Raw genomic sequence first — 56493 nt, 5'->3', positions numbered from 1 at the left:
CATAGGCCTGCGGCTCTGCGGCGGTCACATAGACCGGGTTGCTCATCGCCGGCGCGGCGGAGTTCGGCGCGGCCGTGCCGGCATCGGCGGTTTCAGTCTTCTGCGCAGCAGCGTCGGCCTGTTCAACCGTCTGCGCCGCCTGTGGCTGCGGCGTCTGGCCCGCAGCCGCCTCTGCGCCCGCTTTGGCCGGGACGGGGAAGCCGGCATCCGATTTGGCGCCTCCCTGGGGGGCCTGCGCCCCCGGCTTAACCGCTGGCACATGAGCGACCTGCTCAGGAAGGCTTGCGTCGCCCTTGGCGGTCATCGTCATTTGTGAAGTCGTCATCTGCGACGATGAATCAGTGGTGACCTGTTGGCTGCCGGAGGCCGTGTCCGGTGCCGAGGCATTGTAGCCGGGCATGCCGACGGACAGGGATGGGTCGCCGGCCGAGGTGCAGGACGCTAGGAGCACGGAGAAAAGCGCGGCCGCAATGGCGCGGCTTTCTCCCTTCGCGAGGCGCGATCCTGCTGATTTCAAAACCAAATTCCCCCTCGATGTCCGGTCGGTACTTCATTGGCGGCACCGAAACGTCTCGCCGCAATAAATCCTTGTCCCCGAACGGAAACGAGACCTGTGTCAAATCCGCAAGCCCCAGAGTAATTCGACGGCTAGAGAAGAATCGGGAATGCTTAAGGGTTGACGACACCATTTCGCCCTCTTTTACCGGCGCGTCAACTCACCACACATTACAGAAGGTTACACACGCACCTTGACATAGGTGCCTGGCGCATCGCCCAGGGTTTTCATGTGCTTGCCGGGTTTGCGGGCCTGCACGCGGGTGTCGTCCTTGGCCTCGATCCAGCGTTGCCAGTGCGACCACCAGGAGCCGGGATGGTTGGTGGCCTTGGCGAGCCACTCGTTGAAGTCGCCGGTTGGCTTGCCGCCGGTCCAGAAGTGATATTTCTGCGCAGCCGGCGGATTGACGACGCCGGCGATGTGGCCGGAGCCGGCCAGGACGTAGTCGACCTCGCCGCCGAAATATTTCGAACCGAGAAACACCGAAAGCGCCGGCGCGATATGGTCTTCCTTGGAGGCGAGGTTGTAGACCGGGATGGTGACATCCTTCAGCGAGACGACGCGGCCCGCCAGTTCCATCTCGCCTTGCGAAAGTCTGTTCTCGAGATAGCAATTGCGCAGGTAGAAGGAGTGGTTGGCTGCGGCCATGCGGGTCGAATCGGCGTTCCAGTAGAGCAGGTCGAAGGGCAGGGGATCCTTGCCGCGCATGTAGTTGTTGACGACATAGGGCCAGATCAGGTCGCCCGAGCGCAGCATGTTGAAGGCGGTCGCCATCTTGGTGCCGTCGAGATAGCCTTTCTCGTTCATCGCCTTTTCGACGGCCGCGACCTGCTCCTCGTCGACGAACACTTTCAGGTCGCCGGCATGGGTGAAATCGACCTGCGTGGTGAAGAAAGTGGCCGATTTGATGCGGTGGTCGCCTTCCTGCGCCAAAAGCGCCAGGGCGGCCGCCAGAAGCGTGCCGCCGACGCAATAGCCGACGGCGTTGACGTCCTGTTCGCCGGTGGCCTTTTCGATCGTGTCCAGGCCGTATTGCAGGCCCTCTCTGATATAGGCCTCCCAGCTCTTGGTGCCGTGCCGCTCGTCCGGGTTGATCCAGGAGATGACGAAGACGGTGTGGCCCTGCTCGACGGCCCAGCGGATGAAGGATTTTTGCGGGTTGAGATCGAGAATGTAGAATTTGTTGATCCATGGCGGGCAGATCAGCAGCGGCCGCTTGAGCACGGTCTCGGTCGCCGGGTCATATTGCAGGATCTCGGCGACGTCGCTGCGGCCCACCACCTTGCCGGGTGTCGTGGCCAGGTTCTTGCCGATCTCGAAGGACGAATAGTCGGCCTGCCTCAGTTTCAGGTCGCCCTTGCCGGCGGCGATGTCCTCGGCCAGCATCTTCATGCCGCGCACCAGGTTTTCGCCATTCGAAGCGATGGTCTCGCGAAACAGTTCCGGGTTGGTCAGGATGAAATTCGACGGCGAAATGGCGTTGGACACCTGCTTGACGTAAAAACCGGCCTTGTGGCGGGTGTGCTCGTCCAGGCCGTCGGCGTGCTCGACCAGCTCGTTCGCCCAGCGTGAGGTGACGAGATAGGCCTGCTTGAGGAAATCGAAGAAAGCGTTGCGGCCCCATTCCGGGTCCTGGAAACGCTTGTCGCCGGGCTCGGGCTTGAACGCGCCTTCGGCGTCTTCGCCGCCGTCGCTGAGGCGCTGGATGGAGTTGGCCCAGACGGTCATGTAGCCGGAAAACAGCCGCGTTTGCGCCTCCAGCGCGCGCTGCGGATCGGAAAGCCAGTATTCGCTGAGCTTGGAGAAGGTTTTCACCATATCGACGACCGGCTCGGCGACATGATCGCGCACCTCGCCTTTCTCGCGCGGCTCGGCCCATGCGGAAGCCGCCTTGCCGGCCTGCTCGATCATGCGGGCCATGTTCAAGGCGAAGCGCTCCGGATCCTTGACCAGATATTGCTCGACGGTCGAAGGCCGGTCATCTTCCGCTTTGCCCGAATCGCGTGTTTTGGACATGGTTCGCGGGGTTCCTCCCGAAGCGTTTTCTTGACATAGTATCATGGCACATCCAACAGGGTCCAACGCGCTCTATCTTGGCTGCCCGGGAAACAATATGACGACTGATACTGGCAAAACTGTTTTTTCTGGCACTGGTCGTTTTTGCCGCACAGGCGCGGCGGTCGTCTTTTTGGCGATCGCCGGCTGTTCGAGCACCAACGTCGAGGGCGCCACGCCTGTCGCGGCTACCGACGGGCCGAAGAACACCGGCACCTATCCGAACCTGAATATCCCGCCGCAGGCGGCGGCGGAGCAATTCACCGAGGCGGAAAAGAACGCCAAGCTCGCCCAGTTGAAGGCGGAGGCACAGGCGCAGGGCTCAAAGGGCGGCGCGGTCAAGGTCGCGAACCCGGCGGCGCTGAACACATTGGCGAAGCTGCACGGCGCCGATGCGCTGAAGCAGATCGAAGCCAAATGCGATCCCGCCCTCGACCCTACCTGCAAATAGGATTATATCGCGCGACCGACAACCACCTTTGCCAAAACCACTTTGACCGTCTGGAATTGAACCCACCACTGGAAACGACATGGAAGAATTTCACAAGGTCCGCCGGCTTCCGCCCTACGTCTTCGAGCAGGTCAACCGGCTGAAGGCCAGTGCCCGATCGCGCGGCGCCGACATCATCGACCTTGGCATGGGCAATCCGGACCTGCCGACGCCCAAGGCCATCGTCGACAAATTGTGCGAGGTCGTGCGCGACCCGCGCACGCACCGCTATTCATCGTCGCGCGGCATTCCGGGCCTGCGCCGCGCCCAGGCCAATTACTATGCCCGCCGTTTCGGCGTGAAACTCGACCCGGACACGCAAGTGGTGGCGACGCTGGGCTCGAAGGAGGGCTTCGCCAATATGGCGCAGGCGATCACCGCGCCCGGCGACGTGATCCTGTGCCCAAATCCGACCTATCCGATCCACGCTTTCGGCTTCATCATGTCTGGCGGCGTCATCCGCTCGTTGCAGGTGGAACCGGACGACGGCTTCATTCCGGCGCTGGAGCGCGGCATCCGCCATTCGATCCCGAAGCCGCTGGCGTTGATCCTCAATTATCCGTCGAACCCGACGGCGCAGGTCGCCTCGCTCGATTTCTACAAGGAGGTGGTGGCCTTCGCCAAGAAGAACGACATCATCATCCTGTCTGACCTTGCCTATTCGGAAATCTATTTCGACGGCAATCCGCCGCCCTCGGTGCTGCAGGTGCCGGGCGCGATCGACGTGGCGGTCGAGTTCACCTCGATGTCGAAGACCTTTTCGATGCCCGGCTGGCGCATGGGTTTTGCCGTCGGCAACGAGCGGCTGATCTCGGCGCTGACGCGGGTGAAATCCTATCTCGACTACGGCGCCTTCACGCCGATCCAGGTGGCTGCCGCGCACGCGCTCAACGGCGACGGCGCCGATATCGCGGAAGTGCGCGACATCTACCACAAGCGCCGCGACGTCATGGTCGACGCCTTCAGCCGCGCCGGCTGGGTCGTCCCGGCGCCGGCGGCGTCGATGTTCGCCTGGGCGCCGATCCCGGAGCCGTTCAAGCATCTCGGCTCGCTCGAATTCTCCAAGCTTCTGATCGAGCACGCCGACGTGGCGGTGGCGCCGGGCGTCGGCTTCGGCGAGCATGGCGACGATCATGTGCGCATCGCGCTGGTCGAGAACGAGCACCGGATCCGGCAGGCGGCGCGCAACATCAAGCGCTTCCTGGCGTCCAGCGCCAAACAGCCCAACAATGTGGTGCCGCTCGCCGCGCATCGTTGAGTTGCCACAGATCACATCGACCAAATTCTTGAGGGGCGTCGCCGGACATGGCTGAAGCGTTGCGTGTTGGAATCGCCGGTCTCGGCACTGTCGGCGCTTCGGTGGCGCGCGTGCTGCGCGACAAGGCGGCGGAACTGACTCGGCAATGCGGCCGCGAGGTCGTCGTGTCGGCCGTTTCGGCCCGCGATCCCAAACGCGACCGCGGCGTCGATCTCGGCGCGGCCAAGTGGTTCGACGATCCGGTAGCCATGGCGCAGACCGCCGAGATCGATGTCTTCGTCGAACTGATCGGCGGCGACGAAGGGCCGTCGCATTCATCGGTGAAAGCGGCGCTTGAAGCCGGCCGCCACGTCGTCACCGCCAACAAGGCGCTGCTCGCCAAGCATGGCGTGGCGCTGGCCGAGACCGCCGAGAAGAAGGGTGTTCTGCTCAATTACGAGGCGGCGGTGGCGGGCGGCATTCCGGTCATCAAGACGATGCGCGAGGCGATGGCCGGCAATTCGGTGACCCGCGTCTTCGGCATTCTCAACGGCACCTGCAACTATATCCTGACCCGCATGGAAGCCGAGGGCCTGTCGTTCGACGACTGCCTGAAAGATGCGCAGCGGCTGGGCTATGCCGAGGCCGACCCGACCTTCGACATCGAGGGCCACGATACCGCGCACAAGCTGTCGATCCTGACCAGCCTTGCCTTCGGCACGAGGATTGCCGCCAACGACATCTACATGGAAGGCATTTCCAACATCAGCCAGGCCGACATCCGCGCGGCCGGCGATCTCGGCTACCGGATAAAGCTGCTCGGCGTCGCCCAGCGCACGGAAAGCGGTATCGAACAGCGCGTGCACCCGACCATGGTGCCGACGGCCTCGGTCATCGCGCAGGTGCACGGCGTCACCAATGCGGTGGCCATCGAAACCGATATCCTTGGCGAGCTTTTGCTCTCCGGTCCGGGTGCCGGCGGCAACGCCACTGCATCGGCGGTGGTCGGCGACATTGCCGACATCGCCAAGAGCCGGCCCGGCTTCCAGCACGGTCCGGTGTTCGGCCTGCCGACGAAGGAATTGCGGCCGTACAAGAAGGCGCAGATGCGCAGCCATGCGGGCGGCTATTTCATCCGGCTGACCGTGCATGACCGCATCGGGGTCTTTGCCGCCATCGCCAAGCGCATGGCCGACAACGAGATTTCGCTGGAATCGATCGTGCAGCACGCCGCCGGGCCGGATACCGCCTTGCAGAAGACAGTGATTCTCGTCACCCACGAGACGACGGAAGCGGCGGTCCGCAAGGCCGTCGACGGCATCACCAGGGACGATCATCTGACCGACAAGCCGCAGGTCATCCGCATCGAGCGGGCGGAATAGGCATATCGCTTTTCTCCTTCAATCGATTGATATCGTTGTGTTTTCAAAAAAGACCCGCAGAGGTCTTGCTGTTGTCATGGAGCTTTGACACAACCGGCGCGCCTCTGGCGGGAGGCAATGTGCCAACGAGGATTGTCCACCGATGAACGTTGCCCAGAACATCGTCGCCGGCCTTGACCGGATACTCACAATGGAACTGGTGCGTGTCACCGAACGCGCCGCCGTTGCGGCAGCCAGATTGCGCGGACGCGGCGACGAAAAGGCCGCCGACCAGGTCGCGGTCGACGCGATGCGCGAAGAGCTCAACCGCCTCGCCATCAACGGCACGGTGGTGATCGGCGAAGGCGAGCGCGACGAGGCGCCGATGCTCTATATCGGCGAAGAGGTCGGCTCCGGCAAAGGCCCGGCGGTCGATATTGCGCTCGATCCGCTCGAAGGCACGACGATCTGCGCCAAGAACCTGCCCAATGCACTGGCGGTCATCGCCATTGCGGAAAAGGGCAGCCTTCTGTTCGCGCCCGACGTCTACATGGACAAGATCGCCATTGGCCCGGGTTATGCGGACGGCGTCATCGACATCGATGCCGCGCCGGCCGAAAACATCGCCAGCCTGGCCAGGGCCAAGGGCGTGGCGGTGTCGGAGATCACCGCCTGCATCCTCGACCGGCCGCGCCATGGCGCGCTGATCGAGGCGGTGCGCGCCACGGGCGCTGCGATCCGGCTGATCGGCGATGGTGACGTCGCCGGCGTCATCCATACCACCGATCCGGACGAAACCGGCATCGACATCTATCTCGGCACCGGCGGCGCGCCGGAGGGTGTGCTGGCGGCGGCAGCGTTGCGTTGCACCGGCGGCCAGGTGCAGGGAAGGCTGATCCTCGACACGCCGCAAAAGCTGGCGCGCGCGGCGAAGATGGGCATCCTCGATCCGAAGCGGGTCTACCGCGCGCAAGACATGGCGCGCGGCGACGTGCTGTTCGCGGCAACCGGCGTGACCGACGGCAACATGCTGGCCGGCGTCAAGTTCGGCCGCAATTTTATCACCACGCATACGATCGTGCTGCGCTCGTCGTCGCGCACCGTGCGCGAGATCAGGGCCAGGCACCAGGATCTGGAAAAGTTTTGATTCCCGACTCGGCTGGCCGTCGCATATTGTGAGAAATGACAATCCGCAGACGGCGCGTCGCATGACGGGCGAAAACCGTATCTTCCTCGATGTCAGGCAGTCGGCATCAGGTGTTTCCTGGGAGCACCGGTTGACCGAGCGGCAGGACATGACTGCGCTTGCCATAGCGCAAGGCTATGGCGTGCCGGACATCGTTGCGCGCGTGCTTGCCGGGCGCGGCGTGACCGCCGAGCAGACCGAGCGGTTCCTGGATCCGACCATCCGCGATCTTTTGCCGGACCCGGCGTCGCTGACCGACATGGACAAGGCCGCCGCCCGCATCGCCGGGGCAGTCGTTGCCAGGGAAAAGGTGGCGATCTTCGGCGACTACGATGTCGACGGCGCCGCCTCGTCGGCGCTGCTCAAGCGGTTCCTCACGCATTTCTCGGTGCCTGCGGAGATCTACATACCGGACCGTATCTTCGAAGGGTACGGCCCCAATCCGGAAGCGATGCGCGAACTCGTCTCGCGCGGCGCGACGCTGATCGTCACCGTCGATTGCGGTACCAACAGCGCCGTATCCATCGACGCGGCGAACGCTGCCGGCGCCGATGTCGTGGTGCTCGACCACCACCAACTCGGCGGTCCGTTGCCGGCAGCGGTTGCGGTCGTCAATCCCAATCGCGAGGACGACCTTTCGGGGCAGGGCCATCTTTGTGCCGCCGGCGTCGTCTTCCTGGCGCTGGTGCAGACGGCGAGGATCCTGCGCGGCCGGTTGCCCGATGCCGCACCGCCGGACCTGCTCGGCTTGCTCGACCTCGTTGCGCTGGCCACCGTTTGCGACGTGCTGCCGCTGACCGGCGTCAACCGCGCCTTCGTGGTCAAGGGACTGCAGATCGCACGCCAGCAGAGGAACGAAGGATTGGCGGCGTTGGCGCGGGTCTCGCGCATCGGCGAGCCGGTTAGCACCTTTCATCTGGCCTATCTGATCGGCCCGCGCATCAACGCCGGTGGGCGCATCGGCGACGCAGCACTCGGCAGCCGCCTGCTCGCCACCGACGATCCCGTCGAGGCCCGCACCATCGCCGAGACGCTGGACCGGCTCAATCAGGAGCGGCAGCAGATGGAACTGGAAATGCTGGCCGCGGCCCGCGTCGAGGCCGATGCCGAGCTTGCCGGCGGCAATGGCCCGGCCATCGTCGTCACCGCCAGCTCCAACTGGCATCCGGGCATCGTCGGCCTGCTGGCCTCGCGGCTCAAGGACCATGCGCGCCGGCCGGCTTTCGCCATCGCCTTCAACGCCAATGGTGTCGGCACCGGGTCCGGCCGTTCGGTGTCGGGCTTCGATCTTGGCCGGCTGGTGCGCGAGGCGGCCATTGCCGGGCTGATCGTCAAGGGCGGCGGCCATGGCATGGCGGCCGGCATCACGGTGGAGCGGGCGAAACTTGGCGCGCTCAGGGCCTTCTTCGAGGAACGAGCGGCGGCCGAGGTGTTCCGGCTGCAAGGCGAGGAAAGCCTGGCGATCGACGGCGCGCTGGCCGCCGAAGGCGCGACGCTTGGCCTGCTCGATGCACTGGAGAAAGCCGGCCCGTTCGGCGCCGGGCATGTCGCACCGGTCTTCGCGCTGCCGCGCCATCGCCTTGCCGATGCGAGGCCGGTCGGCACCAATCACATCCGCGCCGAGTTGCAGTCGGAGAGCGGTGGACGCATCCAGGCGATCGCGTTTCGCGCCGTCGATACGGCGCTCGGCGAATTCCTGTTCAAGAACAGGGGCAAGCCGGTGCATGTCGCCGGTTCGCTGTCGGGCAATCACTGGAACGGCAACCGCACGGTGCAGTTCCGCATCGTCGATGCCGCGCGCGCCTGAGGATAGCTTCCGTTTTCTGCGCGGACCTTCAGTTCGGGTCGCGCTTCAGGCGAGAACCGCCTGCAGGCGGGCCAACTCGTCGATCTGCGCCATCGTCACCAGATAGCCGATGCGGATCGCCTCGTCGGCGCGATGGAATTCGGTCAGGCCGATATGGCTGAGTTTTGGCTGCAGCGACATATCAGGCGGGTCGCCGGCAAGACGCGCCCGCGAAATGCGATCCTGGATGATGTTGAAGGCTTCGACCATAACTCCGGTGATGCCGAGCCGTGTCTGGTACTGGTGCCCTGTGTCGATCAGGCCGGGCCTTGGCGCGTCCTTCTCGACGACCAGTTCGCCGGCGCTGTGCTTGATGACGGCGGCGCGGCCGAACAGATCGTAGTGAAGGTTCACCGCGACCACGAGCGGCTGCTCGTAGGCGCGGCAGACCGAGACCGGGACCGGATTGACCAGCGCACCGTCGACCAGCACGCGACCGTTGCAACTGACCGGTTCGAATACGCCGGGCAGGGCGTAGGAGGCGCGCATGGCGGTGATCAGCGAGCCGCCCGACAGCCAGATTTCATGGCCGGTGCGGATCTCCGTGGTGACGCAGACGAAAGGTTTTGGCAGATCCTCGAAACGGATGCCGGCCATGTGCTCGCGCAGCCGTGCATCGAGCTTCATGCCGCCGAACAGTCCGCTGCCGCGCAGGTTGAGATCGAGAAGACCAAAAATGCGCCGCTTGGTCAGGCTTCTGGCGAATTCTTCCAGCTCATCCAGCTTGCCGGCAAGATAGCAGCCGCCGACCAGCGCGCCGATCGAGGTGCCGGCGATCATCGACACTTCGATGCCGGCTTCGTCGAGCGCGCGCAGCACGCCGATATGGGCCCAGCCACGCGCGCAGCCGCCGCCCAGCGCCAGCGAAATGCCTGTTTTCCTGGCGGGGCTCTTTTCGGATGCACCGGCGGACGATGACAGGCCATTCGCCTCCCGAACGTCTGGTCTGTTATGCAATGACGCCCATTCGAGCATCACAATCTCCCTTGTCCCGCGGCTAAATTATCGGCAGGCCGTATCGAAATCATGAATATACGTGATTGCAGTTCGGCGAATGGTTCAAATAGATGGTTCATGAGGCTTTCGATACGTTTCTTGCGTATCGAACAGCGGCTTGCTGCCATCGTTGGCAAGCGTCCCCTTGCCGTCGATCAGTCCCACCGTCCGATAAAAGCAGGAACGCCGGCCGGTGTGGCAGGTTGCGTCATGGCCCATCACTTTGACGCGCAACCATATTGCGTCCTGGTCACAATCCGTGAGCATCTCGACGATTTTCTGGACATTCCCGGACGTTTCGCCCTTCTTCCACAGAGCGCTGCGCGAGCGCGACCAGTAGTGGGCAATGCCGGTTTCCAGCGTCAGCGCCAGCGCCTCGGCGTTCATATGCGCGACCATCAGCAGCATGCCGTCTTCGGCATCGGTGACGACGACGGTGACCAGGCCGCCGGCATCGAAGCGCGGCGAAAAGACCGTGCTTTCTTCCAGTGCTTTCTTGTCTGATGGAGCTTTCGGAAATTCCACTGCCGACATCGCCGGTCCTTGTTCAGAGCCTCGCCGAGCACGATCGGATCGGAACGGGCGAGGCTCTGTCTTGTTGTTTGGCCATGATCTGATCCGAGAACCGGTTCTCATTTCTCGCGACCATGGCTGGCGGCCGGCGAGGCTCGTTCAGCCCCTGCCGCCGCGCACCATGGTGACGAAACGGACCTGTTCCTCGGGCGTGTCCTTGAAGACGCCGGTGAAGGTCGAGGTCAGCGTCGTGGAGCCTTCCTTGCGGATGCCGCGCATGGCCATGCACATATGCTCGGCTTCGAGCATGACGGCGACGCCGCGCGGATTGAGCACATCCTGGATGACGCCGGCGATCTGTGCGGTCATCGCTTCCTGGGTCTGCAGGCGCTGGGCAAAGATATCGACGACGCGGGCGATCTTGGACAGGCCGACGACCTTGCCGTCCGGCAGATAGCCGACATGCGCCTTGCCGATGATCGGCACCATGTGGTGCTCGCAATGCGAATGGAACGTTATATCCTTGACGAGAACAAGATCGTCATAGCCGGCGACCTCCTCGAAGGTGCGGCCGAGTTCTTCGGCCGGGCATTTGTCGTAACCGCCGAACATTTCGCGATAGGCCTTCACCACACGCTTTGGCGTATCGACCAGGCCCTCCCGGTCCGGATTGTCGCCGGTCCAGCGCAACAGCGTGCGAACCGCGGCCTCGGCTTCGGCTTCGGTCGGCCGATCGGTGACCAGCTTTTCCATATAGGCGGAAGGGGGCATGAATTTCTTGATGACGGCATCCATAAAGGCGTCTCCCGTAGTTCCCCTCTCAGGAGGAACGAGTTGAACGGACCACGACCTTTCGGGTGTTAGAAACGTGCCCTGTTTCCAGCCCGTAAGCGGCGTGAAGTGAATTGAGCAGGGACGCGGTCGTTGGTCGCCTTGTCCATACCCGAGTACCAGCATTATATATGATCGTTGCGAGCGAAAGGAAGGCCGTCTGCGGCAATCGCTGTTCGCTCCGCGGCGACGGATTGGAAAAATATGATCGACGACGTCTACAATGCGAAAATTCTGGGATTTGCCGGGAATATCGCGCGGATCGGCCGGCTCGACCATCCCGATGCAACCGCGCGTGCGCATTCCAAGCTGTGCGGCTCGACGGTGACCGTCGATCTGAAGATGGATGACGGCATCGTCACCGATTTCGCCCATGACGTCAAAGCCTGCGCGCTTGGCCAGGCGTCGTCCTCGATCATGGCGCAGCATGTCGTCGGCGCCAGCGCGGATGAATTGCGCAGCCTTCGCGAGACGATGCTGAAGATGCTGAAGGAAAACGGCGCGCCGCCGCAAGGCCGCTTCGCCGACCTCAGATATCTCGAGCCGGTGCGCGACTACAAGGCGCGCCATGCCTCGACCATGCTGACCTTCGATGCGGTGGTCGACGCGATCGGCCAGATCGAGAAGAAGCGCGCCGAACAAGCGGCGTAGCCGTCAAATGGCCACGGATCACACCCATCAGAGGCCGCGATACACACGCAACTGGCCAGGTCCCTGGCGCAAGACGCCCGGCCGAATTTTGGGCACCTCGCTCGTGCGTTTTTATCAGCTGACGCTGTCCGGCTTTGTCGGCAATTCCTGCCGGCATTTGCCGACCTGCTCCGAATACGCGCACGAAGCGATTGCCCGCCATGGGCTATGGGCCGGCGGCTGGCTGGGTTTTTTCCGCGTGCTGCGCTGCGGGCCGGGCGGAACGCATGGCATCGACCGGGTGCCGGAGGTGCTGGCCGAGCGCTATGTCTGGTTCACACCCTGGCGGTACTGGCGGATCGGGAAAAAGCGCAGTGATCCGGAAACTGATGCCGGTGGGGCGTAAGCTCTGCAACCAGAGCAGGATCTTTACGATTTGCTAGGGTTAACCGCACGTTGCGCATTTAAGACAAAATCGAGACAAGACGCCTCGCTAAGCCGCTCCTGATAGCCATCAGGAGAGATTGCCAATGCGCCAGATAGACCGCCGTCCATTCGTTTTCGCCTTGGTTATCTACCTTCTGGCCTGGCTTTTTGGTTTTCCGATCCGCGCACAATCGGCGCCGCTGGGGGAGGTCGAATGCACGCTGATCCTGGATGCTGCAAGCGGTGAAACGCTGTATCGGGACGGGGTCTGCGACCAGCGCTTCAGTCCCGCCTCGACTTTCAAGGTCCCCTTGGCCCTGATCGGCTATGACGCGGGAATCCTGAGCGACGAGCACACGCCGGCCTGGGGCTACAAGCCCGAGTTCAAGGCGGTCGAGCGGGACCAGAAAACCGTCGACCCGACGATCTGGGAAAAGGACTCGGTGCTGTGGTTTTCGCAGGAAATCACCCGCCGGCTCGGCAGCGAGCGGTTTGCCGGCTACGTCTCGAAATTCGACTACGGCAACACCGATGTTGCCGGCACTCCCGGCAGGAATGATGGCCTCACCCGGTCCTGGGTGAATTCTTCCCTTGAGATATCGCCGGTCGAACAGGTGAATTTCATGCGCCGGCTGGTTGCCGGCGAACTGCCGGTTTCGGACAAGGCCCACGCGATGACCAGGGCGATCTTGCCGACCTTCCGGTCAGGTGGCTGGACGGTCCAGGGCAAGACCGGGACCACCAGGCTTGGCGAAAGCGCCGAGAAGCGCTCGCTCGGCTGGTTTGTCGGCTGGGCGAACAAGGATGCGCGCAGCATCGTCTTTGCCCGCCTGGTAATCGATACGAAACGTTCCGATACGCCGAAGGGGCCTCAGGCGCGGATGATGTTCCTGAAAGAGCTGCCGAATCTCGTCGACAGGAGCAAGTGATTGGCCATTCGCCTTTACGGCACGAAAATCTGCCCATAAAAGACTGCCGCCGGACGCATCCGGCTTTTTACTTTATGCATGTCGTCGGCCAAAAACCGCTGCACACTTTTGGGCGACATGCATTTCACCACCCGCGCTCGTTTGCGGGACTGGATAGGAGAATTTTATGCTGAATTCCGTTTCCCTGACATTTCCCGATGGCTCCGTCCGCGACTACGAGGCGGCGATGACCGGCGCTGGCCTGGCGGAATCGATCTCGAAGTCGCTGGCCAGGAAGGCGGTCGCCTACTCGATCGATGGCGTGGTGCGCGATCTTTCCGACCCGCTCGGCAAGTCCGGCAAGGTCGAGATCATCACCCGCGAAGACCCGCGCGCGCTGGAGCTCATCCGTCATGACGCAGCGCACGTGCTGGCCGAAGCCGTGCAGGAATTGTGGCCGGGTACGCAGGTGACCATCGGCCCGGTGATCGACAACGGCTTCTACTATGATTTTGCCCGCAACGAGCCGTTCACGCCCGACGATTTCCCGGTGATCGAGAAGAAGATGCGCGAGATCATCGCGCGCAACAAGCCGTTCACCAAAGAGGTGTGGTCGCGTGAGAAGGCGAAAAAGATCTTTGCCGACAAGGGCGAGCGCTACAAGCTGGAACTGATCGACGCCATTCCCGAAGATCAGGACCTCAAGATCTATGCGCAAGGCGATTGGTTCGACCTCTGCCGCGGCCCGCATATGGTCTCGACCGGACAGATCGGCAGCGCCTTCAAGCTGATGAAGGTGGCCGGCGCCTATTGGCGCGGCGATTCGAACAACCCGATGCTGACCCGCATCTATGGCACGGCCTGGGCCGATCAGGCGCAGCTCGATGCCTATCAGACCATGCTGGAGGAAGCCGAAAAGCGCGACCACAGGAAGCTCGGCCGCGAGATGGACCTGTTCCATTTCCAGGAGGAGGGGCCGGGCGTCGTCTTTTGGCATGCCAAGGGCTGGAGGCTGTTCCAGAACCTGGTCAACTACATGCGCCGCCGCCTCGACGAGCAGGGTTATCAGGAAGTCAACGCGCCGCAAGTGCTCGACAAGAGCCTGTGGGAGACGTCAGGTCACTGGGGCTGGTACCGGGACAATATGTTCAAGGTGACGGTTGCCGGCGACGACACCGACGACGATCGGATGTTTGCACTGAAGCCGATGAACTGCCCCGGCCACGTCCAGATCTTCAAGCACGGCCTGAAGTCCTACCGCGATCTGCCGGTAAAACTTGCGGAATTCGGCAATGTGCATCGCTATGAGCCGTCCGGCGCGCTGCATGGGCTGATGCGCGTGCGCGGCTTTACCCAGGACGATGCCCACATCTTCTGCACCGAGGAACAGCTCGCCGACGAATGCATCAAGATCAACGACCTGATCCTGTCGACCTATGCCGATTTCGGCTTCGACGAAATCACTGTCAAGCTGGCGACCCGCCCCGAAAAACGGGTCGGCACCGACGCGATGTGGGATCATGCCGAGGGCGTGCTGCAGGACGTGCTCGACAAGATCGCAGCGCGGTCGGGCAACCGGATCAAGACCGGCGTCAATCCGGGCGAGGGCACGTTCTACGGGCCAAAATTCGAATATGTGCTGAAGGACGCCATCGGCCGCGATTGGCAATGTGGGACCACGCAGGTCGATTTCAACCTGCCGGAACGGTTCGGCGCCTTCTACATCGGCTCGGATTCTGAAAAAAAGCAGCCGGTGATGGTGCATCGCGCCATCTGCGGCTCGATGGAGCGCTTCCTCGGCATCCTGATCGAGAACTATTCCGGCCATTTCCCGCTGTGGTTCGCGCCGCTGCAAGTGGTGGTGGCAACGATCACCTCCGATGCCGACGATTACGCGCAAAAGGTCGTCGCGCAACTGAAGGCGGCCGGACTGTTGGCGGAAGCCGATCTTCGCAACGAGAAAATCAACTACAAGGTCCGCGAGCACAGCCTGGCCAAGGTTCCGGTGATCCTCGTCTGCGGCAAGCGCGAGGCGGAGGAAGAGACGGTCAACATCCGCCGGCTCGGCTCGCGCGACCAGGAGTCGCTCGGCCTTGGCCAAGCGGTGGCGATGCTTGCCGAAGAAGCGGTGACGCCCGACCGCAGGCGCAAACGAGTGGCCTGAGTTCAGCCGGATTGTCGATGAAATGGCGGTGGAGCGATCCACCGCCATTCACATGCACGCCACTCACATGCCCGCCATTTCACACGCTTGTCACGCCGGTCTTGTAACGAGCCTCATGCTCAAGCTGAAGATGCGCGAAAGACCGTTTCCCGAGCTTTCCTATGCCAGCCCGCATCAGCCGGCATTGACGCGCTGGTTCATCCACTCCATCGAAGGCCTGTCCGGCCGCGATCGCTTCGCGGCGCTCTATGACTTTTGGCGCCGTCATGTGGTGCCGAGCGGCGAGCGCGTGTTCAGCCGCACGCTGGAGCTGATCGATGTCAGGGTGCGGACCACCGGCCAATGGCCGCCGGAAAAATTGCCCGACACGCCGCTGGTGATCGTCGCCAACCACCCGTTCGGCATCGGCGACGGCATTGCGGTGCTGTCGCTGGCCGAGCAGCTTCAGCCCCCGTTCCGTGTCATGATCCACAAGGATCTGCTCAAGATCCGGGAGATGGAGCCCTATTCGCTGCCGATCGACTTTTCCGAGACCAAGGACGCGCTCCGGAACAACATGGCGGTGCGCCATGAGGCGGTGCGGCTGCTGAAAGACGGCGTAATCATCGTCGTCTTCCCCGCGGGCGGCGTCGCCACCGCGCCGAAAGGTTTTGGCCGGGCGCGCGACCTGCCGTGGAAGATGTTTCCGGCGCGTCTCGTTAGGGATGCCAAGGCGTCGGTTGTCCCAATGCACTTTTCCGGCCAGAACGGGCGGCTGTTCCACCTGGTCAGCGGACCAATGAACCTGGCCGAGCGTGACGGGCGCGTCGCGAAGTTCGTCGGCAGGGCTTCGCTGACGCTGCGTACTTCGCTGCTCATCCACGAATTCGGTCGGCTGTCCGGCAAATCGATCGACGTGCACGTAGGCGACGTGCTGGGATGGGACGAACTGGAGCAGGTGCGCGACCGCAAGGCTTTGCTCGAGCGGCTTTACCGGGCTGTTTTCGATCTGGCTCCGGCGGAACCGCGCGGCCGCGGCCAGTTTCTGCCGCAACGCATGCGTAACGCGGCTTGATCGGCAATCATACGCTGCTGGACCGGTTCCCGAACAGGGTTCGGACGTCTAGTCCGCGCCTTCCTGAGGATCGATCGCCGAGGCCTCCGTGGCCAAAACCTGGATTTCCTGGTTCTGCCCGGCCACGACCGTAAAATCTTTCTGGTAGATGCGGTCGCGGTTCTTGGCGATGATTGTGTAGTCGCCCTCGGCAAGCACCATCGAAGCAAAGGCGCCGACGGTTTCCTGGATGGGATCGCCGGATTCGTTGAGCAACGACCAGGAGGTGTCGGCGATCGCCTCTCCGCCCGCCTCGCGCACCAGCTTCATGGTCATCTCCGCCGCACGATGCTCGACGGCTGCTTCGGTCAGCTTGCCGGCCTCGACGCGGATGTCTGAGCGGATGACCGCATTCACCGAGCCATAAGTCGAGACGACGTGATAGACGCCCGCGTTCAGCCGCACGACGCTGTTCGGCTCGACGTCGGGTATGATCAGGGCGCGATCGTGATTGGCCTCGGCCTGGCCTTCATAGATCGAAAAGCGCAATTTCTTCGGCGGTATGCGCACCCCGCCTGACAGGACGGCGTCGAGCTTGAGTCCGCCGGCATCGAGCACGAGGCTTTCGCGCTTGGCGTCCTTGCCGACGGTGATGCGCTTGGTGGCTCCGGCCCGGCCGTAAGAGGCGTGGACCAGATAGCTGCCGGGCTCGAGCTGGAACACCGCGCTGCCGCCATGGGCGGAAGCGACCATCGGCAGCTTGCCGTCGCCGGTGGCGTCAGGCTTGAAGACGCGCCAGACGATGCCGCGTGTGATGTCGGCGCCCTTGTCGGTCAATTGCGCCGACAGCGTGATCGCCCCGCTGCTCGCCGCTGCCAGCGGTGCATCGCTTTTCGGAGGCGCATAGTTCGACATTCCGGGAAGTTTCAGATCACCGAGGCCGTCCGCATCCTGCGCGACGGCAAGCGAAACCGGCACCATCAACAGTGCGGCAGCGAGCCAGATCGGGAAAAGTCGCGATGTCCCCTCAAACATGGCTTGCCTTGAAGCCCAAGGCGGTGGCAATTTCAAGGCTTAAGAGTCCGATCAGATCCTGCTAGAGGGCTCTTTGTGCGGCGCGCCGCGCCAAGCCCGAGCCGCCCGATGCCCCGATGGTGCGCTTCAGCTCAAATTCCAAGGAGACTTGCGCCCATGGCGTCGCCGATCATCGATTTTCTGCTGACCCGAAATTCCGCGCCGATCCCGGAGTTGAAGGAACCGGCGCCCTGCGACGCTGACATCGCGACGATGATTGCCGCCGCCTCGCGGGTGCCGGACCACGGCCGGCTCGAGCCGTGGCGCTTCATCCTCTACCGGGGCGAGGCGCGCGTCGAGATCGGCAAGAAGCTGGCGGCCCTTGCCGCACAGCGCGAAGGGCCGCTGCCGGAAGGCCGCCATAACCAGGAACTGGCGCGCTTTTCGCGCGCGCCTTTGGTGATCGGCGTGGTGTCGAGCCCGAAGGAAAACCCAAAAATCCCGCAATGGGAGATGTTCCTGTCCGGCGGCATGGCGGCGATGAACCTGATGCTATCAGCCAATGCGCTGGGCTATGGCACCAACATGATCAGCAACTGGTATTCCGACGTGCCGGAGGGCAGGGCGATCCTGGGGCTGGCGCCGCATGAGCGGGTGGTCGGCTTCATCCATATCGGCTCCTATCAGGGGCCGGCGCCCGAGCGGCCGCGGCCGGATCCGGCAAAGCTCTATGGCGATTATGCAGGGCCATGGGTGGGCTGAATGTTCTACGAGCCGTCTAAAGGCCACGGGCTGCCGCATGACCCGTCCAAGGCGATCGTGGCGCCACGGCCGATCGGCTGGATCTCGACGGTGAACAAGGCCGGCGAGGTCAACCTCGCCCCCTATTCATTCTTCAATGCGTTTTCGACGCGGCCCTTCATCGTCTGGTTTTCATCCGAAGGCGAGAAGGACAGCGCCACATTCGCCGAAGAAACGGGCGAGTTCGTCGCCAATCTCGTCAGCCGCGATCTCGCTGAAAAAATGGTCCGCACCGCGGTCGATGCGCCGCGCGGCGTCACCGAATTCGACTATGCCGATCTCGCCATGGCGCCGTCGCGGCTGGTTGCGCCACCCCGCGTGGCGGCGGCGCCCGCGGCGCTTGAATGCCGGGTGACGGAGATCATGCGTCCAAAGGCGCTGGACGGGACACCGACCGGCGCCATCGTCGTTGCCGGCGAAGTCGTCGGTGTGCATATCGACGATGCCTTCCTGAAAGACGGCATATTCGATATCGTCAGGGCGGGCAATGTCGGCCGTCTCGGCTATATGGATTATGCCAGCGTCAGCGAGATCTTCTCGCTGCGCCGGCCTCATTGGGGAAAAGACTAGGCTGGGAAAATATTAGGCCGAAATCCCTGCCGCCCTGGCGCGTGCCAGAAGCCGCTCTGCCAGCTTGAGATGCGGCCGGTCGTACATCTTGCCGCCGATGCCGACGACGCCGGGATTTCCAGCCGCCTCGAATGCCTGGACGATCGCTAGGGAGTGTTTCACCGCCTCGGTCGACGGCGTGAAGGCGGCGTTGATGACAGGCACCTGCGCCGGATGGATCGCCATCTTGCCGGTGAAGCCGTCGCGCTCGGCCTCGGCGCATTCCGCCGCGAAGCCGGTCATGTCGCGAAAATCTGGGAAAACCGTGTCGATCGCCGCGACTTCCGCGTCACCGGCGGCGAGGATGGTCATGGTGCGGGCGAAGCGGAACACATCGGTGTAGCGGCCATTCTCGTCGCGGGCCGTGCGCGCACCGATTGCTGCCGAGAGATCTTCCGCACCCCAGGTCACGCCGACAAGTCGCGCACTTGCGTTGGCGTAGGTCGCAGCCGCCAGCACGCCGGCAGCTGTTTCGGTGATGATCGGCAGGATTTTTATCGCACCGTCCGGTAGCCCGCTTTCGGCCTCGTGCACCCTGAGCTTGGCCGAGAGCTGCTGGACATCCTGTCCGCTGTTCGACTTCGGCAGCATGATGCCGTCGGGTTTCACTGGCACGAGTGCCGCCAGATCCTCGTCGGTCAGGTCGGTCGAGAGATCGTTGATGCGGACATAGATCGCGGATCTGGTCTGATGCCTGTGTCCGGTGATGAAGCGTGCGGCGATATCGCGGGCCAAGGTTTTGTTTTGTGGCGCGACCGAATCCTCGAGATCGACGATGACCACGTCGGCGTCGGCGCCAATCGCCTTTTCCAGCTTCTTTTCCGAATCGCCGGGAACGAACAGCAGCGAGCGCATCGGTCAGGCCGCCTTCTTCATCATCATCGCCTGCCTCGTGCATTTGGCGACGAGCACGTCGTCCTGGTTGTAGGCGCGGTGCTCGAATTCGACGATGCCGCGGTCCGGCTTCGACCTGGAGTCGCGCACCGACACCACCGTCGTCTCGACGCGGATGGTGTCGCCGTGGAAGACCGGATGCGGAAACACCGTCTCCTTCATGCCGAGATTGGCGACGGTGGTGCCGACGGTGATGTCGTTCACCGAAATACCGATCATCAGGCCCAGCGTGAACAGCGAATTGACCAGCGGCTTGCCCCATTCGCTCTTGGCGGCGAAGTCGAAATCGATGTGCAGCGGCTGCGGGTTCAGCGTCATTACCGAAAACAGCATGTTGTCGCTTTCAGTGACGGTTTTCCGCAGCGTGTGCCGGAAGACATGGCCGACGACGAACTCTTCCAGATAAAGCCCGGTCATGGTCGATCTCCTCCGCTGCCGCATCGCCCCGAAAATCGGAATCGAGTTTTGGAAAGCACGATGCGAAGATTCAAAGTGTTAGCGTACTTTCCGAAACCGCGCACGTCGCCAGGCGCTGCATACCGCGCTGGCAAGCAAAGTTAACAAACAGGGGGCCAGTTAACAAAGATGGGCCAGTTAACAAACATGGTGAACCGTTCGTAAACCATTTCTACCTAGGGTCTTCACTGGGCGGGAACGGACTCGGGCTAGGGGCATAGCGGACGGCATGGTTGTTTCGCATTTCCTGAAATGGATTCATACGGCAAGGGTCTCTGAGCGCGCCGCGGCAGCAAGCGCATTGGCTCGCGCCTACATCAATGCCGAGCTGCCTTTCGAGGATCGCTGCGCGGCGGAGGCGGCGCTGACGCTGCTGCTCGACGATGCCTCGTCGAAAGTGCGGCTGGCGATGGCAGAGGCGCTGTCGATGAGCCATCACGCGCCGCTGCAGATCATCAGCGCGCTGGCGTCCGATCAGCCGGAAGTCGCCAGCCTGGTGCTGGCACGTTCGCCGCTGCTTACCGATGCCGATCTGATCGACCGGGTTGCCGGCGGCCAGAAGGCGATCCAGAAACTGATCGCCGATCGTCCGCGCGTCTCCATGGCGGTCGCCGCCGCGATCGCCGAAATCGGCGAGCCGGAAGCCTGCGCCACGCTTCTCGCCAACAGCGGCGCCGACATCGCTTCGCTCAGCTTCCGCCGTATCGCCGAACGCCATGGCCATCTGCCTTCGCTGCGCGAAGCGCTGATATCGGATGCGCGTCTGCCCGCTGACTGCCGGCATATGCTGCTGATAAAACTTGGTGAAACGCTAAAAGGTTCGCCGCTGGTGCTGGCGCTGATGGGCCGTGCCAGAACCGAGCGCGTCATGCGCGACGCCTGCGTCAAGGCGTCGATGACGCTGATCGAAGGCACCCACCAGGAAGAACATGCGGCACTCATCGAGCATCTGCGCCTGCGCGGCGACCTGACCGCAAGCTTCATCATTCGCACCATTGCGCACGGCAAGGTCGATTTCTTCGGCTCGGCGCTGGTCGCGCTCAGCCAGCAATCCGAACAACGGGTGAGGGCGCTGCTGGCCGGCGGGCACGACGTGGCGCTGCAGGCGCTGCTCCGCAGCGCCGGCCTGGCCGCGGCCACGCACGCCATCATCCTGCGCGCGCTGAAGATCTGGCGCGAGGTCGCCAATGGCAAGCGCCTCGCCGGCGTCCAGGAAGTCAGCTGGCTGATGCTGAAGGAATTGGGCGGGCAGTCCGCCGAAGGCGATCTCGCCGGATTGGTCAAATCGATCCACCTCGATGCGCTGCGCGAAAACGCGCGCGGTCACGCGCTGGCGATCGCGGCGGCTTAGGCCTTATCCTTCACGAAGAACTCCGGGAACTCCGCATTCGACGCGAGCGGGTTAGCTCAGATGTCCAGCACTTCCGTCTCGGCGAATTCCGCGCGTTCCTGGATGAAGCGGAAGCGGGCTTCCGGCTTGGTGCCCATCAGCGCGTCGACCGCATCCTTGGTCGCCGCCTCGGCATCGATCACGTCGACCCTGAGCAGCGTGCGCTTTCTCGGGTCCATGGTGGTTTCCTTGAGCTGGGCGGCCATCATTTCGCCCAACCCCTTGAAGCGGCCGATTTCGACCTTGCCGCGCCCGGTGAACTCGGTGCGCAGCAGTTCGTCCTTGTGCGCATCGTCGCGGGCATAGGCGACCTTGCCGCCTTGGCGGATCGAGTAGAGCGGCGGCACCGCCAGGTAGAGATGGCCGTCGCGGACCAGGCTCGGCATCTCCTGATAGAAGAAGGTGATCAGCAGCGAAGCGATGTGGGCGCCGTCGACGTCGGCGTCGGTCATGATGATGACCCGGTCGTAGCGCAGATCCTGATCGCGGTATTTTGACCGCGTGCCACAGCCAAGCGCCTGGATCAGGTCGGAAATCTGCTGGTTGCCAGCCAGCTTGTCGTTGCCGGCGCTGGCGACGTTGAGAATCTTGCCGCGCAGCGGCAGCACTGCCTGGCTGGCGCGGTCGCGCGCCTGTTTCGCCGAGCCGCCGGCCGAATCGCCCTCGACGATGAAGAGCTCGGCGCCGGCCGCGGCATTCTGCGTGCAGTCGGCGAGCTTGCCGGGCAGGCGCAGCTTGCGCACCGCGCTCTTGCGCGAGACTTCCTTCTCCTGGCGGCGGCGCACCCGCTCGTCAGCACGCGCGATCACCCATTCGAGCAGCTTCGAAGCTTCCTGCGGGTTGTCGGCCAGCCAGTGGTCGAAGGGGTCGCGGATCGCGGCCTCGACGATCCTGATCGCCTCGATCGTCGCCAGCCGGTCCTTGGTCTGGCCGACGAATTCCGGCTCGCGGATGAACACCGACAGCATGCCCGCCGCCGAGATCATGACGTCTTCCGAGGTGACGATCGAAGCGCGCTTGTTGCCGACCAGCTCGGCATAGGCGCGCAGGCCGCGCGTCAAGACGTTGCGGAAGCCGGCCTCGTGGGTGCCGCCTTCGCCGGTCGGAATGGTGTTGCAGTAGGAATTGAGGAACCCGTCGCCGCCGAACCAGGTCACCGCCCATTCGAGCGAGCCGTGGCCGCCTTGCCTGTCGCTTTTGCCGGCAAAGATTTCGCGGGTGACCTGGAATTCGTCGCCGAGCGAGGCTTTCAGATAATCCTTGAGGCCACCGGGAAAATGGAACTCGGCCTTGGCCGGCGTCGTGTCCTTCTCCTTGATCAGCGAGGGGTCGCAGGTCCAGCGGATCTCGACGCCACCGAACAGATAGGCTTTCGAGCGCGTCATCCGGTAGAGCCGCGCCGGCTCGAACGCCGCACCCTTGCCGAAGATCTGCTCGTCGGGATGGAAGCGTATCCTGGTGCCGCGGCGGTTATGCACCTCGCCGAGCTGCTCCAGACCGGTCACCGGAACGCCGCGCGAAAAGCGCTGGCGATAGAGCTGGCGGCCGCGCGCGACCTCGACCTCGAGATGGTCCGACAGCGCGTTGACGACGGAGACGCCGACGCCGTGCAGGCCGCCCGAGGTTTCGTAGACCTTGCTGTCGAACTTGCCGCCCGAATGCAGCGTCGTCATGATGACTTCGAGCGCCGGCTTCTTGAATTTCGGATGCGGATCGACCGGAATGCCGCGGCCATTGTCGGTCACCGCCAGATATCCGTCGGCCGAAAGCTCGACATCGATGAAAGTCGCGTGGCCGGCGACCGCCTCGTCCATCGAATTGTCGATGACCTCGGCGAACAGATGGTGCATCGCCTTGTCGTCCGTGCCGCCGATATACATGCCGGGCCGCCGCCGCACCGGCTCCAGCCCTTCCAGAACCTCGATGTCGGCGGCACTGTAGCTCTCGCTGCCGTCGCGGGATGCCGGGCGCTTCGCCGCCTGCACCAGCGGGTCGGCCGGGCGCGCGGTGGCGCGAACCGGTTGCGGCTGCTTGTCCAAATTGCCGAAAAGATCGTTGCTGTCGTTCATGCTGGTCCTGGATTGCGATGCTGCGAATCACCACCCGATACTGCCACGCTTTTTGCGGGCAGGCGACGGAGGTTCCCGTTACGTTCGAGGATAGAGCCTCTTACTGCAAAACCATTCGACAACCAAGCGGCGGAAATGGGCCGAGGGCATCGACGCTTTGTAAACCTTGTCCGGAGGTTACGCCGGAAGGTTGGCCGAAAAAGGGTATTCGCGGATTGCTGCTGACCTAGAATGCGGCAGAACCCGAGAAGAGGCTGTCGCTTACGCATGTTGGATTACAGTTCGCTCCTGCTGCGGCAGCGCTGTCGGGCACGTGCCTCAGCATCACCCTGTTTGCGATCTGGTGCACCGCGCCACAGGCACGCTTTGTGCTGACGGTGGCGTGCGGCATTCTCGTGCTCGTCGCACATGTGGTCTTGTTCTGGCACTATGCCAAGCATCCCAGCCCCTGGCTTTGCCAGATTGTACTTGCGCTTCTCAGCCTGGGCCTTCTGACCCTCTGCCTGTCGGCCATGCAGTATCTCGGCGTCCATGACTACAGGCGCGCCATCTTGCCGACCCTGGCTGCGATGGCGGTTTGCGCAGGCGCGACGTCGCTGGGCTTTGACGGCGTCGGCTTCATCGTCACCTACGCGACGGTAACGGCGCTGCTCTCGCTTATCGGGGTGATGTTCTGGATCAAAGGTGGTCATGATCGCCGGATATTGCTGGTCGTTTCGCTCCTGAGCGGCGTCTGTGCGCTGTCCTTCGGACTTTGCGGCGCGGTCCTGCTGGTCAAGGGCCAATGGGTGCTCGGCGTTGCGCCCGACAACTGGGCCGAACGGTTGAATTCCGCCGTGGCGGTCGCCTGCATGACGGGGCTCGGCGCATTGACGCTCTCCCTGCACCATTTGCAGGCGCAGATCGAACTGAAGGCCGAGACCATGACCGACCCATTGACCGGGCTGATGAACCGGCGGGCGTTGACGGCATTCTACGGCGAGCGGATTTTCGGCCCGTTCATGTCCGTCGCCATGTTCGACCTCGACCATTTCAAGAAGACGAACGATGTATTCGGTCATCCGGTTGGCGATCAGGTTCTGCGCCGCTTCGCCGCTGTCGTCAGAAAATACTCCAGGACCGGCGTCGACGCCTTCCGGCTGGGCGGCGAGGAATTCGTCCTCGTCATGTCGCGGATGACTGAAGAGAAGGCTTACGACATTGCGAGCAAGATCAGCGTCGCCTTCGGCACGGAAGTCGTCGCCACCCAGCTTGGTCCGTTGCGCAGCACAGTCAGTGGCGGCATCGGCTTTGGCGGGACGGATGGCACCAGTCTCGACAATGTGCTGGCCGAAGCCGACGCCGCACTCTATGCGGCAAAGCGCGCCGGGCGAAATCGCGTCGTCGCCCAGAACAAGGCGAGCAAGGCCGACGCGCCGGCCTTGCGTTCTGCCTGATTGAGGCTTCTATCTTCTTGTTAGACCATGATCTTGTCCGAAAACCGGATTCCACTTTTCGGGATCATGGTCTACTCCGCCGCCCCCAGATATTCCGACAGCGGCGGGCAGGAGCAGACGAGGTTGCGGTCGCCGGCGACATTGTCGATGCGCGACACCGGCGGCCAGTATTTGGCTGACGTGTCGGCATCGCCGGCGGGGTAGGCCGCCTCCAGGCGCGAATAGGGATGGGTCCACTGGCCGGCCAGCGCCTCGGCGGCGGTATGCGGCGCATTGACCAGCGGATTGTCGGCTAGGGGCCATTCGCCTTTCGCCACCTTGGCTGCCTCGCCTGATATCGCGATCATCGCCTCGCAGAAGCGATCGAGCTCGCGCTTGGGCTCGGACTCGGTCGGCTCGACCATCAGCGTGCCGGCGACCGGAAACGACATGGTCGGCGCATGGAAACCATAGTCGATCAGCCGCTTGGCGACGTCGTCGACGCTGATGCCGGCACTGTCCTTGAGCACGCGGGTATCGAGGATGCATTCATGCGCGACGCGCTCGTGCCTGCCCTTGTAGAGCACCGGGAAATGCGCTCCGAGCCGCGTCGCCACATAATTGGCGGAAATGATCGCCGTCTCGGTCGCCTGCTTCAGGCCCGAAGCGCCCATCATCCGGATATACATCCAGGTGATCGGCAGGATCGAAGCGCTGCCGAACGGTGCAGCCGACACGGCATGGCCCGAGCCTTCGACGACGTGGCCGGGCAGATAGGGTTGCAAATGCGCCTTGACGCCGATCGGGCCGACGCCGGGACCGCCGCCGCCATGCGGGATGCAGAACGTCTTGTGCAGGTTCATGTGGCAGACGTCGGCGCCGATGTCGCCGGGGCGGGCGAGACCGACCAGCGCGTTGAGGTTGGCGCCGTCGAAATAGACCTGGCCGCCATGCTCATGGACAAGGGCGCAGAGGTCGCGCGCGCCTTCCTCGAAAACGCCGTGCGTCGAGGGATAGGTGAACATCAGCGCCGCAAGGTCTTGCGCATGCTCGTCCGCCTTGGCTTTCAGGTCGTCGACGTCGATGTTGCCGTCTTCGGTGCAGCGCACGACGACGACGTTCATGCCGGCCATCGCCGCACTCGCCGGATTGGTGCCATGCGCCGATGACGGGATCAGGCAGACCGTGCGGTGAGCTTCGCCGCGTGAGCGGTGATAGCCGCGAATGGCGAGCAGCCCGGCATACTCGCCCTGGCTGCCGGCGTTGGGCTGCAGGGTCACCGCGTCGAAGCCGGTGATCTCCGCCAGCCAGGCTTCCAGTTCGTCGATCATGGCGCGGTAACCGGCCGAATGGCTTGCCGGGGCGAAGGGATGCAAATTGGCGATATCAGGCCAGCTTACCGGCATCATCTCGGCGGCGGCATTGAGTTTCATCGTGCAGGAGCCGAGCGGGATCATGGCGCGGTCGAGCGCCAGGTCCTTGTCGGCCAGCCGGCGCAGGAAGCGCATCATGTCGGTTTCCGAGTGGTTTTCGCGGAAGACAGGCTGCGTGAGAAACGCCTTGCCGCGCGGTTTTCCGGGCATGGTGCTGCCGACGGCTGCGCCCGGCTTGGCGCCGAACAGCGCCGCGATCGCCTCCAGATCGGCATCGGTCGAGGTCTCGTCGAAGCTGATGCCGATGCGGTCGGCGTCGATGACGCGCAGCAATCGGCCGGTCTTTTCGGCTGCGGCGCCAATCGCCCCGGCTCTGCCTTTCACTTCCACCGTCACCGTGTCGAATCGGCTTGCGCCAAGCACCGAGATTCCTGCTGCCTTGAGACCGTCAGCCAGCCGGTTGGCCAATGCATGGATTCGGCCGGCAATCGCCTGCAGCCCGGCAGGGCCGTGCCAGATCGCATAGGCGGTCGCCATGTTGGCGAGCAGCGCCTGCGCGGTGCAGATGTTGGAGGTCGCCTTGTCGCGGCGGATATGCTGTTCACGCGTCTGCAAGGCGAGGCGATAGCCGGGCCGGCCCTTGCTGTCGGTGGACTGGCCGACCAGGCGGCCGGGCATCAGCCGCGTCAGCCTGTCGGAAACGGCGCAATAAGCGGCATGCGGCCCGCCAAAGCCCATCGGCACGCCGAAGCGCTGCATCGGGCCGACGGCGATGTCGGCGCCAAGCGCAGCCGGCGCGTCGGTCAGCGTCAGGGCGAGCGGATCGGCAATGAAGACGACCAGCGCGCCGGTGGCGCGAGCTTTCTCAATTGCCGCCCTGTGGTCGCCATAGACGCCAAACGTATCGGGCCAGGAGACCAGCAGAGCGGCTGTGTTGTCGTCGATCGTGTCACCGTCGACCTCGATGCCGAGCGGCTCGGCGCGGGTGCGCACGACGTCAAGCGTCTGCGGATGCGGCGTGCCGGCCAGCGCCACCTTGGTCCGCTTATCGCGGTGGTGGCGTAACGCGATGCCGACTGCTTCGGCCACCGCCGTCGCCTCGTCGAGCAACGAGGCCGACGCGACCGGCAGCCCGGTCAGTTCGGTGACCAAGGTCTGGAAATTGAACAGCATTTCGAGCCGGCCCTGGCTGATCTCGGCCTGGTAGGGCGTGTAAGCCGTATACCAGGCCGGGTTCTCGAACAGGTTGCGCTGGATGACCGGCGGCACGTGGACGCCGTGATAGCCGGCGCCGATGAAGCTCTTCAAAACTGTATTTTTCGCCATTGTCGCTGACAGCTCGGCCAGCGCCTCGGCTTCGCTCGCCGGGGCCGGCAAGGCCAGCGGCCGGTCGAGCCGGATCGATTTCGGCACAGCCTGGCTGATCAGCGTCTCGACCGACGGAACGCCGATCGTCGCCAGCATGGCTCTGACATCATTGAGGCCGGGGCCGATATGGCGGGCCGAGAAGGAGTAGGGTGCTGCGGTCATCTTTCCTGGTCCTGCTCTCTCAACCAATATGGGCTTTGTAGGCGGCCTCATCCAGGAGACCTTCGAGTTGGCTTTCATCGGCCAGCTTCATCTTCCACAGCCAGCCGTCGCTGGCCGCCGCCGAATTGACCAGGGACGGATCAGACGAAAGCGCGGTGTTGGCCTCGGTGATCTCGCCGTCGACCGGCGCATAGACGTCCGATGCCGCCTTGACCGATTCGACCACGACGGCGGTATCGCCCTTGGCCAGCTTTTTCCCAGGCTCCGGCAATTCGACGAAGACGAGATCGCCGAGCTGTTCCTGCGCGTAGTCGGTGATGCCGATGGTGGCGATACCGCCTTCGACGCGGAGCCATTCGTGATCTTCAGTGAAATAGGTCTTTGCCATGAAGTTCATCCTTTGCGGTAGCGATGCGGCGTGAAGGGCAGGGGATTGATATCGATCGGGATTTTGGTCCCGCGAACGTCGGCGAAGAGTTTTGCGCCGGGTTTGGCCAGCGACGCCTGGACGTAGCCCATGGCGACCGGATGGCCGGCCGAGGGGCCGAAGCCGCCGGAGGTGACGTGGCCGGCGGGTTTGCCGTCGGCATCGAAAAGGGTTGCACCGGGGCGCACCGGCTGGCGGCCCTCCGGCTTCAGGCCGACGCGTTTTTGCGCCGGGCCGCGCTCCAGGATTGCACGCAATGCGTCGGCGCCGATGAAAGCGCCGGAGGCGCGAACCTCCTTCGGGATCGCCCACATCAGCCCGGCGCTGGCCGGGTCGATCTCAGGCGTGATGTCCAGTCCGTGCAGGCACAGCCCTGCTTCGAGCCGCAGGCTGTCGCGGGCGGCCAGCCCAACCCACATCACTCGCTCGTCCTCGAGCAGTTTGGCGACGAGATTTCGCGCATCCGCTTCCGGCAGGCCGACCTCGAAGCCGTCCTCGCCGGTATAGCCCGAGCGGCTCATGAACCAGTTTTCGCGCGGCTCGAAGCCGTGCATGAACAGCAGCGATCCGGTTTCGATGCCGGCGCGCGACAGGGCGGCCCAGGCTTCGGGACCCTGGATTGCCAGGAAGACGCGGTCGAGTGCTTCAATCTTGGCGTCAAAGTCCGCCTTGGCATCAAAGTCGGCAAGCTCACGAAGGTGTTTTTCGTCGGCCTCAGCATTGCCGGCATTGGCGACGACCATGAAGCGTTGCCGGCCGAGCCTGGTGACGATCAGATCGTCGATGATGCCGGCGGCTTCATTGAGAAAGAACGTGTATTTGGACTGGGAAATCTCAAGCGCGCCGGCGTCGAACGGGCAGGCACGATTGAGCAGTGCTTCAGCGCCCAAGCCACTGATCTCGAACAGCTTCATGTGTGAGATGTCGAACAGGCCGGCATGTTCGCGGGTATGAAGGTGCTCCTTCATCACGCCGGCCGGATAGGTGAGCGGCATCGACCAGCCGGCGAACGCGCCAAAGCGCGCACTGGCGGCCACGTGCAGGTCTTCTAGGGGAAGGTGTTTGGTGTCGTCGCCCGTCATGTCGTCTCCAGAGTCGCACGCAATCGGCCGCGAATGGCGACCAGTCCGTGCCCCTCTGTCTGAAGCCTGAGAGACTCGCGCCCCGTAACTCTGTCGGCAGCGCTTACACCTTCGGCGCGGGGCGAAAAAAGCCCCGACTTTCCAGAGTGTCTTTCCCGTCTACGGTTCTTTTTGCCTGAGAGATTTCGGGCGATTTCCCCTTCGGCGGCAGCTCTCGCTGCTCTCTCCCGCAAACAGGTAGGACTCAATTTGAGCCCTCGACTCGTCATCCATAGCCTGTCGGCGACACCTTGTCACCTGCCAGCGACAGCGTTGCGATCAAATGCCGCCGTACCAGTCGTAGCCATTGTCCTCCCAGTAGCCGCCCCTGCCGCCGCCGATGGCGGCGAAACTGTCGACCAGTTCGATCTTGCGGAGATACTTTGGCATCTTGTAGCCGATCTGGCGCTCGACGCGGACGCGCAGCGGCGCACCGTTCTCGACCGGCAGCGGCTTGCCGTTCAGGCCATAGGCAAGGATCGTCTGCGGGTGACGGGCATCGATCAGGTCGATCGAGCCGTAATATTTGATGTCGCCGGACAGGCTGCGGTCGATCGTGTCGAGGCAATGGAACATGACATAGCGTGCCTGCGGCTTGACCACCGCCTGGTCCAGCACCAGCGACAGCGGCGTGCCGGTCCATTTGGCGATGCAACTCCAGCCTTCGACGCAGTCGTGGCGGGTGATCTGGGTGCGGCTCGGCATGTTCATCAATTGCTCGCGGGTCAGCGACAGCGGCTTTTCGACGAGGCCGGAAACCTCGAGCCGCCAGTCGGCGAAATTGTTGGCGAGCAGGCCCTTGTAGACATCGTCGTCCGGCGCGGTGACGCCGTTCGGCCGCTGCGGCTGGCGAATGTCGGCTTCGGTGAATTCCGGCGCAAGCGAATCGCCGGCGAGCAGGCGTTGCGCGCGCCAGGTCAGGCCGTTGGCGCCTTCAAGGAAGCTGCGCAGGCCCTCGCCGACACGAAGCTGGCTGTCGAAGGCATCGCAACCCGACAGCATGATGCCGGAGACGCCGAGGCTTGCCGAGGTCAGGAATTTTCTGCGGCTGATTACAAACTTTGCCATCTCACGCACTCCTCTGCGGCGTCTTGCTGCCATGCTCCGGCGGATCGGTTCGGTACCAACCGGTGATGATGGAACGCAGCTCGTTGATCGGGCCGGCGGCGAAGATCATCAGCATATGGATGATGAAGAAGGCGACGAGCAGCAGCATTACTATGAAATGAATGGTCCGCGCCGTCTGCCGGCCGCCAAGCAGATCGTTGAGGAACGGCAGCGCCGCGTTCATGCTCGGCGACATGGCAAGGCCGGTGATGATCATCAACGGCAGCAGCACGAACATCACGCCGCCATAGGCCATCTTCTGCAGCGTGTTGTACTCGCGCGTTTGGTGAAACTTGAATTTGGCATGATCGACGATGTCTCGCGGCAAGCGCCTGAGATCGGCGATGCGCGGGACAAGATCGCGGCGCAGATGACCGTTGATCAGGCTGGCGACCAGCCACACGACCAGGGTCGTGGTCAGTATCCAGGCAAAGAAGAAATGGACGACGCGGGCCGTGCCGAGGTCGTAGTAGGAGGGGATCGTCGCCCAGGACGGGAAGGCGCGGGCCGTCTCCCGACCCGCCGGCCCCGACCAGCCGAGCACACCGGTTGTGTCGAAGCGCTTGCCGAAGATTTCGGTGTAGCCGCGCGGGCCGTTTGCGGTGTTCTCGGCGCCGATGGCGAAGATGGTGTTGTTATAGGCGAATCCCGATTCCTTGCCGATATAGAGCTGCGGGCGGGCGTTGAAGATCTGCAGGCCGGAAAGCAGCATGAAGAACAGCGAAATGGCCCAGAGCCAGTGCGTCAGCCGCGTCCAGCGCGACTGCCGGTAGATCAGCGTCGCATCCTTCGGCGCGGCAGTATCTGGCCCGACGGTTGATTGGCTCCTGGCCACCGATTGCATTTTTTCGCGTCCTTCCGGCCGCTCAGTCGGCCTTTCCGATCGTTCTCCTCCCAATACGTCGCCGGCCAAAGCGATGTTTCATCCGATCACGGAATTATTACAGCCTGCCCGGTGCTACCGGCTCCCGAAACTGACGGCGAGGTTGACCGCGGCAGCGACGATCACTGTATTGATAAAGAACGACACGATCGAATGCAAAAGCACGATACGACGCATTTGCGTGGTCGAGACCGCGGTATCGGAGGTCTGTGAGGTCATACCGATGGTGGCCGAGACGTAGAGAAAATCCCAGCCGTCCGGCTCCTCCTTGCCGGGAAACGAAAGGCCGCCGACGGGCTTTTTCTGCTTCGATTTGCTGCCGGGATCGGTCTCTTCGTCGTTGACCCAGTAAACATGTGCGTAGTGCAGCGCGGTCATGGCGTGGATGGTGAACCAGCCGAGCGGGATCGACAGCAGCGCAAAGGTGAGTTCGACACGATGCGCGCTGCCCTCGCGATTGATCACTTGGAACAACGAGATCAAGGCGACGGCGACGACAATCAGAGTCACAGCAAAGATGACCAGCACCGGCTGGTCGGTGGCGCGGGCATGCTTGCTCAGATAGCGGCCGGTGAGCAGCGGCATCTGGGCGACGACAATGGCGGTGTAGCGGCGAAAAACGCATTGGCGCCGATGGAGAAGGCGAGCGGAGTGCGCAAGGCCAGCGCGATCGCCAGTGCCACCACGCCGATGCAGGCCGACACCGCGAACTGGATGTGGCGGTGCAGTGGTTTCTTCAGGGGCAGCTCGGTCGTCATGGCCCGGCCTCTGATGCGGTCCGTCTTCTACACCGCCGCTCGTCCTCTAAGACTCGGACATTATAGCACTTTTGATTGTGCACATGTTATTCTGGTTTGCTGCGCTGACCTCCGGTCCGAGGTGAAAGCGCTAGCCCAGCGCGGCGGATTTCAGCGCACGCCGCAAGATGCGGTCGAGCTCGCCAAGAAACCGCGAGCGGTCCTGCGGCGCGAAACTGGCATTGTAGCCCTTGCTTTCGCCGGTCTCGCGCAGATGCTGCTTGAGGTCGCGCATCGCCACCGCCATGCCGATCGTTTCCGGCGTGAACGGGCGTCCGGTCGGCCCAAGCACATGGGCGCCGAGCGCCACCGTGCGGGCCGCAAGCGGGATGTCTGATGTCACAACGATGTCGTTGGGCTTGGCATTGTCGACGATCCAGTCGTCCGCCGCGTCGGCGCCTTTGGACACGACGACGTTGCGGATCATCGGATCGCGCGACGGGCGCAGGCCGCCATTGGAGACAAAGGTGACGACGACGCCATGGCGCTCGGCGACCTTCTCGACCTCGGCCTTCACCGGACAGGCATCGGCATCGACGTAAATGGCGGGTGCGGGCATGGTTCGTCCAACGCGTATGGAGCTGGCGATTGTGCCTGGCTCTGTCGATGATATTCGAGCGGTCGCCATCCCAGCAACGCTCCGGACCTGTTGGTGCAGCGCAATCGCTTCAAAGGTCGGCGCTGCCCCTCATTGCCCTGCCGGGCATTTCTCCCCGTATAGTGACGGGGAGAAAGACGCCTTCGCAAAGGATTTCGCCAATCTTCAGCGTGGCAGAAAGCGTGCCGACGTTGCGATCAGCATCTTCTCCCCGTCACTATACGGGGAGAAGATGCCGGCAGGCAGATGAGGGGCAGCCCAAACCTGAAGCGATTGCCTTGCTTCCTCCCGGCCACGTCGCAAATTCTCAATAGACCACCACGCTCCTGATGCTCTTGCCCTCATGCATCAGATCAAAACCCTTGTTGATGTCCTCCAGCTTCAGCGTGTGGGTGATCATCGGGTCGATCTCGATCTTGCCGTCCATGTACCAGTCGACGATCTTCGGCACGTCGGTGCGACCGCGCGCGCCGCCGAACGCGGTGCCCATCCAGGTGCGGCCGGTGACCAACTGGAACGGCCGCGTCGAGATCTCCTGGCCGGCGCCGGCAACGCCGATGACCACCGACTTGCCCCAGCCGCGGTGCGATGCTTCCAGCGCCTGGCGCATCACCTTGGTGCTGCCGGTGCAGTCGAACGTATAGTCGGCGCCGCCGATCTGGTCGGCGCCGCGTTTTGTCATGTTGACGAGATAGGGCACTATATCGCCGTCGATCTCCTTCGGATTGACGAAATGCGTCATGCCGAATTTCTCGCCCCATTCCTTCTTGTCGTTGTTCAGGTCGACGCCGATGATCATGTCGGCGCCGGCAAGGCGCAGCCCCTGGATGACGTTGAGGCCGATGCCGCCGAGGCCGAAGACGGCGGCCGTGGCGCCGATCTCGACCTTGGCTGTGTTGATCACCGCGCCGATGCCGGTGGTGACGCCGCAGCCGATGTAGCAGATCTTGTCGAAGGGCGCGTCGGGATTGACCTTGGCCAGCGCAATCTCGGGCAGCACGGTGAAGTTGGAGAAGGTCGAGCAGCCCATATAGTGGAAGATCTTGTCCTTGCCGATCGAGAAGCGCGACGAGCCGTCCGGCATCAGGCCTTGCCCCTGCGTCGCGCGGATCGCGGTGCACAGATTGGTCTTTCTGGACAGGCAGGACGGGCATTGCCGGCATTCCGGCGTGTAGAGCGGGATGACGTGGTCACCCTTCTTGACCGAGGTGACGCCCTTGCCGACATCGACGACGATGCCGGCGCCCTCATGGCCGAGGATCGCCGGAAAAATCCCTTCGGGATCGGCGCCCGACAGCGTGAACTCGTCGGTGTGGCAGATGCCGGTCGCTTTGATCTCGACCAGCACCTCGCCGGCTCGCGGGCCGTCGAGGTCGACCTCCAGGATCTCCAGCGGTTTTCCGGCGGCGACAGCGACAGCGGCACGGGTTTTCATCGGGGCTCTCCTCTCAGCCAAATCGGCAATCGAGGCGAGCTTTAGCGTATCTGCAGGTTCTGGACTATGGGACGAATTGACAGTTCGGAGCCCGGGTTTGGTCGTCACCGGGCGACTCGGCACCCCGGATATGCGCTTACGTGCCTTGACCGGCCGGGCCAAGCCCATAAAAGAAAGGCAGCCGAGGGAACAAAACCCGTATGTTCACAAAAATCCTGATCGCCAATCGTGGCGAGATCGCCTGCCGCGTCATCAAGACGGCGCGCAAGATGGGCATCGCCACCGTCGCGGTCTATTCGGACGCCGATCGTGACGCCGTGCATGTCGAGATGGCCGACGAGGCTGTCCATATCGGGCCTTCGCCGGCGTCTGAGAGCTATCTGGTGCCGGAGAAGATCATTGCCGCCTGCAAGGCGACGGGTGCTGAAGCCGTGCATCCCGGCTACGGGTTTTTATCCGAACGCGCCTCCTTCTGTGAAGCGCTGGAGAACGAAGGCATCGTCTTCATCGGCCCGAAACCCGGAGCGATCAGGGCGATGGGCGACAAGATCGAATCGAAGAAATTCGCCAATGCAGCCAGGGTCAGCACGGTGCCCGGCTGGCTCGGCGTCATCGAGAATGCCGGTCATGCCGAGAAAATAGCCGGCGAGATCGGCTATCCCGTGATGATCAAGGCCTCGGCCGGCGGCGGCGGCAAGGGCATGCGCATCGCCTGGAGCAAGGCCGAGGTGCGCGATGGGTTCGACCGGGCGCGGTCGGAGGCCAAAAGCTCGTTCGGTGACGACCGCGTCTTCATCGAAAAGTTCGTGGTCGATCCGCGCCACATCGAAATCCAGGTGCTGGCCGACGCGCATGGCAATGCGCTTTATCTCGGCGAGCGCGAATGCTCGATCCAGCGCCGCAACCAGAAGGTCGTCGAAGAGGCGCCTTCCCCTTTCCTCGACGCCAGGACCCGGAAAGCCATGGGCGAGCAGGCGGTGGCGCTGGCCGGCGCGGTCGACTACCAGAGCGCCGGCACGGTCGAGTTCATCGTAGATAGTGAAAAGAACTTCTATTTCCTTGAAATGAATACACGATTGCAGGTCGAGCACCCGGTGACCGAGCTCGTCACCGGCATTGACCTGGTCGAGCAGATGATCCGCATAGCAGCCGGCGAAAAGCTCGCCATCAAGCAAAGCGACGTCAAGCTGAACGGCTGGGCGGTGGAAAGCCGGCTCTACGCCGAGGACCCGTATCGCAATTTCCTGCCGTCGATCGGCCGGCTGACGAGATACCGGCCACCGCAAGAGGGACAGTTCGGCGACGTCGTCGTCCGCAACGATACCGGGGTTACCGAGGGTTCGGAAATCTCGATGTTCTATGACCCGATGGTCGCCAAGCTGTGCACCTGGGCGCCGACTCGGCTCGCGGCAATAGACGCCATGTCGGAAGCGCTCGACAGTTTTGTCGTCGACGGCATCGAGCACAACATGCCGTTCCTGGCAGCACTTATGCAGCATCCGCGCTGGCGGGAAGGGCGGATATCGACCGCCTTCATATCAGAGGAATATCCCGACGGCTTCGCGCCGATCGTGCCTGACAGCGAGGAAAAGGCCGTTCTCGCAGCGATCGCCGCCGCGGTCGAACTGCTGCGCCGCGACCGGCTCGACCGGCTCGGCGGGCGGCTGGCGCCGCATTCGGGTGTCCTGAAACGCGATTGGGTGGTCAAGATCGGCAAGGACTATCTTTCAGCCTCGGTGCTCGAAGGCATGATCTCCATTCCGATGGAACTCGGTCTGTCGATCGACGGCGGCAAGGCGCTGACGGTAGCCTCCGACTGGCGTCCGGGCGATCTCGTCTGGCGCGGCACGGTCGGCGACCGAAGGATCGCTGCGCAGGTCAGGCCCGTGCTGAACGGGCTTCGCGTCGCCTGGAAAGGCATGTCGGTGAGCGCACGCGCCATGCTGCCGCGCACCGCCGAACTCGAAAGGCTGATGCCGGAAAAAGTGGCGCCGGATACGTCGAAGATGCTGCTCTGCCCGATGCCCGGCCTTGTCGTGTCGATCGCCGTTGCCGAAGGGCAGGAGGTCAAGGCCGGCGAGACGCTGGCGGTCGTCGAGGCGATGAAGATGGAAAACGTGCTGCGCGCCGAGCGCGATCTCACCGTGTCGAAACTCAAGGCAAAACCGGGCGACAGTCTCGCCGTCGACGCGGTGATCATGGAATTTGCGTGAGGATGCCGTCACTTGGCACAAGGCAATCGCATTGGTTGGCGCTGCCCCTCATTGCCCTGCCGGGCATTTCTCCCCGTATAGTGACGGGGAGAAAGACGCCTTCGCACAGGATTTCGCCAATCTCCGGCGTTGCAGAAAGCGAGCCGAGGTTGCGGCCAGCCCCTTCGCCCCGTCACTATACGGGGAGAAGGTGCCGGCAGGCGGATGAGGGGCAGCGCCAGCATCGACAATTGGCCTGTCGCTGGACTCGCATCGTCCAGTGCCGGACAATACATCCTCATCGACTGAGTCCTCTCAAACGGCGATAAAAAAATGGCGAATGAGACACTTCCCCGCGATCCGTTGCGGCGCGAGGCTTTTATGAAGGCATCGCGGCCGGAAGCGCCGGCGCGGCCGTTCATTCATCTGCGCGTTCATTCGGCCTATTCGCTGCTCGAAGGCGCTTTGCAACTCGGCACGGTTGTCGGCCATGCGGTCAAAGATGACGCACCGGCGATTGCCGTCACCGACACCAACAATCTGTTCGGCGCACTCGAATTTGCGCAAAAGGCGGTGAAGGAGGGTATTCAGCCGATCATCGGCTGCCAGACCGCTCTCGCTTTTTCCGGTGAAGCCGGCGACAGCCAGCGCGACCGCAGGCGGCAGGGCCCGGAAATGCGGCCCGTGGTTTTGATCGCGGCGACCGAGGCTGGCTACAGCAATCTGGTCAGGCTGGTCAGCCGGGTCTATCTGGAAACGCCGCCCGGCGAGGCCGTGCATCTGACGACCGAGATGCTGCAAGGCCATTGCGACGGCCTGATCTGTCTCAGCGGCGGGCCGCGCGGCCCGATCGGCAACGCGCTGAAAGAGGACCGCCGCGACCTCGCCGAGACGCGGCTTCTGGCGCTCAAGGCGCTGTTCGGCGACCGGCTCTATGTCGAGCTGGAACGGGTTTCCGGTTATGACCGGGCCATCGAGAAATCGTCAGTCGACCTCGCCTATATCAACGACTTGCCGCTGGTCGCCACCAACGAGGCGTTTTTCTCCTCGCGCGACGACTATGAGGCGCATGATGCGCTGATCGCCATCGCCGAAGGGTCGGTCGTCGCCGTCGACAACCGCCGGCGGCTGTCGCCCGACAATTTTCTGAGAAGCCAGGCCGACATGGCGAGGCTGTTCGCCGATCTGCCGGAGGCGATCGACAACACCGTCGAGATCGCGCTGCGCTGCTCCTACTATCCCAAGACCCGCAACCCGATCCTGCCGCGCTTTGCCGGCGGCGATGTCGCCGACGCCGATGCGGCGGTGAAGGCGGAGGCGCAGGAGCTTGCCAGACAGGCGCATGAAGGGCTGGAGGCGCGGCTCGCCGCGCACGGCCTAGCCCCTGGCTACGCGGTCGAGCAATACCGCGAAAGGCTGGAATTCGAGCTCGGCATCATCGAGAAAATGAAGTTCCCCGGCTATTTCCTGATCGTCGCCGACTTCATCAAATGGGCGAAGGCGCAAGGCATCCCGGTCGGGCCGGGGCGCGGTTCGGGCGCCGGCTCGCTGGTCGCCTATTCGACGACGATCACCGACATCGATCCGCTGCGCTTCTCGCTGCTGTTCGAGCGCTTCCTCAATCCCGACCGCGTGTCGATGCCCGACTTCGACATCGATTTCTGCCAGGACCGGCGCGAGGAGGTCATCCGCTACGTCCAGCAGAAATACGGACGCGACCAGGTCGGCCAGATCATCACCTTCGGCACGCTGCAGGCCCGCGCGGTGCTGCGCGATGTCGGCCGCGTGCTGCAGATGCCCTATGGCCAAGTCGACAAGCTCAGCAAAATGGTGCCGTCGAACCCGGCCAATCCGGTCAAGCTCGCCGACGCCATCGCCAACGAGCCGCGCTTTGCCGAGGAGGCGGAGCGCGAGCCGATCGTGCAGACGCTGCTCGACATGGCGCAGAAGCTGGAAGGGCTCTACCGCCACGCCTCGACGCACGCCGCCGGCATCGTCATCGGCGACCGGCCGCTGTGGGAGCTGGTGCCGATGTACCGCGACCCGCGCTCCGACATGCCGGTCACCCAGTTCAACATGAAGTATGTCGAGCAGGCCGGCCTGGTGAAGTTCGACTTCCTCGGCCTGAAGACGCTGACGGTGCTGGAGACCGCGGTCAAGCTGATCCGCCGCCGCGGCATCGAGATCGATCTTGCCCATATTCCGCTCGACGACCCCGACACCTATGCCATGCTGTCACGCGGCGAAGTGGTCGGCGTGTTCCAGGTGGAAAGTGCCGGCATGCGCAAGGCGCTGATCGGCATGCGGCCCGACTGCATCGAGGACATCATTGCGTTGGTCGCGCTTTACCGGCCGGGCCCGATGGAGAACATCCCGACCTACAACGCCAGAAAGCATGGCGAGGAGGAGATGGCTTCGATCCATCCGAAGATCGACCATCTGGTGAAGGAGACGCAAGGCGTCATCGTCTACCAGGAGCAGGTGATGCAGATCGCGCAGGAGCTTGCCGGCTATTCGCTGGGCGAAGCCGACCTGCTGCGCCGCGCCATGGGCAAGAAGATCCGCGCCGAGATGGACAAGCAGCGCGAGCGCTTCGTCTCGGGGGCGATCGAGCGCGGCGTCGGCAAGCCGCAAGCCGACTTCATCTTCGACCTGCTGGCAAAGTTCGCCGACTATGGTTTCAATAAGTCGCATGCCGCCGCCTATGCGGTCGTCTCCTACCAGACGGCCTATCTGAAGGCGCACTACCCGGTCGAATTCCTGGCCGCGTCGATGACGCTCGACATGGGCAACACCGATAAACTCGCTGATTTCCGCCAGGATGCGCTGCGCCTCGGTATCGATGTCGTGGCGCCGTCGGTGATATCAAGCTTCCGCGCCTTCGAAGTCGCCGAGAACCGGATCTTCTATTCGCTGGCCGCGCTCAAGGGCGTCGGCGACGCGGCGGTCGAGCATATCGTCGCCATGCGCGGCGAAAAACCGTTCAAGAACCTCGCCGATTTTTGCGAAAGGGTCGACCCGAAGATCGTCGGCAAGCGCGTCTTCGAAAGCCTGATCATGGCCGGCGCGCTCGACTGCTTCGGTCACGACCGCGCCGCGATGATGGCGGGCGTCGAGCGGATGATGGGGCTGGCGTCGCTTGCGCAGCAGAATGCAATGTCGGGCCAGCACGACATTTTCGGCGCCTCGCTCGGCGCGCAGTCGCAGGCGCTCAACCTGCCGGCGACCGACCCGTGGCTTGCCGCCGACCGCCTGCACCGTGAATTCCAGGTGGTCGGCTTCTATCTCTCGGCGCACCCGCTGGACGAATACAAGGCGGCGCTGCAGAAGATGCGGGTGCAGACCTGGGCCGAGTTCTCGGGCGCCGTCAAACGCGGCGCTGCCGCCGGGCGGCTTGCCGGCACCGTCACCACCAAGCAGGAGCGCAAGACGCGCACCGGCAACAGGATGGGCGTCGTGCAGTTCTCCGACACGTCGGGCCAGTATGAAGCAGTGCTGTTTTCCGAAGGTCTGGCGCAATATCGCGACCTGCTCGAGCCCGGCCGTTCGGTGGTGGTCACAGTTTCGGCCGAGGACAGGCCCGAAGGCGTCAATCTGCGCATCCAGACGGTGCAGTCGCTGGAGGACGAGGCAAGCCGCATCCAAAAAGCCTTGCGTATCTTTGTCAGGGATGATCGGCCGGCGTCGGCGATTCAATCGCAGCTTACCCAGCGCGGCGACAGCCTGGTGAGCATTATCGTCATCAAGGACGAGGCGCAGGGCGAGGTCGAGATCGAACTGCCCAACCGTTACCGCGTCTCGCCACAGATCGCCTCGGCCATGCGGGCGGTGCCGGGCGTGGTGGAGGTGGAGTTGGTGTGAGCTAACGACCGTATTCCGCCAGGTCGCATTGCTCGGTGACGATGCCGCTGGTATTGTGGGCTCGGCGGCCTGGGTCTTTTGGCGGCCGGGGGAGTGCGTCATGGATGAGCGGGATGCCGCTGCCGAACTCCAGAAAATGGTCAATGGCTTCCAGGTATCTCAGGCGATATGCGTCGCCGCCACGCTGGGCATTGCAGACCATCTCAAGAACGGAAAACGCAGCAGCGGCGAACTGGCCGTGCTGACCAATACCCATCCGCAGGCGCTCTACCGGCTGCTGCGCGCCCTTGCGTCCGTCGGCGTGTTCCATGAAGCGAAAGACCGGTCCTTCTCGCTGACCCCGGTTGGCGGCGCGTTGCGATCCGACGTTCAGCATTCGGTCGCGTCGTGGGCAATTCTGGCCGGACGGCCGTATTTCCGTCAGGCATGGAGCGATCTGCTGCACAGTGTCAGCACCGGCGAAAACGCCTTTCGCCACGCTTATGGCAAGGGCGTTTGGGAATACCGGGCGGAGCATCCGGAAGAGTCCGTCGTTTTCGACCGGGCGATGACGGCCATGTCGCGTGGCGTCGCCGCTGCGGTGCTCGCGGCCTATGACTTCCGGCAGTTCTCCGTCGTTATGGATGTAGGCGGCGGGCAGGGCGCGCTGCTTGCCGAAATCCTCCGCCGCAATCCCGGCCAGCGCGGCATTCTATTCGATCAGCCGCAGGTCGTGGCGAAGGCCGGCCCGGTCTTCGACGCCGCGGCTGTGGCCGATCGCTGCGACATCGTCGCCGGCGATTTCTTCGTCTCGGTGCCCGAAGGAGCCGATGCTATTGTGCTTAAATGGATCCTGCATGACTGGGACGACGACACAAACATCCGGATCCTGAAAAGCTGCCGCCGGGCGATTCGCCCAGAAGGCAAACTGCTGGTGCTCGAGAGCATTCTGGCGCCGCCCAATGAAGGCGCCGTCGCAAAATTCGGCGATCTGAACATGCTGGTCATGCCGGGCGGGCAGGAGCGCACGGCGGAAGAATTCAGGTTGCTGCTTGCGGCGTCGGATTTTCGGGTCGCCAATATCGTTGAAGCCGGACCTCGCATCAGCATCATCGAGGCGGAACCGGTCTGATTGCTTTCCGGGTGTGGAACGCTCCGGATGTTCTCAAGCCACAGCGGCTTGCCTCTGCTCTGCCCACTGGACGGCTGTCGCAGCGAGCGTTATCGCAGTCGTCATGAAGACGCCGAAAAGGGACGGAGTGCAGGATTTTTCAGCCTTGACGCGGCTGCGCGACACGCTGCGCAAACTCTATCACGGGCGCACGCCTGCGGCTTTCCGGTTTCAGCTGGCGGCTATTATCATCGACCTTGCCATCATCGCCTTCTTCATCGCCACACCGGTGATCCAGGAATCGTCCTCGTTCCTCTGGCTCGATTATTCAGTGGCAGCGCTTGTCGCCGCCGACATGATTGCCCGGCTGCTGGCGTCAAACGACATGCTGCGCCTGATGAAGCAGCCGACGTCGTGGGTCGACGGCTTCATCCTGCTGACGCTGCTGATGCCTTCGGCGCTGGCCAATTTGGGATTCCTGCGCATATTGCGGCTGTGGTCGCTGTCGCGCAGCGGCGCGCTGTGGCGGTTTTTCGAGATGCGCGGCCTCAAAAAATGGCGCGAGGCAAGCCATGCAGTCATCAATCTCCTGACATTCCTGTTTGTCGTCACCGGTTTCGTCTACACCTTCTTCTTCCGCACCGGGGCCGGTCTCGAAGGCTATGTCGATGCGCTGTATTTCACCGTCGCCACGGTGACCACGACCGGCTTCGGCGACATCGTCCTGCCGGGGATAGCCGGCAAGCTCACCGCGATCGTTACCATGATCATCGGCATATCGCTGTTCGTCAGGCTGGCACAGGCGCTCTTCCGTCCCAACAAGGTCTTCTTCCCGTGCCCGCAATGTGGCCTTCAGCGGCATGAAGCCGACGCCGTCCACTGCAAGGCCTGCGGGCATCTCCTCAACATACCCGACGAAGGCGACTGAAATGCGAGGCTAAGCGCGGTTTTGTGGAAACAAAACCGCGCGGTAGCTCTTTGCTTTGACGCATTTTGTCGGACGCCAAACGAAGCCGTTTGGCTGCAAAATGCTAAGACGCTGCCACTTCCGCTGGTTTGGTCGCCTTTTTCTGCAGATTAAGCAGATTGCCCAGCAGGATCAGCAAGGCGCCCCCGGCGGTGAAGGCGTCGATCTGCTCCTGATACAGCAGCCAGCCGATCAGCGCCGACAGCGGAACGCGCAAAAAGTCCATCGGCGAGATGACGGTGGCGTCGGCATAGGCGAGTGCACGCGCCATGCAGAAATGCGACGACATGCCGGTGAAGGCGATCAGCAGGATCCACGGCCACAGTTCGAGCGGCGGGTTGCGCCATTCGTAGAGCGCCGGGACAAGGCCGAGCACGGACTGGATGACCAGCATCCAGAAGATGATGGACACGACGCTGTCCGTCCGCGTCAGCGATTTGACCAGGACCACGGATATGCCGAAGCAGACCGCGGCACCCAGCACGACAACATGTCCCGGATCGACGGAGCCGACGCCCGGACGGACGATGACCAGCACACCGATCAGCCCGAGCACGATCGCTGCAAGTCTGGGCCGGCTTAGTCTTTCACCAAGAAAGCCGACCGCCAGAATGGCCGTCCAGATCGGCGTCGTGAATTCGATGGAGATCAGCACGGCCAGCGGGATCAATGTCAAGGCGTAGAGCCATGCCGCCTGGCCGACAAAATGGACGACGTTGCGGGCGATATGGGCGGTGGGGCGTTTGCTGCGCATCGCCGCAAAACCGCCTGACATCATCACCAGCGGCAGGAGGATGAACAGGCCGATCACCGATCGCAGCTCCAGCACCTGGAATACATTGAGCTCGGCCGTCGTGGCGCGGCCGGCGACCGACATCGTCAGAAACGATGCGATCGACAGCGCCATCCAGAACGCAGCCTTGGGGATCGAGGGCGAGGGTGCCATGCGCGCTATGTCGCAAGTCGGGACTTTCACCGCAACCGCTAGTCGACGCATTCGGCTGGGCCAGAGCGGCGCGTTGCAAAACGGTCATGTTGAGGGCGGAACTTGCCGTCACGGCGAACGTTGGTCCAACAGCCAGTTCAAGGGGAGAGATCCAATGAAATCATGTGCACGATTTGCACTGGCCGGCTGCCTGACGGCTGCCGCCGGCGCGGCTCATGCCGACGAGGCCGATTTTCTTCGCTCGTTCGAGGGGAATTTTGCCGGCAAGGGCACCGTCAAGGTAACCACCGAGGCGCCGACGGTGAACGTCTCCTGCCGCTTCAATTCCGACGCGACATCGAGTTCACTGTCGCTGGACGGCACCTGCCGCGGTCTCGTCGTGGTGACGCGCGCCATCAGTGCCGACCTGAAGTCCAGCGGGACGAAGTACACCGGCACCTATGTCGGATCCCGCACCGGGCCGGCGCAGCTCAGCGGCAAGCGCTCGGGCAATGCGATCAATCTCGGCATCCGCTGGGCGAAGAAGGTCAACGGCGATCGTACCGCGCAAATGACCGTCGAGAAAAACGGCGAGGACGGCATGCGGCTGACCGTTATCGACGTCGACCCAAAAACCGGCGAGCGCGTGACGACCAGCCGGATCGATTTGCGACGCATCTGAAGAGGCCCGCTTTACCCATCTTGCTTGGGCGTGATCCTTCGGAAACTGGATCCGCTTTTCGCTTGCGCGGACCTTAGTTTCGGGGTCATGCTTAAACTAGTCCTCGATCGGCTCGGGCGGGTGGGCATTGCGGCCCTTGCCGAAGGTGTAGCCGGTCTCCACCGCCTTGCGGCCGAACTTGTCGCGCAGCGTGTCGATCGCGCCTTCGGCCATGGCACGCTTGCGCGACTGGATATCGACGAGGTCGGGCGGATCGGCCTTTTCGTCCTTCGAGAGGTCGCTGACGCCGATGCCGAGCAGCCGGTATCTGGTGCCGTCCGCCTCCTTGCGCAGCAGCTCGAGCCCGGTCGAGAAAATGCGGTCGGCCAGCCGTGTCGGGTCGCCGAGCTGCCGGTTGCGCGTGCGGGTCTTGAAATCCTGCGTCTTCAGCTTCAGCACGACGGTGCGCCCGGCAATGCCGGATTTCTTCAGCCGCCCCGAGACTTTTTCCGACAGCGCTCTCAGCACCGAAACCAGTTCCTCGGGGGAGGCGATGTCGGTGTCGAAAGTGGTCTCCGCCGAGACGCTTTTCGCATCCTGGTCGGGGTGCACGCGGCGGTCGTCCTCGCCGCGTGAAAGATGGTAGAGCCGGTCGCCCATCACGCCGTAGCGGCGCATCAGGTCGCCGCGCTCCATGCGCTGCAACTGGCCGATGGTGCGGATGCCGTCGCGCTCAAGCGTGGCGGCGAAGGCTTTTCCCACCCCCCAGATCAGCGTCACCGGCTGCTCGGCCAGAAAGCCGGTCACCTCGGCCTCGCCGACCACCGAATAGCCGCGCGGCTTGCGAAAGTCCGACGCCACCTTGGCCAGGAACTTGCAGTAGGAAAGGCCTGATGAAACGGTGATGCCGATCTCTTTCTCCACACCCAACGCGAAGCGCGCCAGCACCACCGCCGGCGGCACGCCATGCAGGCGCTCGGTGCCGGCAAGGTCCAGAAACGCTTCGTCGATGGAGATCGGCTCGACCAGCGGCGTCAGCGCCTGCATCATGGCGCGCACCTCGCGGCCGACGCGACCATATTTTTCCATGTCCGGCGGGATGACGACCGCTTCCGGACAGGCTTCGAGCGCCTTGAACATCGGCATCGCCGAGCGCACCCCGTGGACGCGGGCGATGTAGCAAGCGGTGGAGACGACGCCGCGCTTGCCGCCGCCGATGATCAACGGCCGGTCCTTCAGCGCCGGGTTGTCGCGCTTTTCGACCGCCGCATAAAACGCGTCGCAATCGATATGGGCGAGATGCAGCCGATAGAGCTCCGGATGGCGGGCCAGCCGTGGACTGCCGCAGCGCTCACAGCGCCGTGCCTCACCGCGCTGAAAGGTCAGGCAGTCGCGGCAAAAACCGTGATCGGGATTGTTGACAGGAACCGCCATCGCTGCGAACATAAAGAGAACAAAAGCAATGGTACGTCAGGACGGACGCCACGACAAGGCGGTGGGCCGGGAGAGAGTTCGTGAATACGACCATAGCGCCGCTGGTGCCCGAGCTTTGGGCGGATTTTGAAGATCTTTTCGGTAAGCAGGGTGCCTGCTACGGCTGTTGGTGCACACATTTCCGGCTGTCGCCGGCAGCGCGGCGCGCCGGCAATCGGGAACGCAACAAGGACCACATCAAGGCGCGGATCGAGGCCGGGCCGCCACCGGGCGTGCTGGCGTTCGAGGATGGCAAGGCGGTCGGCTGGATGCAGATCGGCCCGCGCGCCGACGTGCCCGAATGGAACAACAAGGGCAGGGGGTCGGCGCCGGTCGATCCCGCCGACGCCACCGATCCGGGCGTCTGGGCGATTTCCTGCTTCTTCATCCGCGTCAAGGCGCGCGGCCGGGGCGTGACGCACCGGCTGGTCGAAGGCGGCATCGAATTTGCTCGCCAGAATGGCGCGCGGCTGGTCGAGGCATGTCCGATCGACCTGTCGAAAGATTCGCGTTCGATCGGGCTGTTCGTCGGCTCGTCGCGGGTCTTCGAGAAAGCCGGCTTCGAGAGGCTGGTCGAGCGCAAGGCAGGCCGGCCGCTGATGCGATTGGTGCTTTAGACAATGCTGCTGTGCGCGCCGCGGCGACCGAACTATCGTCGTCGGCCTGCATATCAGACGCCCACCCGGGAATAAATCCGGCTGCGGCCCGTTCCCCCTCGGATTTTTCCAAGGAGGCCATCGATGTTTCATTTTTCCCAGACTTCTCAGAAGACCTCTCGCTCGATCCGGTTTTCCTGTCGGCCGGAAGATCATGGGGTCATCGCGCCGCCAGTGGCGGCCAGGACGGTCCTGCCGGATTGGTTCCGCAAACTGCCGCCGGTCGATGCGCAGCAAGCCTCGGCCACCAACAATGGCCTGACCGTCAAGCGCTGCATGCCTTTTCTCGACGCGATGACAACCGGCTGGATCCTGCCGCTCGCGGCGACCGTCCGCCTTGAGGTCAAGGATGGCGGCAGCGCCGTCGATGCCGGCTGGGAGTTCGACAGGGTGATGGTCAGCAATCATGGCGCGCATCAGGTCGCCGGCAATCCGAGGGAACCGGCACCGCCATGCAAATTTCACAATTACTGGTCGATCCGTACCCCGCCGGGCTGGAGTTGTCTGTTCCTGCCGCCGCTCAATCGGCCGGCTCAGCCTTTCGAATGCGTCGCCGGCATCGTCGATACCGACACCTACGCAGCCCACATCCATTTTCCGTTCTTTGCGACGGCGCCGGATGGCCTCTACGTCATCGAAAAGGGAACGCCGCTGGTCCAGGTCATTCCGTTTCGCCGCGAAGATGCGGCGCTCAAGGCCGAGATCCAGGCGGAGACCGGAGCCGAGGCGACCGAGCGCGAAACGGTCTACCGCAACACGATTGCCAGCGAAGGCTGGTATCGCAAATGGGCCCGCGCGGCCCGCTAGGCTTTTTCTGGAGAACAATGCGAAACGGGGCCGCTAGGTCCCGTTTCCTTGTGGAGCGCGGCCGACTTTTAGTCGAAGCGCACCGCCGCTCTATCTTGACGCATCGGGGCCGGTCGCCACGGTCCCTTTCAGCGGAATCGCAGACTTTTGAGATTGGCCGAAAACACCCTCCACTTCGTCATCCTAGGGCGAAGCAAGGAGCGAAGCGACGCGGCGCAGACCCTAGGATCCATGCCGTTACCCAAGCCGAAGAATGCAGCGGACCAGAACCGAACGCCTACCACCCCGTTCCGCGAAAAAGCTCGAACCATTCCGGATTGGTCTTCTCGATCAGGTCGATCTTCCATTTGGTGCGGCGAGCGCTTCAGCGACTTTTCGCGCTGGATGGCCGAGATCGATATAGATCGCGCCGCGCTTCTGGCTCGCGGTCATGTAGGCATAGCCGGTCATGGTAGAAGGGTAGCTGGCTCCGTTGCGGATACAAGGCGCCATCCTGCTCCGCTGCATTTTTCGACTGGCGTAACGGCATGGATCCCAGGGTCTGCGCCGCGTCGCTTCGCTCCTTGCTTGCCCTAGGATGACGAAGGTGTAGTAGCGTGTGGCTACTCGCCAACGTTGGAGATCGATGGTTGCGGGCCGGCCGACAGCGACCGTCGACACCAAATCCTCTGTGCGCGAGAGCGAGGCCAACAGCGAATGCGAAACGGGGGCCGGCTGGCCCCCGTTTGTCTGTGGATTGTTTTGAAGCGGCGGACACAAGTTGAAGCGCGCCGCCGCTCTATCGCCCGGCCCGCGTCAACGCCGCCAGTTGCGCGACCACCCGCGATCCGAACCGTTCGAGTTGGAGGAACTGTTCGACGATGAGTTCGAATTCGAGTTGCTCGAGGAATTGGAGCTGGAGTTCGAAGACGAGTTCGAATTCGAATTGCTCGACGAATTAGAGCTGGAATTCGACGAACCGTTGGACGACGAATTGGAGCTCGAATTTGAAGAGCTGTTGCCAGCGAGGATGAAGGAACCGTCGCTTTGGCTGGACATTGCGGCCGGCGGACGCTCGGTTTCCGGCGCCCCCGTGGGAGACTCCTTCGCCTGCGCCGTGGTGCTCGCGAGCGCTGCCATTCCTGCGACCAGTGTCGACTTGAGCTTCCAGTGTCTTGTCATGGTAGTTACTCCTTGTTTCAGACCGGACCGGCAGTTGCGGCCCGGCGGAGTAACGGGCGATCGCCGGCTTTATTCCATTCAAAGAAAGTTGGATTCCATTTCAGAGCAAGCCGGGCCAGAGCAAGCCGGGTCAGAGCGGGCCGGGCCGTCGCAGTTTCACTTCCGGTCCTTTTGACGGATCTCGTCCAGCGCTTTGACTTCCTCCTCGGCTGACATCGGAGCGCCTGCTTCGATCGCCGAAAGATAGGCGTCGAGGGCTTCGGTCGACGAGGCCGGGGCATAGCCTCCGGCGTCGCCGGGCGCCACGACCGCGAAGCTGACGCGCCATTCGTCGCCGGAACGGCAGGCGACCGACATCACCGTGGAGCGGTCCTGCGAGTCGACCTCGAATTCGCGGCACAAATCCTGCGAATCGTTACGGAACGTAGCGATGGCCCGGAACCGGTCGCTGATCCCGGCGAGCTTGATTTCCTTGCCGGACTCGACCGTTTCAAGGGCTTGGGCCAAGCCCGGCCTGATGACGCCGGCAACCCACAAGCCGCCCTGCGTGCGTTCGTTGGTGCCTGCTGCCCAATAGCCGGCGAGCCCGCCGCCAATTGCCGCCGCGAGAGAGGCGGCAATTGGCAGCATCCATCGAGACCTCGAAGCAGGCCCTGCCAAGCGCCTGCTGCCGAAGGGCAATATCGATGCCGTCGCCGCTTTCTCGCCGGCACGCCTGGCCTCGATCATCTGCTCGACGGCCGCGACAAGTTTTTCGGGAACCGGCTCGTCGAGCAGCGGCTTCAGCGCGGCCTGCGCCTGCGCTCTGGTTTCGATGAACACAGCAATCCTGGCAACTAGACGGTCGTCCGTTTCCATCGCCTGCTCGATCCTGGCGACCATGTCTGGATCAAGCTCACCGTCGGCGAACCGCATCAGGATTTCGTCCGAAAAAGTCTCTTCGGTCATTTTGCAGCCCCTTTTGTGACCGGAGAACGGGTGGGCGCCGAAGATATTCCAGTCGCCTCCGCCAGATTCCTCCTCGCTCGGGCCAGCCTGCTCATCACCGTCCCGATCGGCACGGCAAGGACTTCCGCGGCCTCTTTGTAGGAAAGCTCTTCGACGCAGACCAGAAGCAGCACGTCGCGCTGGTCGGCGGCGAGCTCGCCTATGGCTTGCGCCACGCTGTTCAGCGCCAGCCGCGCCTCCATCTCGCGCTCACCGGAAACGCCGGCGATGTCATGGCGCTCGTCGATATCGTCCTGCGGGCCGGCGACCTTGCGCTTGCGGATGTCGTCGATCCACAGATTTCTCAGAATCTTGAACATCCACGCGTCGAAGCGCGTCCCTGGCTCGAAACGCTGCTCGTTGGCGAGCGCCCGTTCGCAGGCGCGCTGGACAAGATCGTCCGCGATGTCGCGGGACCGGCACAGCGCAATCGCGAACCGGCGCAGATTCGGCAGAAAAGCGACAAGCTGATCTTGGACGCGGTCGGCTTGTTCCGGCATGTTGCTCCAGGTTCTGGAATAAAGCGGCCCCGCGCCCGTTCCTCGCAAGGCTAGCTTATTGCCGGACAGCTCCGCTAGCCTCGCGACGTTGAAAATCGGCGACGGCCGGAAATGTGAGGGAGACCATGCGCACCACCTCCTGGTTGAGACCAAAAGCCCTGCTGCTTTTCTGGGTCGCCGTCGCATTGCTCGTCGATCCTCAGGCGCCGGGCGGCCAGCTGGCGCTCGGCGAGTTCGGACCAAGATCGGCGTTGGCCGATGACGACGGTGGCGGTGACGATGGCGGTGGTGATGACGGCGGTCGGTCCGGCGCTTCGCCCGGTGGGTCGCGAACGACGTCCAGCCGATCGACCGGCCCGAACCTATTTCGCGCGCTGACGGATCGGTTTCTTCCGCGCCCGCCAAGGCGCAGCGGCAGGCGCGCGCAACGGCCAGCCGCCCCTTTGCCGTCTCGGGTACCGGACCAGATCGTGGCGACCGGGCTGAATTCGGCTGAGATCGGTCGGCTTCAGGCAACCGGCTTCACCGTACTGGATCGTGCCGACATTCAGCTTCTTGGATCGGAGCTGATTCGGCTGCGCATTCCACCCAACATGCCGCTGGAGGTTGCGCGCGATCTTGTCATCGATGCCGCTCCGCAGTCGACGGCAGATTTCGTGCATTACTACCGGCCCGGACAGGAAGCTGAATGTGCCGGGCCGCACTGCGCCGCCGCGGGCCTGATCGGCTGGCCGGCCGGTAGCGGACTGCCAGCCGGCTGCGGTGGCAATGTCACGATCGGCCTTATCGACACCGCGATCAATCCTGCGCATGACGCCTTCTCGAAAGGCCGGGTCGAAGTTCTTCGCCTGTCGGACGACGGCGTTCCCGAGTCCGGCCGCCAGCACGGCACCGCCGTCGCGGCCCTGCTTGTCGGCGGCGCCGACAGCCGTACTCCCGGCCTGCTGCCGCACGCCAGGCTCATCGCGGTCGATGCGTTTCATCGGGGCGATCGCCAGGATGACCGCTCGGACGCCTACGATCTGCTTCGCGCGCTCGACCTTCTTTCGGCGCGCGGCGTGCAGGTGACGAATATGAGCCTGTCGGGTCCTGCGAATGCGCTTCTCGAGCAGGTTGTCCGAAGACTCTCCGAACGCGGCATGGTGATCGTCGCCGCCGCCGGCAATGGCGGCCCAAAAGCCGGGCCTGCCTATCCGGCGGCCTATGCTGAAGTGATCGCGGTGACGGCGGTCGACCGCATGAAACGCCCCTACAGGCGCGCCGGCCGCGGCGAGCATATCGACCTGGCCGCTCCCGGCGTCCAAGTATGGACGGCCGCGTCGGTCAGCGGCGCACGGCCGAAGACCGGCACCTCCTTCGCGGCGCCCTTCGTCACCGCAGCCGCTGCCTTGATGAAATCTGCAAACGGCAACGCCACCGCAGCCGATATTCAAGACGCGCTCGGCAAGTCGGCGGAAGATCTCGGCGCGCCGGGCAAGGACGACGTCTTCGGCTGGGGCCTGCTCAATGCCAGCGCCGCTTGCCTCGTCACGTCGAAGAAGGCGACCTGAAGCTCCACTGTCGATGCCGGAGGATAGCGCGGAGGGCGAAGGCTGGTTATAGACCGGCTTCCAGCCCCAACGAGGGGATTGCACCCCGACGGTTTCCGATTACGGTTGCGGCTGGAGTTTTTACCACAGAAACAGCAACGGAGATTCTGCGTGAATCGTGTTCTGCCGGCCGTCTTTGTCCTCGCGCTCAGCGCGCCTGCCTTCGGCCAGACCGTCGACGGCGAGGGTGCCAAGCAGCTCTCCGAAAATCTGTCCCGCTATTTCGGCAGCAAGGCGATCGACAGCGGCTTCCTGAAGGTTTCGGTGGAAGGCGACGCCTATAAACTCGCCGTCGACTTCAAACCTGTCGTCGACCTGCTGGCGGCGCAGAATTCCTTCAAGTTCGACTTCAGCCCCTACGCATTGCTCGTCAAGCCAGGCAGCAACGGGACATGGAGCGTCTCGGCGGACGTGTCGCAAAGCGGGTCCTTCGAGTTCAAGGGGCCAGAGGGCCCGCAGAGCATGCAGTTCTCGATTACAGACGGCAAGTTTTCCGGCGTCTACGATCCCGAACTGGCGGCTTTCACCAGCGCCACACAGTCGATTGCCGGGATGACGATGAATTCCCGGGACGCCGTGCAGCGCGCCAAGGTGAGCACCGGCGCCGGTACGGCCACCATGAACGCAAGCAAAGCTGCGAATGGCGGCGTCGATTTCACCGCGACGCAGACGCTCGCCGATTTCGCCGAGGCGCTCGACTTTGACGATCCCAAGAGCGGGCTGAAATTCCCGCTCACGATCAAATCGCCAGACCTGTCGGTGAACGCGACCGGCAAAGGCGTGCGGACCAGGCCGCTTCTCGATCTGCTGGCATTTGCCGTCGCCAATGAAGACGAGGCCAGACTGAAGGCCAACCAGGCGCAGCTCAAATCGCTCCTGCTCGCCGCGCTGCCGCTGTGGGAGCGGCTCGACGGAACCTACGGGTTCAAGGATCTCACCGTCGAAAGCCCGGTCGGGCTTTTCGGGGCGACTGAGCTGGACACAGGCTTCGGGACCGACGGCATCGCCCAGAACGGAGCAATCAACTACTCGATCAGGGCCGCGGGACTGAAGATCCCTGACAATCTCGCGCCCGCCTGGAGCACGGCGCTGCTGCCGACCGATGTCAATCTGAGTTTCGGCGGCGCCAATATCGATCTCGACAGCATGGCGAAGAAGGCGATCGAAGCCTTTGATCTGAACAAGAATCCACCGCTGCCGGCCGACTTCGGCGATACCTTGACCGCTGATTTCATGGCCAGGATGCCGAAATTTGTCATCGGCCACAGCACGGTGAAAAACGGCGATATGGAAATCGCGATGGAAGGCGAGATGACCTTCGCCGGCATGAAGCCGGAGGCCAATGTGACCATCGATGTCGCAGGCTATGACAGGATCGTGGAAAGCCTGCAGGCGGCAGCGAAGTCGGAGCCGGAAGCCGCGCAATATGTGCCGGTGGCGCTTGCGATCAAGGGATTCGGCAAGACGCTGCCGGACGGCCGCATCGAATGGGTCGTCAACGGCAAGCCGGACGGGTCGGTCACCGTCAATGGTGTCATGGTGAAACCGGCCGATCCGGTTGCGGATGATGACGGCGACGACGGCGAAGAAGAAACGACGCCGTAGGCGTTTTCGCGATCCGGTCGTCGCTTATATCGAATGCTCATGATCGTCGTCGCCAAGCGGCAGCGCCCGCAGCGCCCTGCCGACGGAAGCCGGCGGCGTGCCGGTTTCCGCCGCGAACCGCATGAGCGTCGGCTCGTGGGCGAGGATGAACTGCAGCACGCCGGCCAGGAATCCCGGCTCGCCGGCGGCCTGGCGGATCGAATGCGCCTCGATGCCGGTGATCGCCAGGAAGCGGGGCAGAAGTTCCGGATCGGCGGCGACGAAGCCCAATGCCTTCACGGCAATGGTTTCCGCTTCCTCGCGCATTGACCCTGGGTTTGCCATCACTACCTTCTTGTGGGTTGAATGAGTCTGTTTTTGGCAGTAATCGCAAGCGTCGCCTGCGGCAAGCCATCTGTCTCTGCAATGCGGAGTTCGCGGTGAAATCCGAAGCTTTTCCGGCAGCCGGTTTCCGTTTCGTCAATTATCTCGCGGTAGAGTTGAGCAGGGTTTGGTGCGTACCGGCGAGGGCGCATGGCGGCATCCTTCGAGCGGAAGGCAGGCCGGGACGGGAATTTGATGCCTAAGAAGGTCATGATCGTCGAGGACAACGAGCTCAACATGAAGCTCTTTCGTGACCTCATTGAAGCGAGCGGTTACGAGACGGTACGCACGCGCAACGGTCTGGAAGCGCTGGATCTGGCGCGACTGCACAAGCCGGACCTCATTTTGATGGACATCCAGCTGCCCGAAGTGTCGGGGCTGGAAGTGACCAAATGGCTGAAGGAGGACGACGACCTCCATGTTATCCCGGTCATTGCCGTCACCGCATTCGCGATGAAAGGCGATGAGGAGCGTATCCGCCAGGGTGGCTGCGAAGCCTATATTTCCAAGCCGATCTCGGTGCCGCGTTTCATCGAAACCATCAAATCCTACCTGGGCGACGCCTGATGCGCCCTTCCAGCCCAGCCGGAGCTTTATGAGATGACTGCACGGATCCTCGTCGTCGACGACATCCCTGCCAATGTCAGGCTGCTCGAGGTCCGGCTGCTTGCCGAATATTTCGAGGTGCTGACCGCCACCAACGGGCCGGACGCAATCGAGACCTGTGAAAACGGCAAGGTCGATGTCGTATTGCTCGACGTGATGATGCCTGACATGGACGGGTTCGAAGTCTGCCGCCGGCTGAAGAGCGATCCGGCGACGTCGCACATCCCGGTCGTCATGATCACCGCGCTCGACCAGGTTTCGGACCGGGTGCGCGGCCTCGAGGCCGGTGCGGACGATTTTCTGACCAAGCCGGTCAACGATCTGCAATTGATGACCCGCGTCAAAAGCCTGGTCCGGCTGAAGACTTTGACCGATGAGCTGCGCCTGCGCGCCTCGACCACGCGCAATATCGGCATCGAGGAGCTGTTGAGCCGCAACTTCGCGTCCGCGGACACCACGCCGAAGGTTCTGCTGATCGACGAGCGCAAATCCTCCATTGAGCGCGTCCAGAAGATGCTGCGCAGCAGCGCCGACCTCGACATCGCCACCGATCCGCATGCGGGCTTCTTCCAGGCCGCCGAGACGCCCTATGAATGCGTGATGATCTCGACGGGTTTTGCCGATTTCGATCCGCTCAGGCTCTGCTCGCAACTGCGTTCGCTCGATCGCACCCGTTTCGTGCCGATCATCCTTCTGGCGGAGCAGGGTGAGGAGGGACGCATCGTCCGCGGCCTCGAGCTTGGCATCAACGATTATCTGATGCGTCCGATCGACCAGCATGAATTGACCGCGCGGCTGCGCACGCAGGTGCGCCGCAAGCGCTACAACGACCAGTTGCGCGCCAGCGTCACCCAGACCATCGAGATGGCGGTGACCGACCCGCTGACGGGATTGCACAATCGCCGTTACCTCGACAGCCATCTGCAGACACTGTTCGACCGCGCCGTGGCGCGCCGGCGGCCGCTGTCGGTGATGATCACCGATCTCGACCGCTTCAAGACCGTCAACGACACGCATGGCCATGACGGCGGCGACGAGGTGCTGCGCGAATTCGCGCGGCGGCTGCGCAAGAATGTGCGCGGCATCGATCTCGCCTGCCGCTTCGGTGGCGAGGAGTTCGTCGTGGTGATGCCGGACACGGACGGCGCGGTCGCCGAAAAGGTCGCGGAGCGTATTCGCGCCGAGATCGCCCAGATGCCGTTTGCCGTCGGTCAGGACGGCAAGACGATCGAGGTTACCGTCAGCGTCGGCGTGTCGTCGGTGCTGAAGGGTGTCGACTCGGTTGCAGGGCTGATGAAGCGGGCCGACCTCGCGCTCTACGAAGCCAAGAGCGCCGGCCGCAACCGGGTCGTCGCCAAGGCGGCGTAAAAGTCCGATTATCCTGTCAATGTGACAGGGTTACGAATTTACCTTAACGCAAGCGATTCGCCGGGCTTGGTTAAGAAATTGTTGATTTTCGCAGGCTGTTGCGCAAATGTGCAGGCCGATGACGGGACCGGCGCGAGGCTAGATCGCCGGATCGATCCGAAGAATACCCCATGATTCAGGTCCGCCGCATCTCCTGGGTCCGTGGGGTCGGCCGGCCGGCGCTGGCACATAGTGGCCTCCTCGTACCGCTGCCAAACGCCGGCCGGCCCCCAAACCTCAAAATGACATCAAGTCACTGCGCCAAGCATTGGAAATGCTGGACTTTTCGAGCGTTGAAAACAAAAAAGCCGCCCACGGGGCGGCGTTTTTGTCTCAAGCAGGAAAGCAGATTACTTGATCTTGGTTTCCTTGAACTCGACGTGCTTCTTGGCGACCGGATCGTATTTGCGGAACGACAGCTTGTCGGTCTTGGTGCGGCTGTTCTTGCTGGTGACGTAGAAGAAACCGGTGTCGGCGGTCGACAGAAGCTTGATCTTGATGTTTGCGGCTTTGGCCATTGTATCAGTCCATTATGTTCGTGGAGTCTTGGCCGCTGGAGCACGGGAAACACCCGGACGCGGGAACTTGGCGCGACACATAAACAACGCGCCCGGAAAGTCAACCCTGTGAGACACCCTGTGAGCCGGCCTCTTCCTTCTCCCCTTGTGAGAGAAGGTGGATCGGCGCGTAGCGCCGAGACGGAAGAGGGGTGTTGGACGGAGTGCTGTCGGTGCCAAGCCGGAGCACCCCTCATCCGGCCGCGTTCCGATTCTACGCATCTTCTTTAACTGGAGCGGCCTTCTTCCAGTCTCCCGTGGTGTTCCACCAGCGGTTCGGGTTCGAGCGGTCGTCCAATCCCTTGGAGCGGCTGGCGAGGATCGGCTGGATGCGGATCACCGGCTCCTGATAGGTGTGGACCTGGAAGATCGCCTCGACGATGCGGGCGGCCAACGCCTGGTCGTCGGGCAGCTCGAACGACACTTCCACCGTGCCATGCCGTCTGAGCAATTCGGTCTCGGCACCGGCGGCAGCACCTTCGAGCGCCCGGTAGCGCTCGATGCCGTGCGCCGACTGGTAGGCATTGCTGTCGTATTTGCCCGTGGTGAGCGGGGCGATCGCGACTACCGCTTCCATGATACGGTCGACATCGGAAGCCGGCGCCTGGAAGGTCACAAGCAGCAGCAATTCCATCCGCAGCGATTTCGTTTCAAACCCGGAGTCGATCATGGCGGCATCCTCAAATTCGTGGCGTGTTGCTGACAATCTACCCAGGTGCTGCTGACACGGTTATGTCAGCAGCCTTGCGCCACCTGAGGCATCGATCGGGTCTTTCTACAGGATTTTTCGGATAAGCCTGGCGCCGACCAGCGCGATATAGAAGGCGAAGAACAAGCCGAGCGCCCAGCCGAAACCGGAGGGGCCGAAAAGGTCCATGCCGATGCCGATCGCCTGCGGGCCGAGCACCATGCCGACACCGTAGCAGAGCACGAAG

Annotated in this window: 51 protein-coding genes, 1 pseudogene and 1 riboswitch (2 of these 53 cut by a window edge); of the genes and pseudogenes, 26 read left to right on the top strand and 26 right to left on the bottom strand. The window is 63.2% G+C overall.

Annotated features, from left to right (window positions below; translation table 11 throughout):
- Together AC0L2M_RS16265 and AC0L2M_RS16260 are read right to left on the bottom strand one after the other, a co-directional pair.
- On the bottom strand, positions 1–523 hold the start of the coding sequence (locus AC0L2M_RS16265) for a YcbK family protein (RefSeq protein ID WP_473535343.1). Its footprint begins 734 nt before the window's first position; the window shows 523 of its 1257 coding nt (coding positions 1–523); its start codon is at positions 521–523; its stop codon lies off the left edge, out of view.
- Positions 524–736: 213 nt separating this feature from the next.
- Positions 737–2572: a PHA/PHB synthase family protein gene (locus AC0L2M_RS16260; RefSeq protein ID WP_473535342.1), complete on the bottom strand. Its 1836-nt coding sequence runs from the start codon at positions 2570–2572 to the stop codon at positions 737–739.
- Between the two features lie 172 nt (positions 2573–2744).
- Here AC0L2M_RS16260 and AC0L2M_RS16255 point away from each other — a divergent pair, with 172 nt between their 5' ends.
- From AC0L2M_RS16255 to recJ, 5 genes are all read left to right on the top strand, one after another.
- Complete coding sequence (locus AC0L2M_RS16255) at positions 2745–3062, top strand: hypothetical protein (protein WP_473535341.1); 318 nt, start codon at positions 2745–2747, stop codon at positions 3060–3062.
- A 79-nt stretch (positions 3063–3141) separates the two neighbouring features.
- Positions 3142–4359 (top strand): LL-diaminopimelate aminotransferase, encoded by a 1218-nt coding sequence (locus AC0L2M_RS16250; protein WP_077383891.1) that lies wholly within the window; start codon positions 3142–3144, stop codon positions 4357–4359.
- Positions 4360–4406: 47 nt separating this feature from the next.
- The gene (locus tag AC0L2M_RS16245; RefSeq protein WP_473535340.1) at positions 4407–5720 is read left to right on the top strand and encodes a homoserine dehydrogenase; all 1314 of its coding nucleotides are present in this window, start codon (positions 4407–4409) and stop codon (positions 5718–5720) included.
- A gap of 142 nt (positions 5721–5862) precedes the next feature.
- Positions 5863–6846 (top strand): class II fructose-bisphosphatase, encoded by a 984-nt coding sequence (gene glpX / locus AC0L2M_RS16240; RefSeq protein ID WP_473535339.1) that lies wholly within the window; start codon positions 5863–5865, stop codon positions 6844–6846.
- 61 nt (positions 6847–6907) lie between these two features.
- Positions 6908–8692, top strand: a complete 1785-nt coding sequence (gene recJ / locus AC0L2M_RS16235; RefSeq protein WP_473535338.1) for a single-stranded-DNA-specific exonuclease RecJ — start codon at positions 6908–6910, stop codon at positions 8690–8692.
- Between the two features lie 45 nt (positions 8693–8737).
- Here recJ and AC0L2M_RS16230 read toward each other — a convergent pair whose 3' ends face one another.
- The 3 genes from AC0L2M_RS16230 to folE form a co-directional block, all read right to left on the bottom strand.
- Positions 8738–9706 carry a patatin family protein gene (locus AC0L2M_RS16230; RefSeq protein WP_473535337.1) on the bottom strand — a complete coding sequence of 323 codons (969 nt, stop codon included), beginning with the start codon at positions 9704–9706 and terminating at the stop codon, positions 8738–8740.
- An 84-nt stretch (positions 9707–9790) separates the two neighbouring features.
- Positions 9791–10261 (bottom strand): phosphoribosyl-AMP cyclohydrolase, encoded by a 471-nt coding sequence (gene hisI / locus AC0L2M_RS16225; RefSeq protein ID WP_023801042.1) that lies wholly within the window; start codon positions 10259–10261, stop codon positions 9791–9793.
- Between the two features lie 138 nt (positions 10262–10399).
- On the bottom strand, positions 10400–11035 hold the full coding sequence (gene folE / locus AC0L2M_RS16220) for a GTP cyclohydrolase I FolE (protein ID WP_473535336.1): 636 nt from the start codon (positions 11033–11035) through the stop codon (positions 10400–10402).
- A 240-nt stretch (positions 11036–11275) separates the two neighbouring features.
- Between folE and AC0L2M_RS16215 the strand changes: the two genes are divergently transcribed.
- The 5 genes from AC0L2M_RS16215 (at position 11276) to AC0L2M_RS16195 (ending at position 16253) form a co-directional block, all read left to right on the top strand.
- Entirely contained in the window at positions 11276–11722 is a 447-nt protein-coding gene (locus tag AC0L2M_RS16215) for an iron-sulfur cluster assembly scaffold protein (protein ID WP_128172297.1), read from the top strand.
- Positions 11723–11729: 7 nt separating this feature from the next.
- Complete coding sequence (gene yidD, locus AC0L2M_RS16210) at positions 11730–12107, top strand: membrane protein insertion efficiency factor YidD (protein WP_023801045.1); 378 nt, start codon at positions 11730–11732, stop codon at positions 12105–12107.
- A gap of 124 nt (positions 12108–12231) precedes the next feature.
- Positions 12232–13056, top strand: coding sequence for a class D beta-lactamase (gene blaOXA / locus AC0L2M_RS16205; protein WP_473535335.1), 825 nt, complete (start codon positions 12232–12234; stop codon positions 13054–13056).
- 166 nt (positions 13057–13222) lie between these two features.
- Complete coding sequence (thrS, locus tag AC0L2M_RS16200) at positions 13223–15199, top strand: threonine--tRNA ligase (RefSeq protein WP_473535334.1); 1977 nt, start codon at positions 13223–13225, stop codon at positions 15197–15199.
- A gap of 115 nt (positions 15200–15314) precedes the next feature.
- Complete coding sequence (locus AC0L2M_RS16195; RefSeq protein WP_128172301.1) at positions 15315–16253, top strand: lysophospholipid acyltransferase family protein; 939 nt, start codon at positions 15315–15317, stop codon at positions 16251–16253.
- Positions 16254–16301: 48 nt separating this feature from the next.
- Here the strand turns inward: AC0L2M_RS16195 and AC0L2M_RS16190 are convergent, their stop codons facing one another.
- A complete protein-coding gene (locus AC0L2M_RS16190) occupies positions 16302–17267 on the bottom strand; it encodes a hypothetical protein (protein ID WP_128172302.1) in 966 nt (321 codons plus the stop codon).
- A gap of 156 nt (positions 17268–17423) precedes the next feature.
- Here AC0L2M_RS16190 and AC0L2M_RS16185 point away from each other — a divergent pair, with 156 nt between their 5' ends.
- Together AC0L2M_RS16185 and AC0L2M_RS16180 are read left to right on the top strand one after the other, a co-directional pair.
- Entirely contained in the window at positions 17424–18008 is a 585-nt protein-coding gene (locus AC0L2M_RS16185; RefSeq protein WP_128172303.1) for a nitroreductase family protein, read from the top strand.
- Entirely contained in the window at positions 18009–18617 is a 609-nt protein-coding gene (locus tag AC0L2M_RS16180; RefSeq protein WP_128172304.1) for a flavin reductase family protein, read from the top strand.
- A gap of 12 nt (positions 18618–18629) precedes the next feature.
- Here the strand turns inward: AC0L2M_RS16180 and AC0L2M_RS16175 are convergent, their stop codons facing one another.
- Positions 18630–19511, bottom strand: coding sequence for an HpcH/HpaI aldolase/citrate lyase family protein (locus tag AC0L2M_RS16175; RefSeq protein WP_128172305.1), 882 nt, complete (start codon positions 19509–19511; stop codon positions 18630–18632).
- Between the two features lie 3 nt (positions 19512–19514).
- A complete protein-coding gene (locus tag AC0L2M_RS16170; protein ID WP_473531058.1) occupies positions 19515–19991 on the bottom strand; it encodes a MaoC family dehydratase in 477 nt (158 codons plus the stop codon).
- Between the two features lie 244 nt (positions 19992–20235).
- On the opposite strand from AC0L2M_RS16170, the gene AC0L2M_RS16165 reads away from it, so the two are divergent.
- Positions 20236–21357, top strand: coding sequence for a DUF2336 domain-containing protein (locus AC0L2M_RS16165; RefSeq protein WP_128172307.1), 1122 nt, complete (start codon positions 20236–20238; stop codon positions 21355–21357).
- A gap of 56 nt (positions 21358–21413) precedes the next feature.
- Here AC0L2M_RS16165 and parE read toward each other — a convergent pair whose 3' ends face one another.
- Positions 21414–23465: a DNA topoisomerase IV subunit B gene (parE, locus tag AC0L2M_RS16160; protein WP_023801056.1), complete on the bottom strand. Its 2052-nt coding sequence runs from the start codon at positions 23463–23465 to the stop codon at positions 21414–21416.
- 368 nt (positions 23466–23833) lie between these two features.
- On the opposite strand from parE, the gene AC0L2M_RS16155 reads away from it, so the two are divergent.
- Positions 23834–24901, top strand: coding sequence for a GGDEF domain-containing protein (locus AC0L2M_RS16155; protein ID WP_473535333.1), 1068 nt, complete (start codon positions 23834–23836; stop codon positions 24899–24901).
- Positions 24902–24972: 71 nt separating this feature from the next.
- Here AC0L2M_RS16155 and gcvP read toward each other — a convergent pair whose 3' ends face one another.
- From gcvP to AC0L2M_RS16115, 8 genes and pseudogenes are all read right to left on the bottom strand, one after another.
- Complete coding sequence (gene gcvP, locus AC0L2M_RS16150; protein ID WP_473535332.1) at positions 24973–27783, bottom strand: aminomethyl-transferring glycine dehydrogenase; 2811 nt, start codon at positions 27781–27783, stop codon at positions 24973–24975.
- A 19-nt stretch (positions 27784–27802) separates the two neighbouring features.
- Positions 27803–28171, bottom strand: coding sequence for a glycine cleavage system protein GcvH (gene gcvH / locus AC0L2M_RS16145; protein WP_027156276.1), 369 nt, complete (start codon positions 28169–28171; stop codon positions 27803–27805).
- 5 nt (positions 28172–28176) lie between these two features.
- A complete protein-coding gene (gene gcvT / locus AC0L2M_RS16140; protein WP_473531055.1) occupies positions 28177–29292 on the bottom strand; it encodes a glycine cleavage system aminomethyltransferase GcvT in 1116 nt (371 codons plus the stop codon).
- Between the two features lie 152 nt (positions 29293–29444).
- Positions 29445–29532: riboswitch (glycine riboswitch) on the bottom strand.
- A gap of 78 nt (positions 29533–29610) precedes the next feature.
- Entirely contained in the window at positions 29611–30399 is a 789-nt protein-coding gene (locus AC0L2M_RS16135; RefSeq protein ID WP_287257975.1) for a molybdopterin-binding protein, read from the bottom strand.
- Between the two features lies 1 nt (position 30400).
- Positions 30401–31282, bottom strand: coding sequence for a cytochrome b/b6 domain-containing protein (locus AC0L2M_RS16130; RefSeq protein ID WP_473535331.1), 882 nt, complete (start codon positions 31280–31282; stop codon positions 30401–30403).
- 114 nt (positions 31283–31396) lie between these two features.
- Positions 31397–32079 (bottom strand): annotated as a pseudogene (locus tag AC0L2M_RS16125) (DUF1345 domain-containing protein).
- A 130-nt stretch (positions 32080–32209) separates the two neighbouring features.
- Positions 32210–32677 (bottom strand): YaiI/YqxD family protein, encoded by a 468-nt coding sequence (locus AC0L2M_RS16120; RefSeq protein ID WP_091597173.1) that lies wholly within the window; start codon positions 32675–32677, stop codon positions 32210–32212.
- 346 nt (positions 32678–33023) lie between these two features.
- On the bottom strand, positions 33024–34151 hold the full coding sequence (locus tag AC0L2M_RS16115; RefSeq protein ID WP_027156281.1) for an S-(hydroxymethyl)glutathione dehydrogenase/class III alcohol dehydrogenase: 1128 nt from the start codon (positions 34149–34151) through the stop codon (positions 33024–33026).
- A 200-nt stretch (positions 34152–34351) separates the two neighbouring features.
- Here AC0L2M_RS16115 and AC0L2M_RS16110 point away from each other — a divergent pair, with 200 nt between their 5' ends.
- From AC0L2M_RS16110 to AC0L2M_RS16095, 4 genes are all read left to right on the top strand, one after another.
- A complete protein-coding gene (locus tag AC0L2M_RS16110) occupies positions 34352–36364 on the top strand; it encodes an acetyl-CoA carboxylase biotin carboxylase subunit (RefSeq protein WP_473535330.1) in 2013 nt (670 codons plus the stop codon).
- A 360-nt stretch (positions 36365–36724) separates the two neighbouring features.
- Positions 36725–40204: a DNA polymerase III subunit alpha gene (gene dnaE / locus AC0L2M_RS16105; RefSeq protein ID WP_473535370.1), complete on the top strand. Its 3480-nt coding sequence runs from the start codon at positions 36725–36727 to the stop codon at positions 40202–40204.
- Positions 40205–40304: 100 nt separating this feature from the next.
- A complete protein-coding gene (locus tag AC0L2M_RS16100; RefSeq protein ID WP_128172314.1) occupies positions 40305–41315 on the top strand; it encodes a methyltransferase in 1011 nt (336 codons plus the stop codon).
- A gap of 103 nt (positions 41316–41418) precedes the next feature.
- The gene (locus AC0L2M_RS16095) at positions 41419–42222 is read left to right on the top strand and encodes a potassium channel family protein (protein WP_128168985.1); all 804 of its coding nucleotides are present in this window, start codon (positions 41419–41421) and stop codon (positions 42220–42222) included.
- 103 nt (positions 42223–42325) lie between these two features.
- On the opposite strand, the gene AC0L2M_RS16090 is transcribed toward AC0L2M_RS16095, so the two are convergent.
- The gene (locus AC0L2M_RS16090; RefSeq protein ID WP_473531049.1) at positions 42326–43207 is read right to left on the bottom strand and encodes a DMT family transporter; all 882 of its coding nucleotides are present in this window, start codon (positions 43205–43207) and stop codon (positions 42326–42328) included.
- Between the two features lie 154 nt (positions 43208–43361).
- Here AC0L2M_RS16090 and AC0L2M_RS16085 point away from each other — a divergent pair, with 154 nt between their 5' ends.
- Positions 43362–43868 (top strand): hypothetical protein, encoded by a 507-nt coding sequence (locus tag AC0L2M_RS16085; RefSeq protein ID WP_473476899.1) that lies wholly within the window; start codon positions 43362–43364, stop codon positions 43866–43868.
- Between the two features lie 96 nt (positions 43869–43964).
- Here AC0L2M_RS16085 and AC0L2M_RS16080 read toward each other — a convergent pair whose 3' ends face one another.
- Positions 43965–45293 (bottom strand): DNA polymerase IV, encoded by a 1329-nt coding sequence (locus AC0L2M_RS16080; protein WP_473535329.1) that lies wholly within the window; start codon positions 45291–45293, stop codon positions 43965–43967.
- A gap of 68 nt (positions 45294–45361) precedes the next feature.
- Here AC0L2M_RS16080 and AC0L2M_RS16075 point away from each other — a divergent pair, with 68 nt between their 5' ends.
- Complete coding sequence (locus AC0L2M_RS16075; protein WP_128244814.1) at positions 45362–45937, top strand: GNAT family N-acetyltransferase; 576 nt, start codon at positions 45362–45364, stop codon at positions 45935–45937.
- A 123-nt stretch (positions 45938–46060) separates the two neighbouring features.
- Entirely contained in the window at positions 46061–46783 is a 723-nt protein-coding gene (locus tag AC0L2M_RS16070) for a DUF6065 family protein (protein ID WP_473535328.1), read from the top strand.
- A gap of 330 nt (positions 46784–47113) precedes the next feature.
- Here AC0L2M_RS16070 and AC0L2M_RS16065 read toward each other — a convergent pair whose 3' ends face one another.
- Entirely contained in the window at positions 47114–47275 is a 162-nt protein-coding gene (locus tag AC0L2M_RS16065) for a hypothetical protein (RefSeq protein WP_287174010.1), read from the bottom strand.
- A 268-nt stretch (positions 47276–47543) separates the two neighbouring features.
- Here AC0L2M_RS16065 and AC0L2M_RS16060 point away from each other — a divergent pair, with 268 nt between their 5' ends.
- Entirely contained in the window at positions 47544–48119 is a 576-nt protein-coding gene (locus AC0L2M_RS16060; RefSeq protein WP_287378086.1) for a hypothetical protein, read from the top strand.
- On the opposite strand, the gene AC0L2M_RS16055 is transcribed toward AC0L2M_RS16060, so the two are convergent.
- Together AC0L2M_RS16055 and AC0L2M_RS16050 are read right to left on the bottom strand one after the other, a co-directional pair.
- Positions 48101–48892 (bottom strand): anti-sigma factor family protein, encoded by a 792-nt coding sequence (locus AC0L2M_RS16055; RefSeq protein ID WP_128168992.1) that lies wholly within the window; start codon positions 48890–48892, stop codon positions 48101–48103. The genes AC0L2M_RS16060 and AC0L2M_RS16055 overlap by 19 nt on opposite strands.
- Entirely contained in the window at positions 48889–49431 is a 543-nt protein-coding gene (locus AC0L2M_RS16050; RefSeq protein ID WP_023801080.1) for an RNA polymerase sigma factor, read from the bottom strand. Before AC0L2M_RS16050 ends, AC0L2M_RS16055 begins: the two co-directional genes overlap by 4 nt.
- 125 nt (positions 49432–49556) lie before the next feature.
- Between AC0L2M_RS16050 and AC0L2M_RS16045 the strand changes: the two genes are divergently transcribed.
- On the top strand, positions 49557–50981 hold the full coding sequence (locus AC0L2M_RS16045; RefSeq protein WP_473535327.1) for a S8 family serine peptidase: 1425 nt from the start codon (positions 49557–49559) through the stop codon (positions 50979–50981).
- A gap of 150 nt (positions 50982–51131) precedes the next feature.
- A complete protein-coding gene (locus tag AC0L2M_RS16040) occupies positions 51132–52625 on the top strand; it encodes a hypothetical protein (RefSeq protein ID WP_473535326.1) in 1494 nt (497 codons plus the stop codon).
- 24 nt (positions 52626–52649) lie between these two features.
- On the opposite strand, the gene AC0L2M_RS16035 is transcribed toward AC0L2M_RS16040, so the two are convergent.
- Complete coding sequence (locus tag AC0L2M_RS16035) at positions 52650–52949, bottom strand: DUF3572 domain-containing protein (protein WP_128168995.1); 300 nt, start codon at positions 52947–52949, stop codon at positions 52650–52652.
- A 249-nt stretch (positions 52950–53198) separates the two neighbouring features.
- On the opposite strand from AC0L2M_RS16035, the gene AC0L2M_RS16030 reads away from it, so the two are divergent.
- On the top strand, positions 53199–53555 hold the full coding sequence (locus AC0L2M_RS16030) for a response regulator (RefSeq protein ID WP_287247952.1): 357 nt from the start codon (positions 53199–53201) through the stop codon (positions 53553–53555).
- A gap of 33 nt (positions 53556–53588) precedes the next feature.
- Positions 53589–54962, top strand: coding sequence for a PleD family two-component system response regulator (locus AC0L2M_RS16025; protein ID WP_023801084.1), 1374 nt, complete (start codon positions 53589–53591; stop codon positions 54960–54962).
- 389 nt (positions 54963–55351) lie between these two features.
- On the opposite strand, the gene rpmG is transcribed toward AC0L2M_RS16025, so the two are convergent.
- From rpmG to AC0L2M_RS16010, 3 genes are all read right to left on the bottom strand, one after another.
- Positions 55352–55519, bottom strand: coding sequence for a 50S ribosomal protein L33 (gene rpmG / locus AC0L2M_RS16020; protein ID WP_006201775.1), 168 nt, complete (start codon positions 55517–55519; stop codon positions 55352–55354).
- Positions 55520–55772: 253 nt separating this feature from the next.
- Positions 55773–56228: a hypothetical protein gene (locus AC0L2M_RS16015; RefSeq protein ID WP_128244819.1), complete on the bottom strand. Its 456-nt coding sequence runs from the start codon at positions 56226–56228 to the stop codon at positions 55773–55775.
- Positions 56229–56333: 105 nt separating this feature from the next.
- Positions 56334–56493 carry the 3' portion of an MFS transporter gene (locus tag AC0L2M_RS16010; protein WP_473535325.1) on the bottom strand. 1016 nt of this gene lie beyond the right edge of the window, so 160 of the gene's 1176 nt are visible here — the last part of the coding sequence; its start codon lies beyond the right edge, outside the window — the gene reads right to left on this strand; it ends in the stop codon at positions 56334–56336.

The sequence above is a fragment of the Mesorhizobium sp. WSM4806 genome, from assembly GCF_055811635.1.
This window is presented reverse-complemented; position numbering and strand designations above follow the sequence as displayed.

Bases quoted from the DNA above. Each gene is read 5' to 3' on its own strand.
- AC0L2M_RS16260 (WP_473535342.1), bottom strand. From the start codon at position 2,572: ATGTCCAAAACACGCGATTCGGGCAAAGCGGAAGATGACCGGCCTTCG.
- AC0L2M_RS16250 (WP_077383891.1), top strand. From the start codon at position 3,142: ATGGAAGAATTTCACAAGGTCCGCCGGCTTCCGCCCTACGTCTTCGAG.
- AC0L2M_RS16245 (WP_473535340.1), top strand. From the start codon at position 4,407: ATGGCTGAAGCGTTGCGTGTTGGAATCGCCGGTCTCGGCACTGTCGGC.
- glpX (WP_473535339.1), top strand. From the start codon at position 5,863: ATGAACGTTGCCCAGAACATCGTCGCCGGCCTTGACCGGATACTCACA.
- recJ (WP_473535338.1), top strand. From the start codon at position 6,908: ATGACGGGCGAAAACCGTATCTTCCTCGATGTCAGGCAGTCGGCATCA.
- AC0L2M_RS16230 (WP_473535337.1), bottom strand. From the start codon at position 9,706: ATGCTCGAATGGGCGTCATTGCATAACAGACCAGACGTTCGGGAGGCG.
- hisI (WP_023801042.1), bottom strand. From the start codon at position 10,261: ATGTCGGCAGTGGAATTTCCGAAAGCTCCATCAGACAAGAAAGCACTG.
- folE (WP_473535336.1), bottom strand. From the start codon at position 11,035: ATGGATGCCGTCATCAAGAAATTCATGCCCCCTTCCGCCTATATGGAA.
- AC0L2M_RS16215 (WP_128172297.1), top strand. From the start codon at position 11,276: ATGATCGACGACGTCTACAATGCGAAAATTCTGGGATTTGCCGGGAAT.
- yidD (WP_023801045.1), top strand. From the start codon at position 11,730: ATGGCCACGGATCACACCCATCAGAGGCCGCGATACACACGCAACTGG.
- blaOXA (WP_473535335.1), top strand. From the start codon at position 12,232: ATGCGCCAGATAGACCGCCGTCCATTCGTTTTCGCCTTGGTTATCTAC.
- thrS (WP_473535334.1), top strand. From the start codon at position 13,223: ATGCTGAATTCCGTTTCCCTGACATTTCCCGATGGCTCCGTCCGCGAC.
- AC0L2M_RS16195 (WP_128172301.1), top strand. From the start codon at position 15,315: ATGCTCAAGCTGAAGATGCGCGAAAGACCGTTTCCCGAGCTTTCCTAT.
- AC0L2M_RS16190 (WP_128172302.1), bottom strand. From the start codon at position 17,267: ATGTTTGAGGGGACATCGCGACTTTTCCCGATCTGGCTCGCTGCCGCA.
- AC0L2M_RS16185 (WP_128172303.1), top strand. From the start codon at position 17,424: ATGGCGTCGCCGATCATCGATTTTCTGCTGACCCGAAATTCCGCGCCG.
- AC0L2M_RS16180 (WP_128172304.1), top strand. From the start codon at position 18,009: ATGTTCTACGAGCCGTCTAAAGGCCACGGGCTGCCGCATGACCCGTCC.
- AC0L2M_RS16175 (WP_128172305.1), bottom strand. From the start codon at position 19,511: ATGCGCTCGCTGCTGTTCGTTCCCGGCGATTCGGAAAAGAAGCTGGAA.
- AC0L2M_RS16170 (WP_473531058.1), bottom strand. From the start codon at position 19,991: ATGCGGCAGCGGAGGAGATCGACCATGACCGGGCTTTATCTGGAAGAG.
- AC0L2M_RS16165 (WP_128172307.1), top strand. From the start codon at position 20,236: ATGGTTGTTTCGCATTTCCTGAAATGGATTCATACGGCAAGGGTCTCT.
- parE (WP_023801056.1), bottom strand. From the start codon at position 23,465: ATGAACGACAGCAACGATCTTTTCGGCAATTTGGACAAGCAGCCGCAA.
- gcvP (WP_473535332.1), bottom strand. From the start codon at position 27,783: ATGACCGCAGCACCCTACTCCTTCTCGGCCCGCCATATCGGCCCCGGC.
- gcvH (WP_027156276.1), bottom strand. From the start codon at position 28,171: ATGGCAAAGACCTATTTCACTGAAGATCACGAATGGCTCCGCGTCGAA.
- gcvT (WP_473531055.1), bottom strand. From the start codon at position 29,292: ATGACGGGCGACGACACCAAACACCTTCCCCTAGAAGACCTGCACGTG.
- AC0L2M_RS16135 (WP_287257975.1), bottom strand. From the start codon at position 30,399: ATGGCAAAGTTTGTAATCAGCCGCAGAAAATTCCTGACCTCGGCAAGC.
- AC0L2M_RS16130 (WP_473535331.1), bottom strand. From the start codon at position 31,282: ATGCAATCGGTGGCCAGGAGCCAATCAACCGTCGGGCCAGATACTGCC.
- AC0L2M_RS16120 (WP_091597173.1), bottom strand. From the start codon at position 32,677: ATGCCCGCACCCGCCATTTACGTCGATGCCGATGCCTGTCCGGTGAAG.
- AC0L2M_RS16115 (WP_027156281.1), bottom strand. From the start codon at position 34,151: ATGAAAACCCGTGCCGCTGTCGCTGTCGCCGCCGGAAAACCGCTGGAG.
- AC0L2M_RS16110 (WP_473535330.1), top strand. From the start codon at position 34,352: ATGTTCACAAAAATCCTGATCGCCAATCGTGGCGAGATCGCCTGCCGC.
- dnaE (WP_473535370.1), top strand. From the start codon at position 36,725: ATGAAGGCATCGCGGCCGGAAGCGCCGGCGCGGCCGTTCATTCATCTG.
- AC0L2M_RS16100 (WP_128172314.1), top strand. From the start codon at position 40,305: ATGGATGAGCGGGATGCCGCTGCCGAACTCCAGAAAATGGTCAATGGC.
- AC0L2M_RS16095 (WP_128168985.1), top strand. From the start codon at position 41,419: ATGAAGACGCCGAAAAGGGACGGAGTGCAGGATTTTTCAGCCTTGACG.
- AC0L2M_RS16090 (WP_473531049.1), bottom strand. From the start codon at position 43,207: ATGGCACCCTCGCCCTCGATCCCCAAGGCTGCGTTCTGGATGGCGCTG.
- AC0L2M_RS16085 (WP_473476899.1), top strand. From the start codon at position 43,362: ATGAAATCATGTGCACGATTTGCACTGGCCGGCTGCCTGACGGCTGCC.
- AC0L2M_RS16080 (WP_473535329.1), bottom strand. From the start codon at position 45,293: ATGTTCGCAGCGATGGCGGTTCCTGTCAACAATCCCGATCACGGTTTT.
- AC0L2M_RS16070 (WP_473535328.1), top strand. From the start codon at position 46,061: ATGTTTCATTTTTCCCAGACTTCTCAGAAGACCTCTCGCTCGATCCGG.
- AC0L2M_RS16065 (WP_287174010.1), bottom strand. From the start codon at position 47,275: ATGGCGCCTTGTATCCGCAACGGAGCCAGCTACCCTTCTACCATGACC.
- AC0L2M_RS16055 (WP_128168992.1), bottom strand. From the start codon at position 48,892: ATGACCGAAGAGACTTTTTCGGACGAAATCCTGATGCGGTTCGCCGAC.
- AC0L2M_RS16050 (WP_023801080.1), bottom strand. From the start codon at position 49,431: ATGCCGGAACAAGCCGACCGCGTCCAAGATCAGCTTGTCGCTTTTCTG.
- AC0L2M_RS16045 (WP_473535327.1), top strand. From the start codon at position 49,557: ATGCGCACCACCTCCTGGTTGAGACCAAAAGCCCTGCTGCTTTTCTGG.
- AC0L2M_RS16035 (WP_128168995.1), bottom strand. From the start codon at position 52,949: ATGGCAAACCCAGGGTCAATGCGCGAGGAAGCGGAAACCATTGCCGTG.
- AC0L2M_RS16030 (WP_287247952.1), top strand. From the start codon at position 53,199: ATGATCGTCGAGGACAACGAGCTCAACATGAAGCTCTTTCGTGACCTC.
- AC0L2M_RS16025 (WP_023801084.1), top strand. From the start codon at position 53,589: ATGACTGCACGGATCCTCGTCGTCGACGACATCCCTGCCAATGTCAGG.
- rpmG (WP_006201775.1), bottom strand. From the start codon at position 55,519: ATGGCCAAAGCCGCAAACATCAAGATCAAGCTTCTGTCGACCGCCGAC.
- AC0L2M_RS16015 (WP_128244819.1), bottom strand. From the start codon at position 56,228: ATGATCGACTCCGGGTTTGAAACGAAATCGCTGCGGATGGAATTGCTG.